This window comes from Flagellimonas beolgyonensis (assembly GCF_003992615.1).
Lineage (GTDB): Bacteria > Bacteroidota > Bacteroidia > Flavobacteriales > Flavobacteriaceae > Flagellimonas > Flagellimonas beolgyonensis.
This window is the reverse complement of record NZ_RZMY01000001.1, coordinates 1-57671: the sequence shown is the minus strand read 5'-3', so window position 1 is coordinate 57671 and position 57671 is coordinate 1. Positions and strand designations below refer to the sequence as shown.

Annotated in this window: 58 protein-coding genes, 5 tRNA genes and 1 pseudogene (1 of these 64 running past the window's edge); 37 read left to right on the top strand and 27 right to left on the bottom strand. The window is 43.6% G+C overall.

Going from position 1 to position 57671, the window contains the following annotated elements:
- Positions 1 to 827: the 3' portion of a sterol desaturase family protein gene (locus tag EO131_RS00320; protein ID WP_127018365.1), read on the top strand. The gene continues 442 nt to the left of window position 1, outside the view; only the last 827 of its 1269 coding nucleotides appear in the window; its start codon lies off the left edge, out of view; its stop codon occupies positions 825 to 827.
- Here the strand turns inward: EO131_RS00320 and EO131_RS00315 are convergent.
- Genes EO131_RS00315 through rsfS form a run of 6 tightly spaced genes read right to left on the bottom strand, consistent with a single transcriptional unit; the run spans position 824 to position 5519 of the window.
- Positions 824 to 1087, bottom strand: coding sequence for an acyl-CoA-binding protein (locus EO131_RS00315; RefSeq protein WP_127018364.1), 264 nt, complete (start codon positions 1085 to 1087; stop codon positions 824 to 826). The two genes, EO131_RS00320 and EO131_RS00315, sit on opposite strands and share 4 nt — an antisense overlap.
- On the bottom strand, positions 1080 to 1745 hold the full coding sequence (locus EO131_RS00310) for a phosphatidylserine decarboxylase family protein (protein ID WP_127018363.1): 666 nt from the start codon (positions 1743 to 1745) through the stop codon (positions 1080 to 1082). Before EO131_RS00310 ends, EO131_RS00315 begins: the two co-directional genes overlap by 8 nt.
- Positions 1735 to 2538: a phosphatidate cytidylyltransferase gene (locus EO131_RS00305; protein WP_127018362.1), complete on the bottom strand. Its 804-nt coding sequence runs from the start codon at positions 2536 to 2538 to the stop codon at positions 1735 to 1737. The genes EO131_RS00310 and EO131_RS00305 overlap by 11 nt, the downstream gene beginning before the upstream one ends.
- Positions 2539 to 2542: 4 nt before the next feature.
- Positions 2543 to 3151, bottom strand: a complete 609-nt coding sequence (locus tag EO131_RS00300; RefSeq protein ID WP_127018361.1) for an LUD domain-containing protein — start codon at positions 3149 to 3151, stop codon at positions 2543 to 2545.
- Positions 3152 to 3188: 37 nt separating this feature from the next.
- A complete protein-coding gene (gene ftsH / locus EO131_RS00295; RefSeq protein WP_127018360.1) occupies positions 3189 to 5135 on the bottom strand; it encodes an ATP-dependent zinc metalloprotease FtsH in 1947 nt (648 codons plus the stop codon).
- A gap of 6 nt (positions 5136 to 5141) precedes the next feature.
- A complete protein-coding gene (gene rsfS, locus EO131_RS00290; protein WP_127018359.1) occupies positions 5142 to 5519 on the bottom strand; it encodes a ribosome silencing factor in 378 nt (125 codons plus the stop codon).
- An 82-nt stretch (positions 5520 to 5601) separates the two neighbouring features.
- Here rsfS and EO131_RS00285 point away from each other — a divergent pair, with 82 nt between their 5' ends.
- Positions 5602 to 6345: a biotin--[acetyl-CoA-carboxylase] ligase gene (locus EO131_RS00285; RefSeq protein ID WP_127018358.1), complete on the top strand. Its 744-nt coding sequence runs from the start codon at positions 5602 to 5604 to the stop codon at positions 6343 to 6345.
- Here EO131_RS00285 and EO131_RS00280 read toward each other — a convergent pair.
- Together EO131_RS00280 and pyrE are read right to left on the bottom strand one after the other, a co-directional pair.
- The gene (locus EO131_RS00280; RefSeq protein ID WP_127018357.1) at positions 6339 to 6737 is read right to left on the bottom strand and encodes an SRPBCC family protein; all 399 of its coding nucleotides are present in this window, start codon (positions 6735 to 6737) and stop codon (positions 6339 to 6341) included. The two genes, EO131_RS00285 and EO131_RS00280, sit on opposite strands and share 7 nt — an antisense overlap.
- A gap of 10 nt (positions 6738 to 6747) precedes the next feature.
- Entirely contained in the window at positions 6748 to 7386 is a 639-nt protein-coding gene (pyrE, locus tag EO131_RS00275; protein WP_127018356.1) for an orotate phosphoribosyltransferase, read from the bottom strand.
- A 7-nt stretch (positions 7387 to 7393) separates the two neighbouring features.
- On the opposite strand from pyrE, the gene EO131_RS00270 reads away from it, so the two are divergent.
- Positions 7394 to 8005 carry an NUDIX hydrolase gene (locus tag EO131_RS00270; RefSeq protein WP_127018355.1) on the top strand — a complete coding sequence of 204 codons (612 nt, stop codon included), beginning with the start codon at positions 7394 to 7396 and terminating at the stop codon, positions 8003 to 8005.
- On the opposite strand, the gene EO131_RS00265 is transcribed toward EO131_RS00270, so the two are convergent.
- The 5 genes from EO131_RS00265 to EO131_RS00245 form a co-directional block, all read right to left on the bottom strand.
- Positions 7985 to 9757, bottom strand: coding sequence for a M14 family metallopeptidase (locus EO131_RS00265; RefSeq protein WP_127018354.1), 1773 nt, complete (start codon positions 9755 to 9757; stop codon positions 7985 to 7987). The genes EO131_RS00270 and EO131_RS00265 overlap by 21 nt on opposite strands.
- A gap of 67 nt (positions 9758 to 9824) precedes the next feature.
- Complete coding sequence (locus EO131_RS00260) at positions 9825 to 10238, bottom strand: response regulator (RefSeq protein WP_127018353.1); 414 nt, start codon at positions 10236 to 10238, stop codon at positions 9825 to 9827.
- The gene (locus tag EO131_RS00255; protein WP_241243749.1) at positions 10222 to 12051 is read right to left on the bottom strand and encodes a PAS domain-containing sensor histidine kinase; all 1830 of its coding nucleotides are present in this window, start codon (positions 12049 to 12051) and stop codon (positions 10222 to 10224) included. Before EO131_RS00255 ends, EO131_RS00260 begins: the two co-directional genes overlap by 17 nt.
- 193 nt (positions 12052 to 12244) lie before the next feature.
- Positions 12245 to 12703 (bottom strand): pantetheine-phosphate adenylyltransferase, encoded by a 459-nt coding sequence (gene coaD, locus EO131_RS00250; RefSeq protein WP_127018352.1) that lies wholly within the window; start codon positions 12701 to 12703, stop codon positions 12245 to 12247.
- Between the two features lie 35 nt (positions 12704 to 12738).
- On the bottom strand, positions 12739 to 13713 hold the full coding sequence (locus EO131_RS00245; RefSeq protein WP_127018351.1) for a D-alanine--D-alanine ligase: 975 nt from the start codon (positions 13711 to 13713) through the stop codon (positions 12739 to 12741).
- A 77-nt stretch (positions 13714 to 13790) separates the two neighbouring features.
- Between EO131_RS00245 and EO131_RS00240 the strand changes: the two genes are divergently transcribed.
- The 6 genes from EO131_RS00240 to EO131_RS00215 all read left to right on the top strand — a co-directional run bounded on the left by EO131_RS00240 (position 13791) and on the right by EO131_RS00215 (position 19986).
- Positions 13791 to 14378, top strand: coding sequence for a PASTA domain-containing protein (locus EO131_RS00240; RefSeq protein ID WP_127018350.1), 588 nt, complete (start codon positions 13791 to 13793; stop codon positions 14376 to 14378).
- Positions 14379 to 14380: 2 nt separating this feature from the next.
- Positions 14381 to 15409, top strand: a complete 1029-nt coding sequence (locus tag EO131_RS00235) for an RluA family pseudouridine synthase (RefSeq protein ID WP_127018349.1) — start codon at positions 14381 to 14383, stop codon at positions 15407 to 15409.
- 88 nt (positions 15410 to 15497) lie between these two features.
- Positions 15498 to 16259 carry a peroxide stress protein YaaA gene (gene yaaA, locus EO131_RS00230; RefSeq protein ID WP_127018348.1) on the top strand — a complete coding sequence of 254 codons (762 nt, stop codon included), beginning with the start codon at positions 15498 to 15500 and terminating at the stop codon, positions 16257 to 16259.
- A 171-nt stretch (positions 16260 to 16430) separates the two neighbouring features.
- Complete coding sequence (locus EO131_RS00225) at positions 16431 to 18977, top strand: phosphoenolpyruvate carboxylase (protein ID WP_127018347.1); 2547 nt, start codon at positions 16431 to 16433, stop codon at positions 18975 to 18977.
- An 8-nt stretch (positions 18978 to 18985) separates the two neighbouring features.
- Complete coding sequence (locus EO131_RS00220; protein WP_241243748.1) at positions 18986 to 19654, top strand: uracil-DNA glycosylase family protein; 669 nt, start codon at positions 18986 to 18988, stop codon at positions 19652 to 19654.
- Positions 19655 to 19803: 149 nt separating this feature from the next.
- Positions 19804 to 19986, top strand: a complete 183-nt coding sequence (locus EO131_RS00215; RefSeq protein WP_127018346.1) for a hypothetical protein — start codon at positions 19804 to 19806, stop codon at positions 19984 to 19986.
- 69 nt (positions 19987 to 20055) lie between these two features.
- Here EO131_RS00215 and EO131_RS00210 read toward each other — a convergent pair whose 3' ends face one another.
- From EO131_RS00210 to EO131_RS00155, 12 genes are all read right to left on the bottom strand, one after another.
- The gene (locus tag EO131_RS00210) at positions 20056 to 21552 is read right to left on the bottom strand and encodes a M20/M25/M40 family metallo-hydrolase (RefSeq protein ID WP_127018345.1); all 1497 of its coding nucleotides are present in this window, start codon (positions 21550 to 21552) and stop codon (positions 20056 to 20058) included.
- A 34-nt stretch (positions 21553 to 21586) separates the two neighbouring features.
- Positions 21587 to 22348, bottom strand: coding sequence for a tryptophan synthase subunit alpha (gene trpA, locus EO131_RS00205; protein ID WP_127018344.1), 762 nt, complete (start codon positions 22346 to 22348; stop codon positions 21587 to 21589).
- The gene (gene trpB / locus EO131_RS00200) at positions 22345 to 23526 is read right to left on the bottom strand and encodes a tryptophan synthase subunit beta (RefSeq protein WP_127018343.1); all 1182 of its coding nucleotides are present in this window, start codon (positions 23524 to 23526) and stop codon (positions 22345 to 22347) included. The genes trpA and trpB overlap by 4 nt, the downstream gene beginning before the upstream one ends.
- Before the next feature lie 42 nt (positions 23527 to 23568).
- A complete protein-coding gene (locus EO131_RS00195) occupies positions 23569 to 24273 on the bottom strand; it encodes a phosphoribosylanthranilate isomerase (protein WP_127018342.1) in 705 nt (234 codons plus the stop codon).
- 106 nt (positions 24274 to 24379) lie between these two features.
- Positions 24380 to 25165: an indole-3-glycerol phosphate synthase TrpC gene (gene trpC, locus EO131_RS00190; RefSeq protein WP_127018341.1), complete on the bottom strand. Its 786-nt coding sequence runs from the start codon at positions 25163 to 25165 to the stop codon at positions 24380 to 24382.
- Between the two features lie 69 nt (positions 25166 to 25234).
- Positions 25235 to 26230 carry an anthranilate phosphoribosyltransferase gene (trpD, locus tag EO131_RS00185; protein WP_127018340.1) on the bottom strand — a complete coding sequence of 332 codons (996 nt, stop codon included), beginning with the start codon at positions 26228 to 26230 and terminating at the stop codon, positions 25235 to 25237.
- Entirely contained in the window at positions 26211 to 26792 is a 582-nt protein-coding gene (locus tag EO131_RS00180; RefSeq protein ID WP_127018339.1) for an anthranilate synthase component II, read from the bottom strand. Before EO131_RS00180 ends, trpD begins: the two co-directional genes overlap by 20 nt.
- Positions 26793 to 26795: 3 nt before the next feature.
- Positions 26796 to 28193, bottom strand: coding sequence for an anthranilate synthase component I family protein (locus EO131_RS00175; RefSeq protein ID WP_127018338.1), 1398 nt, complete (start codon positions 28191 to 28193; stop codon positions 26796 to 26798).
- Between the two features lie 39 nt (positions 28194 to 28232).
- On the bottom strand, positions 28233 to 28517 hold the full coding sequence (locus tag EO131_RS00170; protein WP_127018337.1) for a GIY-YIG nuclease family protein: 285 nt from the start codon (positions 28515 to 28517) through the stop codon (positions 28233 to 28235).
- 279 nt (positions 28518 to 28796) lie between these two features.
- The gene (locus tag EO131_RS00165; RefSeq protein ID WP_127018336.1) at positions 28797 to 29369 is read right to left on the bottom strand and encodes a YceI family protein; all 573 of its coding nucleotides are present in this window, start codon (positions 29367 to 29369) and stop codon (positions 28797 to 28799) included.
- A 36-nt stretch (positions 29370 to 29405) separates the two neighbouring features.
- Positions 29406 to 30038, bottom strand: coding sequence for an NAD(P)H-dependent oxidoreductase (locus tag EO131_RS00160; protein ID WP_127018335.1), 633 nt, complete (start codon positions 30036 to 30038; stop codon positions 29406 to 29408).
- A gap of 7 nt (positions 30039 to 30045) precedes the next feature.
- Entirely contained in the window at positions 30046 to 30492 is a 447-nt protein-coding gene (locus EO131_RS00155; protein WP_127018334.1) for a MarR family winged helix-turn-helix transcriptional regulator, read from the bottom strand.
- A gap of 133 nt (positions 30493 to 30625) precedes the next feature.
- On the opposite strand from EO131_RS00155, the gene EO131_RS00150 reads away from it, so the two are divergent.
- From EO131_RS00150 to EO131_RS00020, 27 genes are all read left to right on the top strand, one after another.
- Positions 30626 to 31180, top strand: a complete 555-nt coding sequence (locus tag EO131_RS00150) for a TlpA family protein disulfide reductase (protein ID WP_127018333.1) — start codon at positions 30626 to 30628, stop codon at positions 31178 to 31180.
- An 8-nt stretch (positions 31181 to 31188) separates the two neighbouring features.
- Positions 31189 to 31821 carry a thioredoxin family protein gene (locus EO131_RS00145; protein WP_127018332.1) on the top strand — a complete coding sequence of 211 codons (633 nt, stop codon included), beginning with the start codon at positions 31189 to 31191 and terminating at the stop codon, positions 31819 to 31821.
- Between the two features lie 78 nt (positions 31822 to 31899).
- Positions 31900 to 32211 carry a rhodanese-like domain-containing protein gene (locus EO131_RS00140; RefSeq protein ID WP_127018331.1) on the top strand — a complete coding sequence of 104 codons (312 nt, stop codon included), beginning with the start codon at positions 31900 to 31902 and terminating at the stop codon, positions 32209 to 32211.
- A gap of 21 nt (positions 32212 to 32232) precedes the next feature.
- Positions 32233 to 33513: a DUF2851 family protein gene (locus EO131_RS00135; protein WP_127018330.1), complete on the top strand. Its 1281-nt coding sequence runs from the start codon at positions 32233 to 32235 to the stop codon at positions 33511 to 33513.
- An 8-nt stretch (positions 33514 to 33521) separates the two neighbouring features.
- Positions 33522 to 33749: a PspC domain-containing protein gene (locus EO131_RS00130; protein WP_108424160.1), complete on the top strand. Its 228-nt coding sequence runs from the start codon at positions 33522 to 33524 to the stop codon at positions 33747 to 33749.
- 3 nt (positions 33750 to 33752) lie between these two features.
- Positions 33753 to 34760, top strand: a complete 1008-nt coding sequence (locus EO131_RS00125) for a potassium channel family protein (RefSeq protein WP_127018329.1) — start codon at positions 33753 to 33755, stop codon at positions 34758 to 34760.
- Positions 34761 to 34843: 83 nt separating this feature from the next.
- A complete protein-coding gene (locus EO131_RS00120) occupies positions 34844 to 36910 on the top strand; it encodes an amino acid carrier protein (RefSeq protein ID WP_127018328.1) in 2067 nt (688 codons plus the stop codon).
- A gap of 18 nt (positions 36911 to 36928) precedes the next feature.
- Positions 36929 to 37786 (top strand): ComEA family DNA-binding protein, encoded by an 858-nt coding sequence (locus EO131_RS00115; protein WP_127018327.1) that lies wholly within the window; start codon positions 36929 to 36931, stop codon positions 37784 to 37786.
- 38 nt (positions 37787 to 37824) lie between these two features.
- Entirely contained in the window at positions 37825 to 38964 is a 1140-nt protein-coding gene (locus tag EO131_RS00110; protein WP_127018404.1) for an acyl-CoA dehydrogenase family protein, read from the top strand.
- A gap of 69 nt (positions 38965 to 39033) precedes the next feature.
- Entirely contained in the window at positions 39034 to 39228 is a 195-nt protein-coding gene (gene rpsU, locus EO131_RS00105) for a 30S ribosomal protein S21 (protein WP_127018326.1), read from the top strand.
- A gap of 98 nt (positions 39229 to 39326) precedes the next feature.
- Positions 39327 to 40217, top strand: coding sequence for a tyrosine-type recombinase/integrase (locus tag EO131_RS00100; RefSeq protein WP_127018325.1), 891 nt, complete (start codon positions 39327 to 39329; stop codon positions 40215 to 40217).
- Between the two features lie 58 nt (positions 40218 to 40275).
- On the top strand, positions 40276 to 40578 hold the full coding sequence (gene hpf, locus EO131_RS00095; protein ID WP_127018324.1) for a ribosome hibernation-promoting factor, HPF/YfiA family: 303 nt from the start codon (positions 40276 to 40278) through the stop codon (positions 40576 to 40578).
- A 102-nt stretch (positions 40579 to 40680) separates the two neighbouring features.
- Positions 40681 to 40754 (top strand) — tRNA-Thr (locus EO131_RS00090).
- A 22-nt stretch (positions 40755 to 40776) separates the two neighbouring features.
- Positions 40777 to 40859 (top strand) — tRNA-Tyr (locus tag EO131_RS00085).
- A 75-nt stretch (positions 40860 to 40934) separates the two neighbouring features.
- Positions 40935 to 41007, top strand: a tRNA-Gly gene (locus EO131_RS00080).
- An 88-nt stretch (positions 41008 to 41095) separates the two neighbouring features.
- Positions 41096 to 41167, top strand: a tRNA-Thr gene (locus tag EO131_RS00075).
- Between the two features lie 48 nt (positions 41168 to 41215).
- The gene (tuf, locus tag EO131_RS00070) at positions 41216 to 42403 is read left to right on the top strand and encodes an elongation factor Tu (RefSeq protein WP_127018323.1); all 1188 of its coding nucleotides are present in this window, start codon (positions 41216 to 41218) and stop codon (positions 42401 to 42403) included.
- Positions 42404 to 42474: 71 nt separating this feature from the next.
- A tRNA-Trp gene (locus tag EO131_RS00065) sits at positions 42475 to 42547 on the top strand.
- Positions 42548 to 42639: 92 nt separating this feature from the next.
- Positions 42640 to 42828 (top strand): preprotein translocase subunit SecE, encoded by a 189-nt coding sequence (gene secE / locus EO131_RS00060; protein ID WP_127018322.1) that lies wholly within the window; start codon positions 42640 to 42642, stop codon positions 42826 to 42828.
- Positions 42829 to 42836: 8 nt separating this feature from the next.
- Positions 42837 to 43388 (top strand): transcription termination/antitermination protein NusG, encoded by a 552-nt coding sequence (gene nusG / locus EO131_RS00055; RefSeq protein ID WP_119642043.1) that lies wholly within the window; start codon positions 42837 to 42839, stop codon positions 43386 to 43388.
- A gap of 67 nt (positions 43389 to 43455) precedes the next feature.
- Positions 43456 to 43893: a 50S ribosomal protein L11 gene (gene rplK / locus EO131_RS00050; RefSeq protein ID WP_127018321.1), complete on the top strand. Its 438-nt coding sequence runs from the start codon at positions 43456 to 43458 to the stop codon at positions 43891 to 43893.
- A 20-nt stretch (positions 43894 to 43913) separates the two neighbouring features.
- On the top strand, positions 43914 to 44603 hold the full coding sequence (gene rplA / locus EO131_RS00045; protein ID WP_127018320.1) for a 50S ribosomal protein L1: 690 nt from the start codon (positions 43914 to 43916) through the stop codon (positions 44601 to 44603).
- A gap of 26 nt (positions 44604 to 44629) precedes the next feature.
- Positions 44630 to 45145, top strand: a complete 516-nt coding sequence (rplJ, locus tag EO131_RS00040) for a 50S ribosomal protein L10 (protein WP_127018319.1) — start codon at positions 44630 to 44632, stop codon at positions 45143 to 45145.
- A 55-nt stretch (positions 45146 to 45200) separates the two neighbouring features.
- Positions 45201 to 45581 (top strand): 50S ribosomal protein L7/L12, encoded by a 381-nt coding sequence (gene rplL, locus EO131_RS00035; protein WP_127018318.1) that lies wholly within the window; start codon positions 45201 to 45203, stop codon positions 45579 to 45581.
- 128 nt (positions 45582 to 45709) lie between these two features.
- Positions 45710 to 49519, top strand: a complete 3810-nt coding sequence (gene rpoB, locus EO131_RS00030; protein WP_127018317.1) for a DNA-directed RNA polymerase subunit beta — start codon at positions 45710 to 45712, stop codon at positions 49517 to 49519.
- 38 nt (positions 49520 to 49557) lie between these two features.
- Positions 49558 to 53856 carry a DNA-directed RNA polymerase subunit beta' gene (gene rpoC / locus EO131_RS00025; protein WP_127018316.1) on the top strand — a complete coding sequence of 1433 codons (4299 nt, stop codon included), beginning with the start codon at positions 49558 to 49560 and terminating at the stop codon, positions 53854 to 53856.
- A 60-nt stretch (positions 53857 to 53916) separates the two neighbouring features.
- Positions 53917 to 54228, top strand: a complete 312-nt coding sequence (locus tag EO131_RS00020) for a DUF3467 domain-containing protein (RefSeq protein ID WP_127018315.1) — start codon at positions 53917 to 53919, stop codon at positions 54226 to 54228.
- Between the two features lie 48 nt (positions 54229 to 54276).
- Here EO131_RS00020 and EO131_RS00015 read toward each other — a convergent pair whose 3' ends face one another.
- Positions 54277 to 54708, bottom strand: coding sequence for a hypothetical protein (locus EO131_RS00015; RefSeq protein WP_127018314.1), 432 nt, complete (start codon positions 54706 to 54708; stop codon positions 54277 to 54279).
- Between the two features lie 71 nt (positions 54709 to 54779).
- Positions 54780 to 56369, bottom strand: coding sequence for a peptide chain release factor 3 (locus tag EO131_RS00010; RefSeq protein WP_127018313.1), 1590 nt, complete (start codon positions 56367 to 56369; stop codon positions 54780 to 54782).
- 388 nt (positions 56370 to 56757) lie between these two features.
- Between EO131_RS00010 and EO131_RS00005 the strand changes: the two are divergent.
- Positions 56758 to 57671, top strand: a pseudogene (locus tag EO131_RS00005) (hypothetical protein); the annotation flags it as partial.

The window sequence follows — 57671 nt, the reverse complement described above, 5'->3', positions numbered from 1 at the left end:
GGGTTCCCAATACGGTTATCGCTGTTTTGGCACCGATTCACCTGTTTGCCCAATTTTGGTACCATACACGTCATATCGGGAAAATGGGTTGGTTGGAATATGTGATCGTTACTCCTTCCCAACATCGGGTGCACCATGCCATCAACAGGGAATATATCGATAAGAACTTAGGGCAGATTTTCTGTGTTTGGGACCGAATGTTCGGTACCTTTCAAGAAGAACTGGACGATGTGCCACCCCAATATGGTGTTTTGAAACCAGCACATACATGGAATCCCATTATCATCAATTTTCAGCATTTATGGCGTTTGATGCAGGATACATGGCGAACCAAAAGCTATTGGGACAAACTTCGAATTTGGTTTATGCCGACTGGTTGGCGGCCAGCAGATGTGAAAGAAAAATATCCTGTGGAAATCATAGAAGATGTCTATCATTTTGAAAAATACCAGCCCTCCACTTCATGGGGACTTAAGGCGTATTCCATTTTTCAGTTGGTGTTTACCACATTTTTAATGCTGTTCATGTTCTACAACTATGCCGAAATCGGTTTTGATGGCTTGTTGTATTTCGGAGCCTTTGTTATGGTTGGAATATTTGGGTACACGGCTTTGATGGACCGTAAAGGATACGCGATATGGATTGAGGTGGCCAGGGGTGTTGCAGGATTGATCTTGATCTATTGGACCAACGATTGGTTTGGACTGGATGCGTTTTGGTCGTATGGGAGTTATTTGGTGGCACTGTATTTTTTGGCCACCATCATGTTTGCCGTTTACTTCACTTATTTTGAAAAATCGTTTGTATCTCCTGATTTGGTATCCTAAAGCGATTTCAATTCTTTTTCCACCAAGGCCACATACTTCTGCATCGCTTCTTTGGCACTGATGTTTTTGGCTTGAAAAAGGGCATTCGCTTTAAAGGCATTGATCAATGGGGTTCTGCTGCCTGGGTTTTCAAAATTCCTATTGGCTATTTTGAAATAGGCATATAGTTTGAGCAAAAGATCAGCAGGCAAAGGCTCCGTATACGAGTTTACGAAGTTTACGGCCGCATCGAACCTTTTATGTAGCTCTTCATCAGTCATCTTGTGGTCTTAAGGAAGCGATACAAGTTTTGGCGCCTGTTACTTTTTGGTTCAATTTTACGGTAATGTTGCAATCCAAGGGCAATAACAGGTCCACACGTGAGCCAAATTTAATGAAACCGGCATCCTCACCTTGTGTCACTTGTTCGCCTTCTTCCGCATAGTTAACAATGCGGCGTGCCATGGCACCGGCGATTTGACGGTATCCGATTTCCCCAAATTTTGGGGTATGGAGAATTACTGTGGTACGTTCGTTTTCAGTACTTGATTTTGGGTGCCACGCCACCAAATATTTGCCTGGGTGGTATTTGGAGTAGGTAATGGTGCCACTGGCAGGGTACCTTGTTACGTGTACGTTCACCGGTGACATAAATATGGATACTTGCCTTCTTCGGTCTTTAAAATATTCGGTTTCGTCCACTTCCTCGATCACAACCACCTTTCCATCGACAGGCGCCAAAATATCATCAAAATTTGGGGTCACTGGTCTCCTTGGGTTCCTGAAGAACTGCAGAATGGCAATCAATAAGAGAAGGGCCGCTATTTGGACGGCATATCTGGCCCATTCCAAATCAATATAATATTGGGCGGCCAGTACGGCAGCAACCACTAAAAAGAATGTTGTAATTATAATCTTTTGACCCTCTTTATGAAACATAGGAGAACAAATTAAGTATCAAATAAGCAAAAGGTGCGGCGAACACCAAACTATCCAAACGGTCCCAAATTCCACCATGCCCCGGTAATATGGCTCCACTGTCCTTTACTCCGGCCATACGTTTGAACTTGGACTCCAAAAGGTCGCCCAAACTTCCGGCAACCACAATGATCGTTGCCATGGCCATCCATTGCATCAAAGTGAGTTTTGTTTCGTACCATGATAAAAAATAGGCGGCAACCAGTGCAAAAATAAGACCTCCGACAGAACCTTCAATGGTTTTTTTTGGGGAAACTGATGGGAAAAGTTTTGTTCGGCCTAAAGTTCGGCCCACCAAATAGGCAAAGGTGTCGTTCACCCATATCAAAATAAATATGCCCATGATCAGGAATTGGGCAAAATCGTCTTGTTTGTACGGAATCATTGTCAGGAAAATACACCCGCCCCCAATGTAGAAAAGAGCAATTAGGAATTTTTGGACTTCCGTGAAATGTTTGCTCTTTTTGGAGAACAAGAACATGAGCAGGGCCAAGTCGACTGCCAAGGTGAGTAGCATCAAGATGGTGATTGCGGTTTGGTCCTGTATTAGATAAATATAGACCCACCATAATGCCAAATAGGCCACAAAAATGAAGTAACCTTTAAGCCTGACAATCTTCTTGAATTCATACAGACAGCCCAACCCGAAGGTCATGAACAAGAAATCGAAAGCATCCGAACTCAAGAACACCGCCCCTAACAGAAGTACAACATAAATGACCCCCGTAATGGAGCGTCGTAATATTTCTTTCATGAAATCAGTAGTCTTCTAGGAGTAAAAGATAGACATTTTTTGAGGCACTTCCGTAGGAAAGAAAATCATCTTTGTTTTCTGGAGTGGGTTGAAAGTGCTTTAATGTGGTGATATTATTGGGTATATCCTTTTGATAGCGTTCCTTGATGGTCTTGAGTGCCTCACTAATGGAGTCGACCAATTGACTGGTAGTGGCAAATACGATAAGGTTGGTTGGCAACTCGTTCAATTTTTTCTCTTTGATCTGATTGGAGCATACCAAAATGGAACCGTTGTGGGCCACTAAATGCTCGCAGGTGGTAAAGAAAATATTGCTTTCCTGCCTATTGTTGGTAAATGTTAGGTTTTCTGATGAAAAGCGGGCTTCCAGTCGAGGGTCAAGGGTATAAAATGGATGGTTTTGCCAATCGTTTTCCGAAACAATGCTTTTTAAGGCTTCGGAGACTTCACTGAAATCTTCACAGTATATAAATTTGCCTCCATTTTTTTTGAAATAGATGGTGAATTTTTCATCCACGGGTATTTTGAGATCGGGCATATGTTCACCACGGGTTTCCACAGTTTCCTTGGAAACCTTTTTTCCTCCCCCAAAAAGTTTTTTAAAAACTCCCATTTATGGTATCTGGCACATTGCTAATTCAATAATTGGCTTATTTCGCTGGCTCCAATTCTTCCTCTTTTTCAAAAGGTCTTCTACCAAAGATTTTTTCCAAGTCGTCCTTAAAGATAACTTCTTTATCCAAAAGTCGTTCCGCCAACTCCGTAAGTTTGTCCTTGTTTTCTTGAAGCAGATCGATGGCGCGTTTGTATTGCTCCTCAATCATCTTGGATATTTCCTGATCGATTTTTTGGGCGGTTTGCTCACTATAAGGTTTGGTAAATCCATATTCATTTTGACCCGAGGAGTCATAATAGGTAATGTTACCAAGTTGATCATTAAGGCCGTAAATGGTAACCATGGCACGAGCCTGTTTGGTCACTTTTTCCAAATCGCTCAAGGCACCAGTGGAAATTTTGTTGAAGATGACCTTCTCAGCGGCCCTACCACCCATGGTAGCACACATTTCGTCAAGCATTTGCTCTGGACGAACGATCAAGCGCTCTTCGGGCAAGTACCATGCGGCACCCAACGATTGTCCACGCGGCACGATGGTCACTTTTACCAACGGTGCGGCATGCTCCAGCATCCAACTTACCGTGGCATGTCCTGCTTCGTGGAACGCGATGGTCTTTTTCTCTTCTGGGGTAATGATCTTGTTTTTCTTTTCCAGTCCGCCCACAATTCTATCCACTGCATCCAAGAAATCCTGTTTGGTAACGGCTTTCTTCTCTTTTCTGGCAGCGATCAGGGCAGCTTCGTTACAAACATTGGCAATATCAGCTCCAGAAAAACCAGGGGTTTGTTTGGCCAAGAAATCCAAATCAAGGGTTTCCGCAGTTTTGATGGGGCGTAGGTGCACCTCAAAAATTTCTTTTCTTTCGTTCAGGTCGGGTAGGTCCACATAGATCTGACGGTCAAAACGACCGGCACGCATCAAGGCCTTGTCCAACACATCTGCTCGGTTGGTTGCGGCCAATACGATTACGTTGGTATTGGTTCCAAAACCGTCCATTTCGGTCAATAATTGGTTCAATGTGTTCTCGCGTTCATCATTGGAACCTGTAAAGTTGTTTTTACCCCTTGCACGACCAATAGCATCAATCTCATCGATGAATATGATGGCAGGGGATTTATCCTTCGCTTGTTTGAAAAGGTCACGTACCCTGGAAGCACCCACACCAACGAACATTTCCACAAAGTCCGAACCGGAAAGTGAAAAGAAGGGTACTTTGGCCTCACCGGCAACGGCTTTGGCCAAAAGGGTCTTACCTGTTCCTGGAGGGCCTACCAATAGGGCACCTTTCGGAATTTTTCCTCCAAGGGAAGTATATTTATCGGGATTCTTAAGAAACTCCACAATTTCCTGAACCTCTTCCTTGGCGCCTTCCAAGCCGGCAACATCTTTGAATGAAGTTCGAGTATCTGTTTTTTCGTCGAATAGTTTGGCTTTGGATTTTCCAATATTGAAAATCTGGCCTCCAGCACCACCGCCGGCACCTCCGGACATTCGTCGCATCAAATAGATCCAAATACCGATGATCAAGGCAAACGGTAATAAGGACAGCAATAACTCGCCCAATACGTTGGATTCTGTATCGAATTCAACAATGGTATCGAGGTTGTTTTCCTTCTTTATCTCCGTAATCTCATTCTGGAATATCTGTAAGTCCCCATAATCCAATACGTATTGGGGCATCAATCCGCTGGATGGGAACAGGGGCTTTTTGGCCACCCCTTTGTGCACATCCTTGTTGAGGGCCTCTTCGGTCAAATATACCTTGGCCTGTCGGGTATTTGTAATGATGACGATTTTGGAAATGTCGCCATTGCGCAAAAACTCCTGCAATTCGGAGGTTGTTGTTTTTTCTGTACTTGAAAAACTGCTTCCCCCAAAAAATTGGAAACCAATGATCATTGCTATGATCACACCATAGATCCACCACGAACTAAATCGTGGCTTTTTTGGGACATTATTCGGATTGTTCTCTTTTGCCATTTTTTTTTAAGAATTGTAACTGCTCTCCACCATGGTCACTTTGGCATCTCCCCAAAGCCCTTCAATATCGTAGAATTCCCTAATATGTTTTTGGAATACATGTACCACAACATTGACATAGTCCATCAATACCCATTCCGCGTTCTCGGAACCTTCAATGTGCCAAGGTTTGTCCTTGCTTGCTTTACTGACGGTTTTTTGGATAGAAGAAACAATTGCGTTTACATGCGTGTTGGAAGTACCATTGCAGATTATAAAGTAGTCACAAACTGTATTTTCGATTTCTCTAAGGTCGAGCAGGTTTATATCCACTCCCTTTACTTCTTCAATCCCTTCCAAAATCAAGGCAATCAGTTCATCTGCGCTAGCTTTCGTTTTCTGCATTCAAATATTTTAGTTTCTGCAAAGTTATGTTTTTTTTGTTTTCTTAGCCCTAGTTTTTAACAAATCGATAAGGCACGTCAAATTGGGAAAACAATCACAAATAATCAAACTTGATGCCACGGATTCCACAAATCTGTTTTTAAAGGGCCTTTTGATGACCTCACCGATGGAAGATTACACCACGGTGGTGGCCAAAAATCAGTTGAAGGGAAGAGGGCAAATGGGCACATCTTGGCAATCGGAGAGCGGTAAAAACCTAACTTACAGTGTTTTGAAAAATTTTAGCGCCTTGCGTGTCCAGCAGCAATTTGTGTTGAATATTGGGGTTTCCATGGCCCTTTGCGATGTGTTACGAACCTTAGGATTATCCAATGTCACTATAAAATGGCCCAACGACATTATGTCAGGTTCCTTAAAAATATGCGGGATATTGATAGAGAACATCCTACAGGGAGCTCAGGTTTCCCATGCTGTGATCGGCATTGGACTCAATGTGAACCAAACAGATTTTGGGGGTTTGACCAAAGCCACTTCCATAAAATTGGAAATGGGTCAATCACAAAATTTGGAGGAATTGTTGGATAAAACCTTGGAAAGATTGCAATTTCATTTGGATTCCATTGAGCAAAAAACGGTTGCCCAGTTATTGCCAGCGTATGAAAAAATGTTGTTCCGTAAAGATAAGCCGTCCACATTTACCGATTCCAACGGGGAACGGTTCATGGGGTTCATCCGGAACGTATCGGATTCTGGTAAATTGGTGATTGAACTGGAGGACCAGATATTCAGGTCGTTCGATTTAAAGGAAGTGACCTTACTTTATTGACCTATTTTATCCAAATTGTTGGATAGGGTTTCCATGAAATTGGTGATAGGCGATTTGATCATCATCGCCATCATGGCATTGAATTGTCCTTCAAAACTCAATCCAACCTCACTTTCAGAATCGCCCAATGCGGTAATGTCTGCGGTAAGGGTAAATGGCAGTTTATCGCTTGCAGCGCCCAAAATTACTTTGTCGTTTGGATTTTGCTCTTTTAACCTAAGCACGATTTCGGGCATGCCCTTAAGTGCAAACTTGAACGTATTTTCATCAAGTACCTCAAACTTATCGATATTCTCGGGCATCAATGTTTCAAAGTTTTTGATGTCGGTCAAGAATTCAAAAACTTCTTTATCGCTTTTGGCAACTTTCTTTTTAGCGGCTTCTATGTGCATTCTTGGTAATTTATTTCCATTCCTGTGGATTGGATCGCCATTCCAACAGGGTTTTTAATTGAGTTTCTTTAATGTAATGTGTTTCGGAGGCCTGTTCCACCAAGTGTTCGTAATCGGATAGGGTGTGGAGCTCCACGCCTTCAGCTTCAAAATTGGACGTCGCCACCGGAAAACCGTAGGTAAAGATGGCCACCATGCCTTTTACATTCGCATTTTGGTCCTTTAAGGCCCTTACGGCATTTAAACTGCTCTTTCCTGTGCTGATCAAATCTTCAATGACCACAACAGTCTGGCCTGGTTCCAAATAGCCTTCAATTTGGTTTTGTCTGCCATGTGATTTTGGTTCGGGCCTTACATAAATGAACGGCAGTCCAAGTGCTTCTGCCACCAAAATCCCAATACCGATGGCACCAGTGGCCACACCGGCGATCACATCCGGTTTGCCGTACAGGTTCTCCACCTGTTTGGCCATTTCCTCACGGACAAAATTGCGGATTTCCGGATAGGATAGCATGATCCTATTGTCGCAATAAATGGGCGATTTCCATCCCGAAGCCCAAGTAAAGGGATTTTCGGGTTCCAACTTAATTGCATTAATTTGTAATAACAGCTCGGCTGTTTTCTTAGCGATTCCCTTATCTAAAACCATTGCGCAAATGTATGAAGTTTTTGTTAATGAGTCCCCACTGATTTTAACAAACGAGCGACCCAAAAAAGCGAAGGAAAATTTATTCGAGCTGGATGGCGATTCCATTATGCAGGCCATTGGCCTGTTGTCCAAAAAGAAACTAAAAAAGGCCTATCTGTACCATCCCGATGGAGACAAGATCCTGAAACTTTTCATGCACAAGATTCCGGTTATTGTGGCTGGGGGCGGCTTGGTGGTCAATCCAAAAGGGAAAGTGCTATTCATCAAACGAAACGGGAAATGGGACCTGCCCAAAGGCAAAGTGGACAAAGGTGAAACCATTGAAAGTGCCGCCATTCGGGAGGTGGAGGAGGAGACTGGGGTAACCGGACTCACCATAGACCGGTTTTTAAAAACCACCTACCATGTATTCAAACGCAATGGGGAATATCGTTTAAAGCAGACGCATTGGTTTGTGATGTCGACCGCGTATGACGGAAAGCTTGTGGCCGAGAAATCGGAAGGCATTGTAAAAGTTAGGTGGAAGGGTCCGAAAAAAATAAAAAAGGCACTGCAGAACAGTTATATGAACATTAAGATTTTGTTCGATGACACTTCCTTATTTGATCAGAATTCCTGAAGCCTCACTGCCCTTGGCCACCCGATAGATCGGGTATCCCAAATAGGCGTCTTCCAAAAACTTGGAACGTTGAAAAATCCAATCCAATTGTGCATACCAATTATTGGAAAAATTAAGATCCATTTCTTTTTTGGCCTCAAATTCATTTCGAAGTACGGAATCTTTTTGGATCATTTCCAAGGCGACATCCTCAAACACATAGGGGGAGAAGCCTTCTTTTTGTTGTAAAACAGTATCAAAAAAGTTCCAATTGAAAAATGAATCCACCCCTTGGGGTTCCAAAGTTTCCAAAAGGTATCGGATACCAGGCTGGTGCGTAGATACGACCAAATCCCCGGCTCTAAAATGCACTTGCATGGTATGTTTTTCCACTTGGGTGTTGGCATGTGGATAATGGCCCTCGTATGGCATATTCCGGGTATCGTAGTCCAAAATTTTGTACCCTTCCACCGATAGTGTGGTATCCTTTTCCAATTTAAAATATTGGATTTTGTTGGCATCGAGCCGCTCGATCACATGCTGCCAGCTTTGTTTTATGATGTATGCATCGGGCACCGAAATTGTATCCATGGGAACAAAATAGTTGCGATAGACAGTTTCTTTTACAAAAGGTCGCTCCCGGTCATATTTGAGGCGAGGGAGTCCGGTAACTTCACTGGTTATGCGTTCCGCTTCAAACCCTTTGAATTGAAGGGTAGAGCTTTGGGTCGTGTCCACTTGCCAGTTAAAATAATACTCCGAAAGTTCCAGATTCTTTTCCAAGGTTTCTTTTCGCAGGGCTTTGATGTTCTTATGTTCTTTTTCCACTACTTCCATCAAACTTTGCATTAGGGAATAGGTGCCCTCGACCCTTTGCTTGTAAGGTTTTAGCATATGCGTTTCCACCATGAGCCCAAGAGTGCTCCACAAAGTGGTATAGCCCGTGGAATAGCGGGGATGGTCCATAAATTGACTGAATCCAAGTTCCGGTGGCACGTTAAAAACATTAACATAAGGGGTAATGTCCCATTCTTTTTCAGCAAGGGATTTTTCCAAACCGGGCATCATAGTCTCGTGTAGGTAGCTTCCCAATTCACCGCCCAATTTATTGTGTTGTGTGAACAGGTGGGTGAGGGTGTATTGGTAGTCTGCCCCATTGCTTACATGGTTGTCCACAAACACATCGGGTTTAACCGAATGAAAGATTTCCGCGAACGTTTTTGCGTTCTTGGTATCCATTTTAATAAAATCCCTGTTCAGGTCGTAGTTGCGGGCATTGCCGCGAAAGCCATATTCCAACGGGCCGTTTTGGTTGGCGCGGGATGTGGAGTTTCTGTTCAATGCACCTCCAACATTGTAGATGGGAATGGTAACCAAAACCGTATTTTTTGGACTGGGAAGGGTTCCGGTGGCCAAATCTCGGTAAAACATCATCGTGGCATCGATGCCATCGCTTTCGCCTGGGTGTATGCCATTGTTGATCAGTATAATCGACTTTTCCTTTCGGATGTTCTCATAGTTGAAATCACCATCTGGGTTAAAGGTGACCATGTGCAACGGGTACCCGCTATCAGTCTTTCCAATAGTGTGGATATTGATTTCGGGAAATTCCTTGGCCAGGGCAATATAAAAATCTATGGTTTGTTGGTAAGTGGCAGTCTCCATACCATCCGATTCCTCAAAAATGGTCTGGAAGGAGGCAACTTGGTCCTGTTGCTTTTGTTCACAGGAGAACAAAAAAATAAGGGAGGCAAAAAGGACTAATTTTTTCAAAACAGTACGGGGGCTTTAAGTTGATACATGGTATTTTGCTCGCCCCCAAAAATACGGATTTAATTGATTATGAAGCCATATTCAAGCAGTTCAGGTCGCTGGTTTCGATTTTAAAAATGGGTTTGTTCTTAAAGTTGAGTACATGTGAGCACTTGCTTTTGAATTCGTTCCATTTCTGATGATCCATGGGATCAATAGAGGATGTCAGGATATTGATAACGATCCGTTCCTCGATTGGCAATTGAAGCATCTCTTCCAAAAAGTCCCAACCATCCATTATCGGCATATTGATGTCTAGGAAGATGACGTTGGGCAAGTTATCCCCCTGCTCCATTTTGGTCACCAAGGCATCGAACGCTTCCTTCCCATTTTGGAAGATTTCGACGTCTTCACAACTGGTCACCGGCTTCAACATCCTTTTGATTCCGAAAACGGTAATCGGGTCGTCATCCACTATAAATATGCTATTTACTTTCATCATTGAAATATACTTTGAAGGTTGTTCCATGGTCCACTTTACTATCAACTAAGATTTGGCCGCCCATGGCTTCGATTTGGTTTCTTATCAAATACAGTCCAAAACCTTTGGCGTCTTTATTATTATGGAACGTTTTGTACATTCCGAATATTTTATCGCCATACCGTTCCAAGTCAATCCCAAGACCATTATCGGTAAAATCGAGCATTATCTTCCCTTCCATCCTTTTGGCTGTAATGGTGATTTTTGGCTGTCTATCGGGGCTGCGGTATTTTACGGCATTGGTCATCAGGTTCAGCAAAATACTGTCCAAATAGGCCGGTATACTTAAAACGGATATGCCTTTGTCCACTTGGTTTTCTATGATGACCTTATTTTTATCCAGCAAAGCCGCTAAATTTTGTTGGGCCTTTGTAATGGCATGGTTCAATTGGATTGGAGCCTTCTTAAGGTTAATATTGGTGTTTATATCCACCACTTCATTTAAATTGGAGAGTGTTTCCAATAGATTATCGGAAGCCTGCTCCAACATGTTCAATATTTTGTTTCTTTCCGCCTCGTTTTCTTCTGAATTCAGGAATTGGAGCAACATGGAAAAGTTCGCGGAGTGCGATCGCAGATTATGCGAAACGATATGGGCAAAATTGATGAGCTTTTTGTTTTGGACAGAGGTGATATTTATTAAATGCTGTAGCTGTTCCTCTTTCTTTTTTATCGGTGTGATGTCCATACTGATTCCAATGAGACCATTGATCTTTCCATCAATGTCGAACAAGGGAATCTTGGAGGTAAGGAAATTGGTTATCTGGCCGTCTTTTTTTATGCTTATGGTTTCCTTTCCCAAAATGGGTTTAAGGGTACGGATCACTTCCAAGTCTTCGTCCCTGGAAATTTTGGCCACTTCCTTGTCATATAGGTCAAAATCGGATTTGCCCAATAATTCTTCCGGGGTTTTGCCAAGGTATTCGCACTCGGCCTTGTTGACCAGTATTTTTTTGGAATCCAGATCTTTTACAAAAACGTTCAACGGTAGGTTATCTATCAATGTGGTCAATAATTGCTCATTGCCCTTGATCTTGGCCTCGGACTCCATTTCTTCGTTTATATCTTGAAAGGTGCCAAAAAGCCGAACAATTTCCCCATTTTCAATAATAGCTTTTCCAGCGGATTGAACCCATCGTTCTTCGCCACGGTGGGTGATGATCTGTAACTTTTGGCAAAAAGGCTTTCCGTCATTTAAAATTTTGTGGAACAACATGGATATTTTGTTGCGACTGTAGCCTTGTTTGTAAAAATTGATGGCTTCGTTAACGTTTGGGACAAAAGAACTCGGCACTTGATGGATTTTTTTGGTCTCATCGCACCAAAACAGTTCTTCTGATTTAATGTCAAATTCCCAACATCCAACTTTGGAGACCTCGGACTTGCTTCTCAACATGGTATTCACCCGTTCGAGTTGTAGTTCCGCTTCTATTTCCCGTGAGATATTATCCGTCTGAATAATAGTTCCCATTAAATTTTCCTTATCATCAAACCAAGGGGTAAAATGACTTTCCAACCAAAGGATTTCTGTTTCGCGCTTGAGTTGGTGACGAATGGATTTGGTTTGGCCACCTAGAAGTTTGATGTCCAAATTTTCAACATCTGAAAAAATAGACCTAACATTAATAGGAGATTTTGGATTTATTTTTTTGCCAAAGAGTTCTTTCCAAGAGTCCGACACATCCATCAATGTACCATCATTGGACACAAGGGCAGTGGCTTTTGGCAACTGTTTGATCAAATAATGCTGCTCGATTTTCTCAACTGCTTTCAAAGTACGGGGGTTTTAAAAACTTCTTTAACTAAGAAATTTCCCACCAATGTAGAAGAAATGAAATATTTACCTCAGTTAATGTTGTGAAAGAATAGAAAAATGTGGTTTTTGGACGGATTTACGACTTATTACGTCAAAATTGTTATAAGATTTAACCTACAACGTCCTACTGAAAAGCGGCTAAAAACGCATCTTAATGCCTAACAATAACAGTATCAGGTACGAGCCCGGAATAATCACCTCCGTTTCGTATCACATCCCGCACAATGGAAGAGCTGATAAATGATTTTCCTGAAGAGGTCAAAAGGAAAACCGTTTCGATTTCCGATAGTTTTCGGTTGGTGTGGGCAATGGCCTTTTCAAATTCAAAATCCGCGGGATTACGTAGCCCCCTAAGAATAAAATCAGCACCGATTTCCTTACAAAAGTCCACTGTCATACCTTTATATGTCATCACCTTGATCTTGGGTTCGTCCTTAAACGCATCTTTGATGAACTGGGTGCGCTCTTCCAAAGTGAACATGTATTTTTTGTCGGCATTGATCCCAATGGCAATGACCAACTCATCGAATAAGGTAATCCCTCTTTTGATGATATCGTAATGGCCTAAGGTCAATGGGTCAAAGGAACCGGGAAACAATGCGCGTCTCATGATGTGTGGAATAATTTGTCTAAAAATACTGTTTTCTATCGTAATGCCTCCACAATGGCGCTGTCGAAAAGTTCGCCCAGGGAGATGCCCGCACATTGGGCCTGTTGCGGTAAAAGGCTTTCCTCTGTCAACCCAGGAGTAGTGTTTACCTCTAGCAAATGAGGTGTGTCTCCAATAAAGATGAACTCACTTCGCGTATAGCCTTTTAGTCCCAAGACCCTGTAAATGGTTTCGGCCAATTTCCTGACATTCGATTCTTGTGTTGGGTTCAGTCGGGCAGGGGTGATTTCCTTGGATTTGCCTTGGTACTTTGCCTCAAAATCAAAAAAATCGTTCTCCGAAATAATTTCAGTGATGGGCAAGACCGTTACTTCGTTCTTGTAGGTGATTACCCCTACGGAAACCTCGGTTCCTTCCAAAAAAGATTCGATGATGATTTGGTTATCCTCTTTGAACGCATTTGTAATGGCATGCTCCAAATCTTCTTTTTTGTACACTTTGGAAACTCCGTAACTGCTACCGGCCCTATTGGCCTTTACAAAACAGGGAAGTCCGACTTTGGCAACAATGGCATCCCCGTCGATTTCTTGGCCTTTGTTCAGAAAATAAGAGGTGGCACATGGAACATTGTAGGGTTTGAGGACGCTCAATAAATCCCTTTTGTTAAAAGTGAGTGCCGCCTCATAATGGTTGCAAGAGGTCTGTCGAATACCCAAGAGTTCAAAATAGGCCTGCATAAGCCCATCTTCGCCTGGAGTGCCGTGAATGGCATTGAACACGCAATCAAAAGTGATTTTTTTATTATCCACCATAATGCTGAAATCCGAACGGTCTACCGGGAACTCTCTCTCGTTTTTATCCAGATATACCCACTTTTCCTTGGTGATGATGATTCGAAAAGGGTTATATTGGTCTGGATCCAGATAGTTGAAAACCACGTTGCCGCTTTTCATGGAAATACCATATTCACTGGAGAAACCTCCCATTATGATGGCTATGTTCTTTTTCATGTTCAGGTAAATAACGCAAGCCCAAAGTAAAGAAAAAAGACATGGCTTTCCTATATTTGTTGCCATAAGGTTTAAACATGAAAAATTTTTTGAATTTTTTGAAAAGCAAGACATTCCTCATCCAACTCGGCTTGGCCGTGGTTGCCGTTGTTATATTGGTATTAGTATCACTCCAATGGCTTAAAAGTACCACCAATCATGGGGAGTTTGTCGAGGTTCCTGACTTTTCCAAAATGTCGGTGATGGAAATGAGGAGTGCCGTGGAAGAAGCAGGATTGCGCTATCAAATATTGGATTCGTCCAATTATAATCCCGACTATCCCAGGTTTTCCATTTTGGACCAAGATCCACCTGCCGGAAATAAGGTGAAATCCAATCGGAAGATTTATTTTACTGTGAACCCTTCGGGCTATAAAAAAGTGAGTGTTCCCGACATTATTCAAGTAACCCAACGCAATGCGGCTTCCATGCTCAGGGCGGTAGGTTTGGATGTGGAACGTGTTACTTACATTGATGAATTGGGCAAGGACATGGTCTACAATATGAAATTCAAAGGGAAATATGTGAAGCCGGGCGATAAGTTGCCCAAAACTTCCAAAATTGAATTGATCTGCGGTAATGGTACCATTCCGGGCAGTGCCAGGGTAAAGGCCGATTCCCAATAAGTATGGACGCCAACGACAACCAGGAACTTAACCCTGACGACCTTTTTGAGCACCATAAGTTTTTGGCTTCCAAAGGACAGGAACCTTTGCGTGTGGACAAGTTTTTGATGAATTTCATTGAAAACGCGACCCGAAATAAAATCCAGCAAGCGGCAAAGCAAGGCCACATTTGGGTAAACGGTGTCATTGTAAAACAAAATTACAAGGTAAAGGCCGGTGATGAGGTCAAAGTACTGTTTGAACATCCACCTTACGAGTTTTTACTGACCCCTGAGGATATTCCCTTGGATATTGTTTATGAGGACGATACACTCCTTGTGGTGAACAAACCAGCCGGCATGGTGGTGCATCCCGGACACGGTAATTATTCCGGTACATTGATCAATGCCCTGGTCTATCACTTTGAAAATTTACCCAATAACAGTTCCAATAGGCCAGGATTGGTGCACCGTATCGACAAGGACACTTCCGGATTGTTGGTGATTGCAAAAACCGAGGCGGCCATGACCCATTTGGCACAACAGTTTTTTGAAAAAAGCAGCGAACGGGAGTACGTGGCCCTGGTTTGGGGCAATGTTGAGGAAGAGGAAGGAACTGTGGAGGGCCATATTGGCCGAAATCCCAAAAACCGTCTGCAAATGATGGTATTTCCCGATGGTGAAGACGGTAAGGAAGCCGTGACCCATTACAAGGTATTGGAGCGTTATGGGTATGTTACCTTGATCTCCTGTAAACTGGAAACAGGCCGAACCCATCAGATTCGGGTGCACATGAAATACATTGGCCATACCCTGTTCAATGATGAACGCTATGGTGGGGATAAAATATTGAAAGGGACCACCTTTACCAAATACAAGCAATTTGTGGAAAATGCCTTCAAGGAATTGCCCCGGCAGGCATTGCATGCCAAAACCTTGGGGTTCGAACATCCGGTAACAGGTGAGTTTATGCGTTTTGATACCGAACTGCCCGAAGATATGGTGAACTGCATAGAAAAATGGCGAAGTTATGCCAAGCACCATGAGTTATAGTTTCCATCAATCACAGGATTGAAAACACCTTTGGAGATTACTTCCCCAAAATTGAATTCCTCCCTATTTTTACAAAAAATAAAACCGAATGAAAATTGTTATTTCCCCAGCTAAGTCGCTCGATTTTGAATCCACATTGCCTACCAAACGGCACAGTGATCCCATTTTTTTGGAGCAAGCGGAGAAATTGAACGCCGTTCTCAAAAAGAAAAAACCTAAAGCCTTATCGGAGTTGATGTCGATTTCGGACAAGTTGGCCGAGTTGAACTGGGAGCGCAACCAACAATTTTCAGTGCCCTTTACCCCAGCCAATGCCAGACCGGCTGTTTATGCCTTTAACGGGGATGTCTATCAAGGACTGGATGCTTATACCATTCCTGAAGATAAATTGGATACCCTACAAGATACCTTGCGGATTCTGTCAGGACTTTACGGTGTTTTGAAACCACTCGATTTGATGCAACCCTATCGATTGGAAATGGGTACACAACTCAAAGTGGGCCGTAAGAAAAATTTATACGAATTCTGGAAAAAGGACATCACCGAAGCCCTAAACAACGAGTTGGATGAAGGTGAACTGTTCATCAACCTGGCCAGCAATGAATATTTTGGTGCCATTGACACAAAAGAATTGAAGGTTCCCGTAATTGCACCGGTCTTTAAAGATTGGAAAAACGATAAGTTGAAGATCATTAGCTTTTTTGCCAAAAAGGCCAGAGGCTCCATGGTCCGCTACATATTGGATACGGATGCCAAAACATTGGATGACATCAAAGGATTCAACTATGATGGCTATATGTTCAGTCAAGAGCATACCACAAAGCCGAACGAGCCTGTTTTCATTCGATAAATCCTTGGCAAAGACCCCAATTTTCAGTAAGTTTTAAGGAGTAAAGCCAGTGTTACGATAAAAGGGTGCCTACCCAAAATTGTGATACGCTTAAAATTACGCCCGAGGTTGCCCAAGAATCACGATCTTTGGGTGAATACCAATTGTGCTAACACTAACATTCATTATTTCATGCAGCATTCCAGACGGTTAGAAGAATTTAAAAAATCCGTAACCAATAAGTTCAATATCTACAACAGCCTGTTCTTGAGTCTACCGTACAAGAATGTGGAGAACGTTGGTATCCTGATTCCCCTTTTGTTGGATCAATGCGAGAAGGGACTAAGGGAAGGAAAGGAGCCCCAGGAAATCTTGGAGGTCTTTTTTTCCAATTTCGTGGAAATTACCGATGAAAAAGAGCGATTGGATTTTATGTTCCGCATCATTCAATATGTGGAACGCCAAGTGGTGCTGTATGATAGTGTGGAGGATGCTGCTTTTCCGAAACTTCAAAAATACAGTAGCTCGCTGACCATTAAGGATTATTTTGAGTTGGTGAATCGGACCAAAAACTGGGACAAGGTATCCAAAAAGCTATCCACCTTTAGTGCACGGATCGTATTGACGGCCCACCCCACCCAATTTTATACGCCCGCTGTTTTGGACATTATTGCCGAGCTTCGCACCCTGATCGATGAAGATAGAATCTATGATATTGATGTGACCCTTCAGCAATTGGGACTCACCTCTTTGATCAATGCCAAAAAACCAACACCTTTGGATGAGGCCAAAAATATCATCTACATTCTTCGAAACACCTATTATGATGCCGTAGGGGACTTGTATCAGTACGTGAAAAGCAATGTACACGATAAGGACTTCAAAAACCATAATATCATTAAATTGGGCTTCTGGCCCGGCGGGGATAGGGATGGCAACCCCTTTGTGACGGCAGAGATCACCAAACAGGTGGCCGATGAGCTTCGACTTACGTTGATGAAATGCTACTACAACGATTTGAAGGACCTGCGCAAAAAACTGACCTTCAAAGGTATGCATGAAGACCTTTATGCATTGAGCGGTAAATTATACCAGGCCATGTTCAACCCCAATGCTCCCATTGCCTACACCGAGATTATAGATCATTTAAGTGCGGTAAGGGAAAAATTGATTGCGGATTACCACGAACTGTACTTGGATGAATTGGATGCCTTTATTGATAAAGTGCATATTTTCAAGACACATTTTGCCTCATTGGATATCCGTCAGGACCACAGCAAGCACAAATTGGCAGTGGAGACCATTTTGAAAAAGCAAGGGGCCATCAAGGAAAGTTTGGACGAGCTCAAGGAAAAGGAGTTGGTGCAATGGTTGCTTCAGAAAAACATACAATTGGATCCATTGGATTTTGAAGATGAAATTGTAAAGGATACCATTGCCAATATCCGGCAACTTGGGGAAATACAACGGAAAAATGGAGAGGATGGTTGCAATCGCTACATCATCAGTAATTCCGAGGATATTTTTGCGGTGTTGTTTGTGTACGGATTGTTCCGATGGAGCGGATGGGATGAAAAGGAAATTACCTTCGACATCATTCCTCTGTTCGAGACCATGAAGGGCATGGAAGTATCCGAAGAAGTGATGCAAACCCTTTTCGATATACCCAAATATCGCAAGCACCTGGAACGCAGACACGATACCCATACCATAATGCTCGGTTTCTCCGATGGTACAAAAGATGGCGGGTACCTCAAAGCCAACTGGTCCATTTTAAAGACCAAGGAAACCTTGAGCAAAGTGTGCAAAAAGAACGGTATAAAAGCCATATTTTTTGATGGTAGGGGAGGACCGCCTGCAAGAGGTGGCGGAAAAACGCATAAATTCTACGCGGCCCAAACAAAAGATGTGGCCAATCATGAAATACAGCTGACCATTCAAGGGCAGACCATAACCAGTACGTATGGTACCAAAGAGCAATTTATCCACAACTCCGAGCAGTTGTTGACGGCAGGATTGAGCAATAACCTTTTTGGAAAGGAGCATGTGATCTCGGCTGCACAACGGAAATTGATCGAGGAGTTGTCCGATTTAAGTTTTGATAAATACGATGCCTTGAAACAGCATGAGAAGTTTATTCCGTATTTGGAGCATCGCAGTACCCTAAAATATTACACCAAGGCCAATATTGGCAGTAGGCCAGGAAAGCGGGGCAATAAGGAAAAATTGACTTTGTCTGATCTTCGTGCCATTTCCTTTGTGGGATCCTGGAGCCAATTAAAGCAGAATGTGCCCGGTTATTTTGGGTTGGGGACGGCCATTCAGAAATTGAAGGACGAAGGCCGGTTCCGCGAAGTGAAAAAACTGTACAAAGAAGTGCCTTTTTTCAAGGCTTTGATGTTGAACAGTATGATGTCACTGGCCAAAACCAATTTCGATTTGACCAGTTATATGAAGGAAGACCCAGAGTTTGGTGATTTCTGGAACATATTGCATGATGAATACCAGCTATCCAAGAAGATGTTGCTTCAGGTGGCCGGCTTGCACATGTTGATGGAGGATGAGGAGGTTTCCAGGGAATCCGTTAAGATTAGGGAGAAAATAGTATTGCCATTGTTGGTCATCCAACAGAACGCCCTGTACCACATTACCCAAAATTCGGAATACAAAGATTTGTATGAAAAAATTGTGACCAGGTCATTGTACGGGAATATCAACGCGAGTAGAAACTCGGCATAGCAGAAAGATTGGGTTCCAAAATATTCAAACACGTTCATCCCTACGAGCCTTACCTTTTTCAAGAAGCCACAAAGGTGATTGTGGGAACCTTGCCGCCGCCAAGATTTACCACCGGAGACTTAAAGAAGGAGGATGTTGATTTTTGTTATGGCAGTTGCAATGGAATGTTGTGGCCCATTTTGGACCGAATTTTCGAGTTGGGCCTAAAATATGAAACCACCGCTGAGGCCATTGTGCAACGGGAACAATTTCTACTCAAACATAAAATCGGAGTCTGTGATATTGTGCAAAGTGCGGAGCGTACCAAAATAGATGCCTCAGATCTAGGAATGCAGAATGTTGAACTTCGGGATTTGGTCGGCTATTTGAAAAACTTCCCGAATATTGATACCATTCTATTTACAGGAGGCAATAGCAAGAATGGGCCGGAATATTTTTTTCGGCGACAATTAAGGGATTATGGGTTGAACTTGGAAATAATTTCCAATGAAGTGCCAAGAATCCACCAAGTGCAGATTGAAGGAAGGTTTGTAAAGACCGTTTCCTTGACCGCACCGTCTGGAGCGGCAAACAGAGCCGTGGGTAGTTTGCCATCTTACAAAGCATTGAAAGCCCGAAACCCCAATTTTACAACCATGGACTTCCGAGTCATGCAATACAGGGAATTTTTCTTGTAATCTTTTCCCATTCATTTAGGGTGTTTAATATCAATTGGTTATTAACACGTTGAAATTGAATCAATTATCAATTCAAATGGGGCATTGGTCAATTTCCAGCCACATTTTACGTTATAGTGATTACATTGAATGGATAAAACGATATACCCATGAAAAACCTACTTAAGATTACTACGTTGTTATTTTCAATTGCAATACTTGCTTCCTGTAAAGTGAACCATGGAACTGTAAAGAGTAGCACCGCACCGGGACAGGTCAAAAAAGTAACCGGAGCAAAAAGTGCAAAGGCCTATGCACCGGGACAACAGAAAAATAAGAAGAAAAACAACTAAAAATGTTGCTTGACATAAAAAAGCCCGCTTCAATAAGGAAGTGGGCTTTTTTGTTCTAACTATTTTAGGCTATTCCATTGCAGTTGATAAAATGGCATAATAGGCTTTGATCCCATAGGCCAATTGGCCAATCTTCACATTTTCGTTCGGACTGTGTTGGTTGTTGTCCGGGTTTACCGTGGGTACAATAAAAGCAGGAATCTTTAATTCGTTCACAAAAGGGGCAATGGGAACCGTTCCCCCCATGGTGCGAATTTGGATCACATCCTGTCCAAAAGTGTTTTGCAGGGTTTTGGTCAAGAATTTACCATATGGGTTATCGAGCTCCGTTCGGAAGGCATCGGTTACGCTGCCTTCTTTCACAAATACAATTTTATCAAACTGCATACGCTCCTCCTTGGATGGCTCATGGTCCAACACATGAAAACCTTGTTTGGCAATATGGTCCTTCACCAGTTTTTTCAATCGGTTGCCATCGCTCTCGACCACCAAACGAAGATCAAGCTCCGCGGTAGCACTCTCGGGTACGATGGTGCGGGCGTTATCACCAATCCAAGCCGAACCAAGACCCCTGATATTCAGGGATGGGTATTGCAATGCCTCTTGGTAAAAACTACCTACTTTTTCGGCTGTTTTGAATTGCAGGCGTTCCCCAATGGCTTCATCACTGTCTGGAACACTTTTTAATACTTGCTTTGTCGCCTCATCAAGGATAATGCCATCATAATAGCCGGGTATGGTTACTCGACCTTCACCGTCCTTCATGCTGGCCAATAATTGGGACAGCTGAAAACCCGGGTTGGGGGCAAAATTGCCATAATGTCCACTATGTTGTGGCTTAATGGGGCCATAGGTGGTTAGTGAAAGGGTGGTTATGCCCCGACAACCATATACCACAGTTGGGTTTCCAGAAGCATGCACCGGACCATCTACGATTATCAAGAAATCGGCTTCCAAAAGCTCACGGTATTGTTTTACAGCCTTTGGCAAGGGCTTGCTGCTCCTTTCCTCCTCACTGTCCAATATTACTTTTACGTTGATGGGCAATTCCTTACCATCATTTTTTAAAAGGTCAATTGCATTCAAGAGCATCACAATAGGCGATTTATCGTCGGAAGTGGACCTCCCGAACAAACGCCATTCGTAATTGATATCATCATCCAGTTCCTCAAAGGGAATGGTTTTGAAACCATCACCTTCAGGGGCTTTTAAAACCACTTTGTAGGGGTCGGGCTGATCCCATTTGGAAGGATCCACGGATTGTCCATCAAAATGCATATAAATCAAAACGGTGGGTTTGCCATCGCTTACGGGCAATGCTGCAAAAAATAAAGGCAAGCCTTCTGTGTTGAGTTCGGCGGTATTAAAACCACGTTCGCCAAATTTCCGTTTCAACCACATTAGGTTGCGGTCGATATCGTCGGCATCAAGCGCATCGTTGGGAATGGCAATGAATTCCCGAAGCTCCACAATGGCATCGGCAACCTGCGATTTTACGGCAACATCGTCTTGTGAAAAAAGGGAAACGCTAACTAACAGGCAAAGTATCGCTATGAAATTTTTCATGGAATTGGTTCGAGTTGAATTTGTAGCACGAAATTTAACGAATTTGATGCACAAATTCGGCGATATGGTCCACCCCTTTTTGAGTTACATGTTTGATAAACGCCGAACCGATGATGGCACCCTTTGCTTTTTTTGTCGCTTGCTGAAACGTAGTGGCGTTGCTGATCCCAAACCCGACAATTTGCGGATTGTTAAGATCCATAGAAGCAATGCGCTCAAAATAAGCAGCTTGCTCATCGCCAAAACCTTTCTTGGCACCTGTGGTACTGGCAGAACTCACCATATAAATGAACCCTTCGGAAGCACTGTCGATGGCTTTGATACGGGCATCACTGGTCTGGGGTGTGATCAAAAATATATTGATCAATCCATGTTTTTTGAAGATGGATTCATATTCGTCTTGATACACATCCAAAGGGAGGTCAGGTAAAATGAGACCGTCAATGCCAATTTCTTCACATTTTTTACAAAATGCTTCTACCCCATATTGTAGTACCGGATTAAAATAGCCCATCAAGATCAGTGGAATGGTAACCGTTTTTCTGATATCCTTTAATTGCTCAAAAAGCAACGCCGTATGCATTCCATTTTTGAGGGCGGCCGTGGAGCTCTCCTGAATGGTGGGGCCATCGGCCAAAGGGTCACTGAAGGGTAGTCCAATCTCGATAAGGTCCACGCCATTTGTCTCCAAATCTTGGATGATTTTTACGGTATCGTTCAAGTTGGGATAGCCTGCTGTAAAGTATATGGAAAGGATTTTTTTGTCCTCCTGTAGTTTTTGCTTGATCCTGTTCATAATTTGAAATAATCGATATAATTCTGTAAATCCTTGTCACCACGACCGGATAGGTTCACCACCACAATGTCATTTTCGTTGAACTTTCGGTCTTCAAAAATGGCCAGGGCATGGGACGTTTCAATGGCCGGGATAATGCCTTCCAATTTGCACAGTTCCAGTCCTGCCTGCATGGCGTCATCATCCGTAATGGAAATGAACTCTCCACGACCCGAGGTGTACAAATGGGCATGCATAGGCCCCACCCCCGGATAATCCAATCCAGCTGAAATGGAATATGGTTCGGTAATCTGCCCGTCTGATGTTTGCATCAACAGCGTTTTACTTCCGTGGATGATGCCCACTTTACCCAAGGCTGAGGTGGCTGCACTTTCTCCGGAGTGAATCCCCTTTCCGGCGGCTTCCACGGCAATGATGCCCACTTCGGGTGTATCCAAAAAATGATAAAAAGCGCCAGCGGCATTGCTGCCCCCACCTACACAGGCCACCACATAATCAGGGTTTTCGCGGCTTTCCTTTTCCAAAAGTTGACTTTTAATCTCTTCGGAAATCACAGATTGGAATCGAGCCACCATATCCGGGTAGGGATGGGGTCCCACCACCGATCCGATGATGTAATGGGTGTCCACAGGGTTGTTGATCCAGTCACGAATAGCCTCGTTCGTCGCATCCTTCAGGGTTTTACTGCCCGAAGTGGCCGGACGAACCTCGGCGCCCAACATCTTCATTCGCGCCACGTTCGGTGCCTGGCGTGCAATGTCGATTTCGCCCATGTAAACCACACATTCAATGCCCATCAATGCACAAACTGTAGCTGTGGCAACACCATGCTGTCCTGCACCGGTTTCTGCAATGATGCGGTTTTTGCCCAGTTTTTTGGCCATCAGGATCTGCCCGATGGTATTGTTCACCTTATGGGCTCCAGTATGGCAGAGGTCTTCCCGTTTCAGGTAGATTTTGGTATTGTATTTTTTGGAAAGTCGCTCCGCAAAATACAGAGGCGTGGGGCGGCCCACATAATCCTTCAGCAAATGGTGAAACTCTTCCTGAAAAGAAGGTTCCTGCATGATCTGCAAGTAGTTTTGCCGAAGTTCCTCGCAATTGGGATACAGCATTTCGGGAATGTATGCGCCCCCGAATTCACCGTAATATCCTTTTTCATTAGCGTGATAACTCATAATCAGTTGTCAGTATTAAGTTAACAGTTTTCACTTACTGTATTATTCCTTTAAATAGCTCGAAAGCGTTTGTTTAAATGCTTTCAACAACGTTAAATCTTTTAGTCCAGGCTCCGTCTCAAATTTACTGTTCACATCCAACGCAAAACAGTATTTGGAAGCCGGACTGTTCAAAAATGACTTCAACTTTTCTACTGCATCCATACCGATACCTCCGCTTAAAAAGAAAGGTTTGGTGGATGGGTAGTGTTCCAGTACGGACCAGTCGAAAGTGTACCCGTTTCCTCCAGGGAGTTTTCCCTTGGTGTCGAAAAGGAAATAATCGCAGACGGTTTCATAATCCCTGAGGACGTCAAAATCAAAATCGTCTTTGATGGAGAACACTTTGATGATTTCCATGCTTGTCAGGTCGAGCGGAGTCGAGACCAAAATGCTATCATCAGCTTTCACATTTCTCGACTGCGCTCGAAATGACAGAAAGCTGTCTTTTAGTTCTTTGCAATACGAAGCACTCTCCTTTCCATGGAGCTGCACGGCATCCAATTGGTATTGCGCTACCTTTTGCAAAACCTCTTCCACGGTGGCATCCACAAAAACCCCCACTTTTTTGATGGAAGTGGGCAATTGGGGCATATCTCCCTCAAAAAAACGAGAGGACGGTTCCCAAAAAATAAAACCCAGATAATCCGGTTGCAGTTGTGCCACCTCGACAGGGTTTTGATTCATGCCACAGACTTTTAGTTTCATAATTTATTATTTGTCATTCCGAAATGAGCGGAGCGATTAAGGAATCTCTTTTTTAGATTTCTCACTTGGATTTCGATTACGCTTAATCTGACAGTTCGAAATGACATCATTTATTTAATTCATCAATAAATAGTTTGGCATTGGCGCCAGGATCATCTGTTTTCATAAAATTTTCCCCGATCAAAAAACCTTGGTACCCATATGTCATCAAATCTTGGATAGCTTCAACGGAACTGATACCGCTTTCCGAAACTTTAACAAAGTCGTCCGGAATTTGTGTTGAGAGCGATTTGCTGGTTTCTAAACTCACCTCAAAGGTTTTAAGATTTCGGTTGTTCACCCCCAACATGTCCAAACTGGGCATGATGGATTTATGTAGTTCCTCTTCGTTGTGCACTTCCAGCAACACATCCAATCCCAGACTTTTGGCTAATTCAGAATACTGTTTGATTTCATCCTTGGAAAGGATGGCTGCGATCAACAAAATAACGTCGGCTCCATAGGCTTTGGCTTCCACAATTTGGTATTCATCTATGATGAATTCTTTTCGGAGCAAGGGAATGTTCACCGCCGCCCGTGCCAATACCAGATCATCCAAGGAGCCGCCAAAATACTTCCCATCGGTGAGTACGGACATGCCACACACACCGGCATCGGCATAGCCCATGGCCACATCCTGCAAGTTCAAGTTTTGATTGATTACGGATTTGGAGGGGGACCGTCTTTTGTGCTCGGCAATAATACCACTGCCACTTTTTCGCAAGACAGTGGCCAACGACACCGAAGTGCGCTCCATGAGTACCGAACCTTCCAATTGGGGTACGGGGATTAGGGATTTTTTCAAATCGACCTCCTTGCGTTTGTCGGCTACTATTTTGTCTAGTATATTCATTCTATATGTTTGTCATTCTGAACGTAGTGAAGAATCTATAGCAATCTCTCGACTGCGCTCGAGATGACACTAGTTTCTACTTAACTCCTGTAATTTTTTCAGTGCTTCCAGACCCTTGCCACCCAACAAAGACTCCTTGGCTTTTTCAAACCCTGCTTTGGGGGAAATGCTTTTCGCAGTGGCAATGGCCACCCCTGCATTGGCACAGACAACATTGTTCTGAGCCTCTGTACCCTTTCCACCTAACACATTCAAAAATATCTGGGCCGATTCCGCAATATCCTCACCGCCCACAATTTCTTCCTGCAATACCGTGTTCACCCCAAAATCAGCCGGGGTCAACATACTTTCCGATGCATTGGAAATGAGTTTGGTGGCTCCGGTCAACGAAATTTCATCGTATCCATCCAATGCATGCAGCACGGTAAAATTCTTATCGGTATTCTGATAGAGGTAGCCGTACATACGTGCCAATTCCAGATTAAAAACACCCACCATCTGGTTTTTGGGGAATGCTGGGTTTACCATGGGTCCCAACATGTTGAAAAAGGTCTTTACAGCCAGTTCCCTTCGGATAGGTGCCACATTTTTCATGGCTGGGTGGAACAACGGGGCATGCAACACACAAATGCCTGCTTCCTCAATGGATTTCTTCAAAAAGTCCGGGTCGTTGCTGAACTTAATTCCCAAAAACTCCATGACATTGCTACTGCCACATTTGGAGGATACCCCATAGTTGCCATGTTTGGTCACGTGGATACCCGCACCGGCCGTTACAAATGATGCCAAGGTGGAAATATTGAAGGTGTCCTTGCCGTCACCGCCCGTACCACATAGATCGATAGGGTCATAATCCGATAGGTCCACTGCCAAGCAGAGTTCCAAAAGGGCGTCACGGAAGCCTTCCAATTCTTCGATGGTCACACTCCGCATCATGTACACGGTTAGGAATGCGGCAATCTGTGAGGTATTGTAATCTCCCTTGGCGATGTTCACTAACACTTGTTTCGCTTCTTCCTTGGGGAGTATTTCGTGATTGATAAGTTTATTTAGTGTCTCTTTCATTTTCCAACCAGTTTTTTAGCATTTGTTTTCCTTCGGGGGTCAATACGGATTCGGGGTGAAATTGTACAGCGGTCACATCATATTCTTTATGGCGAAGCGACATGATCTGTTCGTTTTCATCCACCGAAGTAATTTCCAAAACGTCAGGAACGTTGGGGTCTACCACCCATGAATGGTAGCGCCCCACCTGAAGTGACTTGGGCATATTTTTAAAAGTAGGATCTTCCTTGGTCACTGTTATGGTAGTGGCCACTCCGTGATACACTTGGTCCAGATTTACCAAGGTGCCGCCGAATACTTCACCAATGGCCTGTAATCCCAAACAAACACCAAAAATTCGTTTTGTAGGGGCGTATGTTTTTATAATCTCCTTTAAAAGTCCCGCTTCGTCCGGGATGCCTGGACCAGGAGAAAGCACGATGTATTCGAAGGGTTCCACTTCCTCCAAGGTAAGTTGGTCGTTTCGTTTAACGGTGACTTCGCAATCCAAATCCTCCAAATAGTGCACCAAGTTATAGGTGAAACTATCGTAGTTGTCTATCATTAAAATCTTCTTTCCCATGGCTCAGATTGTTTCGGCGATTTCAAGCGCTTTGTTCAACGCGCCCAATTTGTTATAGGTTTCTTGTAGCTCATCTTCCGGGTTGGAAGCTGCCACCAATCCAGCCCCTGCTTGGTAATGCAGCTCGTGGTTTTTGCTCAAAAAGGTCCGGATCATGATGGCGTGGTTAAAATTGCCCTCAAAATCCATGAAGCCGATGGCACCGCCATAATAGGAACGACTGGTTTTCTCGTACTTTTCTATGAGCTGCATGGCCATGTGTTTGGGTGCGCCGCTCAAGGTTCCCGCCGGAAAGGTGTCGGCCACCACTTTCATGGTGGTACTGTCCTTTTTCTTCTGACCGGTTACCTTGGAAACTAAATGGATCACGTGCGAAAAGTACTGGACCTCTCGATAGGTTTCCACATTCACGGTGTTTCCGTTTCTGCTCAGGTCGTTTCGTGCCAGATCTACCAACATGACATGCTCGCTGTTTTCCTTATCGTCCTGTGCCAGTTTTTTGGCCAGTTCGGCATCCTTCTCGTCATTACCGGTTCGTTTGTAGGTGCCGGCAATGGGGTGTATTTCCGCCTTGCCCTCTTTTACGATCAGTTGTGCTTCCGGGGAGCTTCCAAATATTTTAAAATTGCCGTAATCAAAGTAGAAGAGGTAGGGGGAGGGGTTGATGGACCGCAAAGCCCGATAAACATTGAATTCATCCCCTTTGAATTTTTGGGTGAACCTACGGGAAAGCACCAATTGGAACACATCGCCACGTTGACAGTGTTTTTTGGCCAATGCCACATGCTCTTTGTATTCTTCATCTTCCAAATTCGATTTTGGAGCTCCTTCCTTATTAAAATTATAGGAGGCAAAAGTCCTTACATTAAAAAGCTGTGCAATTTCGTCCACGTTGCTTTCGGAATCATAGCAATGGGCAAAAAGGTAGGCTTCGTTCTTAAAGTGGTTGATGGCAATGATGTTCTTGTACACCGCATAATAGATATCGGGTATGTTAACGGAATCGTCTTTTTTTGAAATCTCGATGTCTTCAAAATACCGTACCGCATCATAGGCCATATAGCCAAAAAGGCCATTGTTGATGAACTTGAAGCCGTTTTGGGTAGCCGTAAATTGCTGACCAAAATTGTGAATGACTTCGGTTACATCAGTTTCAGGGTTAATAGGTAGCTCCTCTTTTGTGCCATCAGGAAATTTTTGCGTGATGGTCTCATTTTCCACTTTGATATACGCGATAGGGTTGCAACAGATGTAGGAAAAGCTGTTGTCGTTGGCGTGGTAATCGCTACTTTCCAAAAGGATGCTATTGGGGAACTTGTCCCTGATCTTCAGGTAGACACTCACTGGCGTGATGGTGTCTGCCAAGATTTTTTTGTAATGTGTTTTGAGGATATATTTCATTTTCATTTCTATTTCCACGGAGGTGGAAATCTTTTTTAGTTAATCAAAGAAATAGGTTAAGTCTTTCCAATCTGGATTGAAATCATTGATAAGGTTGACCTTCCAGTTTCTATTCCACTTTTTTAATTGTTTTTCTCTTCTAATGGCAGGCATTGGGAATTTGAATTTTTCATAGTAGACCAAAATTGTGAGATTATATCTACTGGCAAATTTACTTCCAACACCATGCTTATGTCTGTACATTCTCTTTTTTAAATCATTTGTATAGCCTATATAAATAGTTCCAAGTTTTTTGTTTGATATGATATAGACATAAAAACTCATTTTCAATTTTTAAGATTTCCGCCTTTGCGGAAACAAGAACAAAAGTTCCTAAAAAGAAAAAGGCCTGTCGTGATGACAAGCCTCTTGTATGGTTATAATGGGGACTTAGCTCACGACGTTTGACGTAAGTTGATCCACCACCAGTTATTTGCGTTGTTGAAATTCATTGCTCCAAATATAGGGAGGAATTTTTAACGGACAAACAATGATTTGTTTAAAAATAAAAATCCCGCCCAAGAATTTCCAGGACGGGATTTTCACACACTAAACAGGAGTCGATTACATCTGTAGATCAACTACCAAATCAAATTCGTCATAGATCAATTTGTCCTTGGCAGTACCAATGATTCCTGAACCGTACTTTACATCATACTTGGTTCTGTCAACTTTCAACGAAGCTGTTGCTTTGTCTCCGTAAACAGATACTTCAAAGGATACAGGCTCGGTAGTACCTTTAATGGTAAGGTCACCGGTAACGGCGTATGAGTTTTTACCGGTTGCTTTCACCTTGGTGAAGACCAATTTGGCAGTTGGGTGGTTGGCAACACCAAAGAAGTCATCGGAAGCCAAGTGGCCATCCAATTTGTTCTTGTAGTCTCCTTCCAAATCGGTAGTGCTGATGCTGGTCATATCCACTACAAATTCGCCACCTATCAACTTTTCGCCGTCAAATTGCAAAGCGCCGGATTGAAGAGCGATGGTTCCCGTGTGGGATCCACCCACTTTGTACCCTTTCCAGGTTACGGTGCTTTCAGTGGTCTTAACTTCCTTGGTTTCTTTTTCAATGGTGTTTGCTGTGGCAGATGATCCCACAACGGTAACGAATACTAAGCTCATAATTTTCTTTTTCATGATTGTTTTCAGTTTTTGTGTTTAAAAGTTTGTGATTTATATATGGGTAAATAATTCTTCTTTTGATTTGCGCACTTTGGGTAAATGCTGGGTGGCATCTTCTTCGGATCGGTACCCAATGGGCAACACCACTGCGGCGTTCAAGTTTTTCTCGGTAAGCCCCAGAATCTCATTGTATTTGTCAGCTTCAAAACCTTCCATGGGACAAGTGTCAATTTTTAGCTCTGCTGCCGCTTGCATCAAGTTGCTAAAAGCAATGTAGACTTGTTTGGCTGACCATTGACTTTTAACATCGGCCGGTAAATCCATCAATTTGGATTTCATAAAATCGGAATACCCTTGAAGACCATCGGTGGGAATATTTCGTGTTTCGCTTACATTGGCCAGATAATCATCCACCAACTCTTCCCCAAAATCGGTAACATTGGCAAATACGATTACATGGGAAGCATCGGTGATTTGGGTTTGACCCCAGGAAGCGGGCTTCAATTGCTCCCTAATTTCCGAATCGGTGATCACGAAAACATGGTACGGTTGCAAGCCGTAGGAAGAGGCACTCAATCGAGTGGCTTCCAATAAGGTTTCCAGATCTGCATCCGACACTTTTTTGGCAGGATCGAATTTTTTGGTGGCGTAGCGCCAGTTTCTATGTTCTAATACGGTGTTCATTATATAGTTAAAATTTATCCAATAATTGATTTAATTCATTTAGGTCGGAGGTGTCCACATTGGCCAACACTTCCTGCTCCGCCGTTTGTATGGCCAGGTTCATTTTTTCCAAAGCCTGCATACCTTCCTCCGTAATCAGGATTTCTACCTTGCGGCGATTGCTTTCACACACATGTCGATCCACAAATTGTTTTGCGATCAGTTTGTCCACCAATCTGGTCGTATTGCTCATTTTGGTCACCATGCGCTCATTGATTGTACTAAGGTTGGCCGGTTTGCCTTTCTGTCCTTTTAAGATCCGGAGCACATTAAATTGTTGTAGGGACACATCAAAAGGTTTCAGAGCAGTGCCCATGGCCTCGTTGATTTTATTGCAAACCAAAGACAGATGTATGATCGTTCGAGATTCCAACGGCAGCTGTTTTGAAGTTTTTATGATTTCCTCTACATTCATGTATAAACAATAATTGTATATACAAATGTATGATTAATTTTATACCAATAGCTATCTTTAACCGATAAAATTTTGTTAAATCAAAATTGTTGGAGGGTAGTATTTGTATTTTTAAAAGTGTAAACATCAGATAATGAATAGATTATTGGTTTTTGTATTGCTGTTGATTGTTTTGGTTTCCTGTAAACAAAAACAGGAAGGGGATGAGGTGAAAACAGATACAATGGAGTCCGAACAAGTGCCCGATAACGTGATGGTGGCGGCGGACGTCAACTTTCCGATATATGATTTTGATGGTTTGGAACCCCTCTTGCACCGGGAAGACGACCATACCTATATCATCAATTTTTGGGCAACTTGGTGCAAACCATGCTTGGAAGAGCTTCCTTATTTTGAACAAGTGCTCGAGGAACAGAAAAATAATAAAGTAAAGATCATTTTGGTGAGTTTGGACATGCCCCACATGTGGAAATCCAACCTGGAGCCCTATGTGGCCAAAAAGGGCATTAAATCTGAGGTGGTTATTTTGGATGATCCCAAGCAAAATGATTGGATACCCAAAGTGTCCGAGGAGTGGGGTGGGGCCATTCCCGCTACCTTAATATATAATAAGGACAAAAGGGAATTTTACGAAAAAGGCTTCACCTATGAAGAATTGAACGCGGAATTGAACAAATTCATTAATTAAACACAATCATGAGAAAATTAAAAATTTTAGGAGCTGTTGTCCTGGTCTTTTTACTGGGCGCCGCCTTTAGCATGGGCACACATGCCAGAAATACGCACATTGTTGCAAAGGGATATGCGGTAGGCGATGTGGTTGTCGATTTTACCTTGAAAAACATTGATGGTTCGATGGTATCTTTGGCCGATTTTGCTACCGCCAAAGGTTTTCTTGTCATTTTTACTTGCAATACGTGTCCTTATGCCCAGGCGTATGAAGATAGGATCATTGCCCTCGATGCCAAATACAAGTCCAAAGGCGTCCCGGTGATTGCTATCAATCCGAATAACCCGGATGCCAAACCGGGTGATAGTTTTGCAAAAATGCAGGAACGGGCCAAGTCCAAAGGATTTACCTTTCCCTATCTCTTGGATGAAGGGCAGAAGGTATATCCGCAATTTGGAGCCACCCGAACGCCCCACGTTTTTCTGCTGCAGAAAACAGATGGCGGCAATGTGGTGAGATATATTGGCGCCATTGATGACAATTACCAAGATGCTTCCCAAGTGGAAGAAAAATTTGTGGAAAACGCCATTGATGCCATGTTGGCCGGAAAGGAAATCGAAGTGACGACCACTAAGGCCATCGGGTGTGGCATAAAATAACAATACCCAAAATAAAATTATTTGAAGTCCGGAGGATTCCTCCGGATTTTTATTTTTGCAAAATATAAATTGAAAAAAATGGCAGATTTATCACAGGAAGAATGGGCGGAACAATTGGAAAATGACGACAATGCCGTGATCTTGGATGTGCGTACACCGTTGGAAGTGGAAGAAGGGTACATTCCGGGCGCATTGAATATCGACATTTATACAGGGCAGGAGTTCATGGAGGCGCTTCAAAAATTGGACAAATCCAAAAACTATTATGTGTATTGTAGGTCTGGTAACCGAAGTGGGCAGGCCTGTGCCATTATGAACAGTATCGGAATTGCAAATGCATATAACTTGGCAGGTGGCTTTATGAACTGGGAAGGAGCGCGCGAAGAGTAGACCTGCATTTATCCCAAATCAATGCAAGAAGACCTACTTCATTTTATTTGGAGGCTTAACAAGCTTCCAACAGACGGCCTGTACACCGGAAAAGGGGAGCAAGTGGTGATCTTATCGCCCGGAACCCATAACCATTTGGCAGGTCCTGATTTTTTCAATGCCAGCTTGGAATTGGATGGCCAATTGTGGGCCGGCAATGTGGAGATGCATCTAAAATCTTCGGATTGGTATGCCCACCATCACGAAACCGATGAAAACTATAACAACGTTGTCCTTCATGTAGTCTGGAAGGATGACGTTGCCGTTTTTAGGAAGGATGGCTCCCAAATCCCCACACTGGAATTGTCCAACTATGTTTCCACAGCCCTTTTGGAACAGTATCAGCAGTTGATGGAAAAATCAAAAAGGACCTTCATCAACTGTGAAAAGGACTTTAAGCATATTGATGCCTTTTTGGTCGAAAACTGGTTGCACCGATTGTACATTGAGCGCTTGGAGCAAAAGTCAAACCTTATAATGGACCTATTGCGACAAAGTCAAAACAATTGGGAAGCCGTATTGTTTGTGCTGCTGGCCAAGAGTTTTGGATCCAAGGTCAATGGAGCATATTTTTTAGATCGGGCCAAAACCTTGGATTTTTCGGTAGTGAGAAAAGTGAGTCAAGATGCCCATCAACTGGAAAGTCTGTTTTTTGGACATTTTGGACTATTGGCGGATGTGGATTGCTCAGATGCCTATTTCATTTCATTACGAACGGAGTACGAGTACCTTACCGCCAAGTTTGGACTCCCAACATGTTCGGGCAAGCCTGAATTTTTTGGTCTTCGCCCTGCCAATTTCCCAACCATAAGATTGGCGCAGTTGGCCAAATTATATGCAAGGGATGCCCAGCTTTTTTCAAAACTCATGCAAGCAGCCACAGTGGAAGAACTCCATAAGGTTTTGGAAGTGGGTGTGGGATCGTATTGGGAAACCCATTTTACCTTTGGTAAGGCATCTCGGCAGACCAAAAAAATGCTCTCCAAAACTTTCACGGATTTGCTGATCATCAATACCATTGTACCACTTCGGTTTTGCTATGCCAAACATTTGGACCGGGATTGGAACGAGGATTTGATCGGTTTGGTCTCCAATTTGGCTCCAGAGGCCAATTCCATCCTCAAGAATTTTGAAAAAATCGGATCTAAAACCAAAAATGCCATGGAAAGTCAGGCCAAGCTGGAACTCTTCAATAACTATTGCTCAAAAAATAAATGCCTACGATGTGCCATGGGTGTACATTTATTGAATAGAAATACATAATTTTAGGGATGTCTTTGTTCTACAATACCCTTTATTATTTTCAAAAAAGAGGCTTCGAGGTATGCCGACGGATTGCCGAACGCTTGGGAATTCGTGCCCGGGTGGTAAGGACCAGCTTCATTTACCTCACCTTTGTAACCTTGGGCTTTGGTTTTGCCCTTTACCTTTTTATTGCTTTTTGGCTTCGGATCAAAGATTTGGTCTACACCAAGCGAACCTCAGTTTTTGACCTATAAGTTATGATCAGATTGTTGCGATCCAAAATAGTCTTGGCCCTATCGTTGATGGTAATGGTGCTTTCCATCGGGGTCATCGGTTATAAGTTCTTATCGGACTTTACATGGGTGGAGGCAATCTATATGACCATTATTACGGTGACCACGGTCGGGTTCTCGGAGGTGCGACCACTGGATGCCGATGCAAAGATTTTTACCGTATTTTTAATCGTAACCAGTGTTTTTATTTTCGGTTTCGCTATTTCGGTGGTAACAGAATACATTTTGGGGCGAAATTCCCTGGAGATGCTAAAAAAGAAGAAAGTGAAGAAACAGATCGATAGTCTTTCAAACCATGTGGTGGTTTGTGGTTTTGGTAGAAACGGAATGCAGGCTGCTGAAAAATTGATGGCCTATAAAAAACCGTTTGTAGTGATTGAAAAGGATAAGGAGATCATTGAGCGCCATGGGGAAGAAGTGTTGTTCGTGGAAGGCGATGCCAACGAGGACGAGGTCTTGTTGCAGGCGGGCATCGAAAGGGCCCAATACTTGATCACAGCAGTTCCCGACGATGCGGCCAATCTCTTTATTGTGCTTTCTGCCCGACAGTTGAACAAGAGTCTTTTTATCATTAGTCGAGCATCCCAGGTTACCTCATTGAAGAAATTGGAGTTCGCCGGAGCCAATAAGGTGATCATGCCTGATAAGATAGGGGGCGATCATATGGCATCCTTGGTGGTCATGCCCGATTTGATAACTTTCATGGACAAGCTTTCTTTGGAAGGGGAGCATACCACCAATTTGGAGGAGGTGAGCATCGAGGATTTTACCAATCAAATGGAGTGTAATTCGCTTCGCGATTTGGATCTGAGACGAAAAACGGGCTGTACCATAATTGGTTACATTGCCCCGGATGGGAAATACATCATCAACCCAGAGGCCGATATGGAACTTCAGCCCAACAGTAAGGTCATTGTGCTGGGCAGACCGGAGCAGATCCGAAAGCTCAACGAAATGTTTCAGATAGGATAGTTAAAAATCATAAAATTTGATAGCGTTGATTTTTTTTTAGATATTGCTGCCTTTACTTTACCGAAAACTAACTAATTCTTAATATGAAATATTTTCTTATTCTATTGTCTCTTTTTGCCCTGAACTTAGGCCATTCCCAAGAATTGAAGGTGACAGGCAAAACGTACAACGTATCAAAGAATATAAACGATGGGGTTATTGAACTCGAGGTTGATGGAGGAGTTGAGCCCTATTCCTATAAATGGAGCAATCAAAGCACACCCCTCACTTCCAAAAGATCTCAGAACCTTGTTGAAGGAATTCCATACAGTGTCACGGTAACCGATGCAGCAGGAAATTCCGTTACCAAGGAATTCGAAATTAAGGCAGAATCCATTACCGAAATATTCAATGGAACCATGACTCCTGCTGTGAGTGGATTGGGTTCCGTACTGTTTTGGGACCCCTTTGCCGCGATAGGCATTTACGATCCTGTGGCCTATGCCGACGTTAAATTGGTCGGTATTCCAGAATGGAACAACGAAACACAAGGTAAGTTTGTCCTAAAACAATGGTTGAAACCTGCAGGTCAACATGTAAATGAAGGAGATGACATTGCAATTATAAGTGATAAGAGCGGCGAACAAACCATCAAGGCGACTGCAAATGGTGAACTGATCCAAAAGGTGAAGGAAGGCGATGTGATCTACAATTCTGAAAACCAGGAACACGTAATTGAACAAGGTGCGCATTATTTTGCCGAAATAAAATATGATGAGCCAGTTGCCATGGTGCATCCGAATGGTGATCCCATCATAAAAGGAATCCCCTTCATTGTAATTTGGCTTGTATTGGGAGCTCTTTTCTTTACCATTCGAATGGGCTTTATCAACATTCGTGGATTCAGACATTCCATTGATTTGGCCAAAGGAAAGTATGATGATCCCGATGCGCCAGGTCAGGTGACCCATTTTCAGGCATTGGCTACAGCTGTTTCAGGAACGGTTGGATTGGGTAACATTGCCGGTGTGGCCGTAGCAGTTTCCCTAGGCGGTGCTGGAGCAACTTTCTGGATGATCGTTTGTGGTCTATTGGGTATGTCTTCCAAGTTTGTGGAATGTACCCTTGGTGTAAAATACAGGGACATCTTACCTGATGGACGTGTTTTCGGGGGACCTATGAACTACCTCCGCTACGGGTTGGAAAAAAGAAATTTAAAAGGATTCGGAAAAGTGTTGGCAGGTGTGTTTGCCTTATTGGCCATTGGGGCTTCCTTTGGTGGAGGGAACATGTTCCAAGCCAACCAATCTTTTGAACAATTGGCAGGACAATTTCCTGTTTTGGCTGGAAATGGTTTCTGGTTTGGTGTGGTCACGGCCATTTTGGTCGGTGTGGTTATCATTGGAGGTATCAACAGTATTGCCAAAGTAACCGGTAAGATCGTGCCGATCATGGCATCCATATACATTGTGGCGGCCCTTGCGGTGATCATTATGAACATTCAGAACATCGGCCCAGCGTTTTCTGCCATATTTGAAGGCGCCTTTAACCCATCAGCCCTAAAAGGTGGTATTTTGGGTGTTTTGGTCATCGGTTTCCAACGTGCGGCATTCTCGAATGAGGCAGGTGTAGGTTCTGCTGCCATTGCGCACAGTACGGCAAAAACCAACAATCCGCCATCGGAAGGTTTTGTGGCCCTGTTGGAGCCTTTTATTGATACCGTTGTGGTTTGTACCCTTACCGCTTTGGTATTGATCTTTACCGGAATGCACGAAGTAGAGGGAATGGCTGGAGCACAGTTGACCTCCGATGCCTTCGGAAGCCAAATTTCCTGGTTCCCGTATGTATTGGCCGTTGCTGTTTTCCTATTTGCCTTTTCAACCATGATTTCCTGGTCGTATTACGGCATGAGGGCTTGGACTTATCTATTCGGAAAGAGCAAGCGCTCAGAAATGGTATACAAAATGCTTTTCTTGGTATTTGTAGTGGTTGGAGCTTCTGTAAGTTTGGGCGCGGTACTCGATTTTTCAGATATGATGATCTTGGCCATGTCCTTTCCCAACATTATAGGATTGTACATTATGTCCGGTGAAGTCAAGATGGATTTGGACAGCTACCTTCAAAAATTGAAATCCAATCAGCTTTTCAAAAAGTTGAAAAGCCAATCCTAGTCATACAATAAAAAGTCAATGAAACAATCCCACTTCAGGTTCAATAAGCAGGAACGGAGTGGGATTTTCTTTTTGTTGCTGATCATTGTGATCCTTCAGGGCACTTATTATTTTATAAGTTCCAGGCCAAACAAAACAAATGAACTTTTGGTGTTGAACGAAAGCGAACAGGTACAACTGGATAGTCTTCGTAACTCGATTGCACTGCATTCGGAAAAGATTTTTCCCTTCAATCCCAATTATATAAGCGACTATAAAGGCTATCAGCTCGGTTTGACTGTTGAACAGTTGGACCGCCTACAGAAATACAGAAGCGCTGGAAGATTTGTCAATTCGGCCACAGAGTTTCAATTGGTGACCCAAGTATCCGATTCCTTGCTGCAAGTTTTGGCGCCCTATTTCAAATTTCCGGAATGGAACAAACGGAATTCCTCAGCCAATTATAAATCTGAGATTAAACCAAGAAGCAAAAATGTTGAGGTTTTGGATTTGAATGCAGCCTCTGCAGCGGATCTTATGCAGATCAGTGGCATTGGGCCCACGCTTTCTGCCCGTATCGTTAAATTTCGCGATCGCTTGGGCGGGTTTTTGGTGGAGGAACAATTATATGATGTCTACGGACTGGATGCCGAGGTGGTGAAACGAACATTGGAACGATTTCAAGTAAAGACCGTGCCAACGGTTGAAAAAATTGCCATCAATACGGCCAGTGCCGAGGAGTTGGCGAAACTGGTCTACATCAGCTTTGATCTTGCACGGGAAATTGTGACGTATCGGAACCTGAATGGTCCATTTTCCGACTTGGACGATTTATCCAACGTTACATCTTTTCCAGAGGAACGTTTTGAGAGAATTAAGCTATATTTGACCCTATAAAAAAAATTGCTAGAATGGTTACGGATACATTGTCCAAAATGAACTTTGATTATTCGGAGACCCAGAAAATGGTCGCTGAATCTGCACGGGATTTTGCCCAACAGTACATACTTCCGCACGTAATGGAATGGGATGAAGCCCAAATTTTTCCAATCGAGGTGTTCAAGAAAGCCGGGGAACTGGGTTTTATGGGCATACTTGTGCCTGAAGAATTGGGAGGTTCCGGTCTGGGCTATCACGAATACATTGCCATACTGGAAGAAATTTCAAAAGTAGATCCATCCATCGGATTGTCGGTGGCAGCACACAATTCACTTTGTACCAATCACATCCTTTCCTTTGGAAATGAGGAGCAAAAGCAACAATGGATCCCCAGATTGGCCACAGGGGAATGGATCGGCGCATGGGGATTGACCGAGCACAATACCGGTTCGGATGCCGGGGGCATGAACACCACTGCGGTGAAGGATGGCGACCATTGGATCATCAATGGTGCAAAAAATTTCATCACCCATGGAAAGAGCGGTGATATTGCCGTGGTCATTGCCAGAACAGGTGAGAAGGGTGATAGTCACGGTATGACGGCCTTTGCCATTGAAAAAGGTACGCCCGGTTTCTCCAGTGGTAAAAAAGAAAACAAGTTGGGTATGCGGGCCAGTGAGACCGCAGAGCTCATATTTTCCGATTGTAGAATTCCCGACTCTAACCGTTTGGGGGAAGTCGGCGATGGCTTCATCCAGTCCATGAAAGTATTGGACGGTGGGCGCATTTCCATTGGTGCCTTGTCGTTGGGTATTGCCAAAGGAGCCTTTGAGGCGGCTTTGAAGTATTCCAAGGAACGCGTACAATTTGGAAAGCCGATATCCGCATTCCAGGGGGTTTCCTTTAAATTGGCCGATATGGCCACGGAAATCGAAGCATCTGAATTGCTGTTGCACAAGGCAGCCTTTTTAAAGAATGAGGGAAGGCCCGTGACCAAGTTGGGTGCCATGAGCAAGATGTATGCATCCGAAGTCTGCGTAAAAGTAGCTACCGATGCAGTTCAGATTCATGGTGGTTATGGCTATACCAAGGATTTTCCGGTTGAAAAATTCTATAGGGACTCCAAGTTGTGCACCATTGGGGAAGGTACCACAGAAATCCAGAAATTGGTTATTTCGAGAAAAATTCTCAAGTAATTTGTTTGACAAATAGGAATAAGTGTATATTTGCACTCCAAAATTCTAAAAGAAAGGAGGTTGTAGCCCATGTTAATTATACCAGTAAAAGAAGGAGAGAACATCGATAGAGCATTGAAGCGTTTCAAGCGTAAGTTTGACAAAACAGGTACAATGCGCCAGTTGAGAGGAAGACAGCAGTTTACCAAGCCTTCTGTAAAGCGTAGAGCTCAAATTCAAAAAGCACAGTACATTCAGAGCTTGAGGGATCAAGAGGAAGTATAGTCTTTTTGATTACAATATAAGATTACGAAATCCCGTTCCAATTATGGAGCGGGATTTTTTTGTTCCGTCCAACAGTAGTATTTCTATACCTTTGAAGTATGTCCAAGGAAGCGTTTGCATCTTACTTGAAACTGGAGCGGAATTACTCCGACCATACAATCACTGCCTATGTAGCCGACTTGGAGGAATTCGCAACCTATTGTGAGGAGAACCACGATGAAAAATCCATTGAACATATTGGTTATCCTTTGGTGCGAAACTGGATTGTCGCCTTATCGGAAAAAGGGATTTCCAGTCGAACCATCAACAGGAAAATTTCCTCTTTACGCGCTTACTATAAATTTTTGATGAAGATAGGGGAGCCGTCAGCCTCACCTTTGGCCAAGCACAAGGCCCTCAAAACGGAAAAGAAGGTGGAAATTCCTTTTTCGGAACAGGAGATGCAGGCCATTTTGGATGAAATGCCCTTTGAGGATGACTTTGAGGGGGTCCGGAACAAACTCATCATAGAATTGTTGTACGCCACAGGAATCCGAAGGGCAGAACTCATCAATCTTAAATTGAACGATGTTGATTTGCCCAGTCATACCATAAAGGTATTGGGCAAGCGGAACAAGGAGCGGATTTTGCCCTTGTTGCCCTCCACGGTCGCATACATTAATAGCTATTTGGGGCTCCGCAAGGAAGTGGCTTCGGGTCCAGATGCCATTTATCTGCTATTGACCAAAGAAGGTCTTAAAATTTATGAAACGCTTGTTTATCGAACCATAAATAAGTATTTTAGTTTAGTGTCCCCCAAGGTGAAAAAAAGCCCACATATTTTAAGGCACACCTTCGCGACCCACTTATTGAACAGGGGGGCTGATTTAAATTCCGTGAAGGAATTATTGGGCCATGCCAGTTTGGCTTCAACACAGGTGTACACCCACAACAGTATCGCCGAGTTGAAGAAAGTTCATCAAAAGGCCCATCCACGCAGCAAGGAGTAACGAAACACTTGCAATTGTTTAACCCGCTGTCGCTAGGCAGCATTAAAAACTATGTCTTATGAAAGTAAATGCACAATCGGTAAATTTTGTGGCTGATGGTAAGCTCCTCGACTTTATCCAAAAAAGGATGGATAAGTTGGATCTGTTCTATGACAAGGTCATTGATTCGGAAGTTTTTTTGAAAGTGGAGAACACGAGTGCTAAAGAGAATAAGATAGTGGAAATCATGGTTTCGGTTCCCGGGGATAAAATTATGGTGAAAAAGCAGTGCAAGACCTTTGAGGAAGCTGTGGATTCGGCATGCAGTTCCTTGGAGCGTCAACTGGTAAAACGCAAGGAAAAATTGAGGGCACATGCCTAGTCAAAATTTTTAAAAAAATATTTTGATTAAAAAAATAAATCTCTACATTTGCAGTCCGTTAGAAATAGCGGACTTTTTTTGTGACCGAAAGGGGTTCAAAATGCCGATATAGCTCAGTTGGCTAGAGCACGTGATTTGTAATCTCGGGGTCGTGGGTTCGAGTCCCTCTATCGGCTCGTAAGTTATTGAAAATAAGGCGGGGAGATACTCAAGCGGCCAACGAGGACAGACTGTAAATCTGTTGGTTTTCACCTTCGCAGGTTCGAATCCTGCTCTCCCCACAAACAGTGTTCCGCGGAACACGGGACAAAAGGTTTTTTGAAATATTGGAACTTGGAATTTTTTCCAAACAAAATGCGGGAGTAGCTCAGTTGGTAGAGCGTCAGCCTTCCAAGCTGAATGTCGCCGGTTCGAACCCGGTCTCCCGCTCTAAAACTTGAAAGTCGTTTTCAAGTAAAAGGTTGAAGTTTTGACGAGTTTAATAGATAGCCTAAACTCTAAACCTGATAACCCATAGGCCGGTGTAGCTCAGGGGTAGAGCGTTTCCTTGGTAAGGAAGAGGTCAGGGGTTCAAATCCCCTCATTGGCTCAAAACGATTTGTACACTAATATAAACTAAGATTAAAATTATTTTAAAATGGCAAAGGAAACTTTTGATCGTTCCAAACCCCACTTAAATATTGGTACCATTGGACACGTGGATCACGGTAAAACTACATTGACTGCTGCTATTACAACTGTATTGGCAAACGCAGGTCTATCAGAGATGAGAAGCTTTGATTCCATCGACAATGCTCCAGAGGAAAAAGAAAGGGGTATTACTATCAACACTTCACACGTTGAGTATCAAACCGCTAACCGTCACTACGCTCACGTTGACTGTCCTGGTCACGCGGATTACGTAAAGAACATGGTTACCGGTGCTGCTCAGATGGACGGAGCTATTTTGGTTGTTGCTGCTACTGATGGTCCTATGCCACAGACTCGTGAGCACATCCTTTTGGGTCGTCAGGTAGGTATTCCACGTATCGTTGTTTTCTTGAACAAAGTTGACATGGTGGATGATGAAGAGCTATTGGAGCTTGTTGAGATGGAAGTAAGGGAATTGCTTTCATTCTACGAGTACGATGGTGACAACGGTCCTGTTATCGCTGGTTCTGCACTTGGTGCTTTGAACGGTGAGCAAAAATGGGTTGATACCGTAATGGAGTTGATGGAAGCTGTTGATACATGGATCGAACTTCCTGAAAGGGATGTTGATAAGCCTTTCTTGATGCCTATCGAAGACGTATTCACCATTACTGGTCGTGGTACCGTTGCTACTGGTCGTATCGAAACTGGTGTTGCCAACACAGGTGACCCTGTAGAGATTATCGGTATGGGTGCTGAGAAATTGACTTCTACCATCACTGGTGTTGAGATGTTCCGTAAGATTTTGGACAGAGGTGAGGCTGGTGACAACGTTGGTCTTCTTTTGAGAGGTATCGAAAAATCCGATATCAAAAGAGGTATGGTAATCTGTAAGCCAGGTTCCGTTAAGCCACACGCTAAATTCAAAGCTGAGGTGTATATCCTTAAGAAAGAAGAAGGTGGTCGTCACACTCCATTCCACAATAACTACCGTCCTCAGTTCTACGTACGTACAACTGACGTAACAGGAAACATTAACCTTCCTGATGGTGTTGAAATGGTTATGCCAGGTGACAACTTGACAATCACTGTAGATTTGATCCAACCTATCGCGTTGAACGTAGGTCTACGTTTCGCCATCCGTGAAGGTGGTAGAACAGTAGGTGCTGGTCAGGTTACCGAGATTCTAGATTAATCATTTTTACAATAAATAGTACACTAAAGGGTGTCCCGGATTTCTCGGGATACCTTTCAGTGTAATTATAAACGGGTGTAGCTCAGTTGGTAGAGCACTGGTCTCCAAAACCAGGTGTCGGGAGTTCGAGTCTCTCCTCCCGTGCAAAGGAAAAGAATTGCACAATGACGAGAAGTTTGTCCTGAGCGTAGCCGAAGGAAGTCTCTCCTCAAGTGCAAGAAAATACAAGAAGAATTATGATCACTTACATCAAGGAATCATTCGAGGAACTTAAGAACAACGTATCATGGTTGGAAAGGTCCAAAGCCTCCAACCTTATGGTGATTGTGGCAGTTTTTTCAATTTTGTTCGCTTTGGCGACCTGGGGTGTAGATTCCCTTTTCAGCAAGTTGATCACACTGTATTTTGAAAAATTAATAGGATAACGATCGGTATGTCTGAGGTTCTGGAGAAAAAATGGTATGTAGTAAGAGCGGTCAGTGGTCAAGAGAACAAGATCAAGGGCTATATTGAAAGCGAGGTAGAGCGCGCCGGTTTCGGTGACTACCTTGACGAAGTTCTTGTGCCTACCGAAAAAGTTGTACAGATCAGAAATGGAAAAAAGATCAACAAAGAAAGGGTTTATTTTCCAGGATATATCATGATAAAGGCCAATCTGGGTGGTGAAATGGTACACATTATACGTTCCATTACCAACGTGATTGGATTTTTGGGGGAGACCAAAGGTGGTGATCCCGTGCCTTTGCGAAAATCAGAGGTGAACCGTATGCTGGGGAAAGTGGACGAATTGGCGGTGAATACCGACAACGTGGCCATTCCATTTGTGTTGGGTGAAACGGTTAAGGTTATTGATGGTCCTTTCAATGGTTTCAATGGAACTGTTGAGAAAATCAATGAAGAAAAGCGTAAGCTGGAGGTTATGGTGAAGATTTTCGGAAGAAAGACGCCATTGGAACTCAGCTATATGCAAGTAGAAAAAGTATAGAAGAGCTGTTACATAGAAAAAGCTGTGTTGCTTCCAATTGACACAACTTTGAATTTAATTAGAAACAATGGCAAAAGAAGTAAGTAAGGTAGTTAAATTACAAGTTAGGGGAGGTGCTGCGAACCCATCGCCACCGGTTGGACCCGCCTTAGGTGCTGCCGGTGTTAACATCATGGAGTTCTGCAAGCAGTTCAATGCTCGTACGCAGGACAAACAAGGCAAGGTATTGCCTGTTGTTATCACCGTGTACATGGACAAATCATTCGATTTTGTCGTAAAAACACCACCTGCGGCAGTTCAATTGATGGAGGCAGCGAAGATTAAAAAAGGATCGGGCGAACCTAACAGGGTAAAAAATGGTACAGTAAGCTGGGATCAGATACGTACCATTGCCGAAGACAAAATGGCGGATTTGAACGCATTCACCATCGAGTCTGCAATGAGTATGGTTGCAGGTACGGCAAGATCAATGGGTCTTAAAGTAGCGGGAGCCAAACCTTTTTAAAATCTTAAAGCAGTTATTAAATGGCAAGATTGACTAAAAAGCAAAAAGAGGCCCAAGCCAAGATAGACAAGAACAAGCTCTATTCTTTGGAAGAGGCATCAGCTTTGGTAAAAGAAATAACCAACGTAAAATTTGACGCATCCGTTGATATTGCAGTTCGTTTGGGCGTAGATCCACGAAAAGCAAATCAAATGGTTCGTGGTGTGGTAACACTTCCCCACGGAACAGGTAAGGATGTTAAGGTTTTGGCTTTGGTGACACCCGATAAGGAAGCAGAGGCCAAAGAGGCCGGTGCCGATTTTGTAGGGTTGGATGAATATTTGGACAAGATCAAAGGCGGTTGGACTGATGTTGATGTGATCATCACCATGCCAAGCGTTATGGGTAAATTGGGTCCATTGGGTAGAGTATTGGGTCCTAGGGGCTTAATGCCAAACCCAAAAACCGGTACCGTGACCATGGATGTTGCCAAGGCAGTTTCCGATGTGAAGGCCGGTAAAATTGACTTTAAAGTGGATAAGACCGGTATTGTACATGCCGCTATAGGAAAAGCTTCTTTCCCAGCTGAGAAAATCGCGGGTAATGCCAAGGAATTGATCGATACCTTGATAAAATTGAAGCCTTCTGCAGCAAAAGGAGTGTACATGAAGAGCATCTACTTGTCAAGTACTATGAGTCCCAGTGTACAACTTGATCCAAAAGCAGTTTAATTAACTGGTAGTTCAATATTTTAACTATGACAAGAGAAGAAAAAGCAACAGTAATAGAAGATTTGACTGCACAGTTAGCTGAAAATGCCAATATTTATTTGGCCGATATTTCAGGATTGGATGCCGTTGCCACTTCTAACCTAAGAAGGGCATGTTTCAAGGCAAATATTAAACTTGCGGTTGTTAAGAACACCTTGCTTGCAAAAGCAATGGAAGCCTCGGATAAGGAATTTGGTGAACTTCCCGGCGTATTGAAAGGCAACACCTCATTGATGTTGTCCGAAACTGGGAATGCCCCTGCGAAACTTATCAAGGACTTTAGAAAAAAATCAAATAGGCCTTTGTTGAAAGGAGCTTTCATTGCGGAAGCTATCTATATCGGTGACGAAAACTTGGAAGCACTTGTGAACATCAAGTCCAAGGAAGAAGTTATCGGGGATATCATCGGATTGTTGCAATCCCCAGCCAAGAACGTTATTTCCGGACTTAAGTCTGGTGGTGGCAAATTGGCCGGTATCCTTAAGACCTTATCTGAGAAATAATTCGCGCACAATAAACTAAGTATATTTTTAAAAATTTTTATTAAACGATAGAAAAATGGCAGATTTAAAAGATTTTGCAGAACAGTTGGTTAACCTAACAGTAAAAGAGGTAAACGAGTTGGCCGACATCCTTAAAAATGAATATGGTATTGAGCCTGCTGCTGCTGCAGTAGCTGTTGCCGGTGGCGCTGCTGCTGGTGGTGGTGAAGAAGCTGCTGAAGAAAAAACCGAATTCGATGTAATCCTTAAAGCAGCTGGTGGTTCCAAATTGGCAGTTGTTAAATTGGTTAAGGAATTGACCGGTCTTGGATTGAAAGAGGCTAAGGACATCGTTGACAGCGCACCTAAAGCTGTTAAGGAAGGTGTTTCCAAAGATGAGGCCGAAGGCATCAAAAAATCATTGGAAGAAGCAGGAGCAGAAGTTGAGCTTAAATAATAGCTTTTCCCATACAAATTTGGTTAAGGTCTTTCCAGTTTTTGGTTAGACCTTAGCCTATTTTAATAAGGAGTGTATAAAGCCGTACACAAACCCGAATAGTATTCACGTTCAAAATTTGTCCATAGATGTTCACAAACACTATTGAAAGAGTTAATTTCGCATCCGCTAAGAACATACCGGAATACCCGGATTTCTTGGACATTCAGATAAAATCATTTCAAGATTTTTTCCAGCTTGAAACCAAATCTGACGAAAGAGGGAACGAAGGTCTCTACAACACCTTCATGGAGAATTTTCCAATTACTGATACCAGAAACCAGTTTGTACTCGAGTTTTTGGATTACTTCATAGATCCACCAAGATATACCATCCAAGAGTGTATTGAACGTGGACTTACCTACAGCGTTCCGTTAAAAGCGCGTCTTAAATTGTACTGTACCGATCCTGAGCACGAAGACTTCGAGACCATCGTGCAAGACGTGTATTTGGGTACTATTCCATACATGACCCCAAGTGGAACCTTTGTGATCAATGGTGCCGAAAGGGTAGTGGTTTCCCAGTTGCACAGATCACCAGGGGTATTCTTCGGACAGTCATTCCACGCGAATGGAACCAAATTGTACTCCGCAAGGGTAATTCCGTTCAAAGGATCTTGGATAGAATTCGCTACCGATATCAACGGTGTAATGTACGCCTATATCGATAGGAAGAAAAAATTACCGGTAACCACCCTTTTCCGTGCCATTGGCTTTGAAAGGGACAAGGATATCCTTGAAATCTTCGACCTTTCCGAGGAAGTGAAGGTATCCAAGGCCGGACTTAAAAAAGTATTGGGCCGTAAATTGGCCGCAAGGGTTTTGAACACATGGCACGAAGATTTCGTGGACGAGGATACCGGCGAAGTGGTTTCCATCGAGCGTAACGAGATCATCTTGGACCGTGATACCATTTTGGAAAAAGAGCATGTCGACGAGATCATTGATGCCGATGTGAAGACCATTTTGCTTCACAAGGAGAACAATGCACAGTCGGATTATGCCATTATCCACAACACCTTGCAAAAAGACCCTACCAACTCCGAGAAGGAAGCGGTAGAGCACATTTATAGACAATTACGTAATGCCGAGCCGCCCGATGAGGAAACAGCTCGTGGCATCATCGATAAATTGTTCTTCTCCGATCAACGTTACTCTTTGGGTGAGGTAGGTCGTTACCGAATGAACAAGAAGTTGGGCTTGGATATCGGAATGGACAAAGAAGTCCTTACCAAGGAAGATATCATCACCATCATTAAGTATTTGATCGAGTTGATCAACTCCAAAGCGGAGATTGATGATATTGACCACTTGTCCAACCGTCGTGTAAGAACAGTGGGTGAGCAATTGTCCCAACAGTTTGGTGTAGGTTTGGCCCGTATGGCAAGAACCATCCGTGAGCGTATGAACGTTCGTGACAACGAAGTATTTACCCCGATCGATTTGATCAACGCCAAGACCTTGTCTTCCGTGATCAACTCCTTCTTCGGTACCAACCAGTTGTCCCAGTTCATGGATCAGACCAACCCGTTGGCCGAGATCACACACAAAAGAAGATTGTCCGCATTGGGTCCAGGTGGTCTTTCACGGGAAAGGGCAGGATTCGAGGTGCGTGACGTTCACTATACCCACTACGGAAGATTGTGTCCGATCGAGACACCTGAAGGACCGAACATTGGTTTGATCTCTTCACTTTCCGTGTTTGCCAAGGTAAACAGCATGGGCTTCTTGGAAACCCCTTACCGCAAGGTGGCCGACGGAAAAGTAGATGTGAAGAATCACATTTATCTAAGCGCTGAGGAAGAAGAAGGTATGAAGATCGCCCAAGCCAACATTCCATTGGCCGACGACGGTACGATCGAGCGTGACAAGGTAATTGCACGTGATGAAGGTGACTTCCCGGTGGTTGACCCATCAGAAGTGAACTACACCGACGTTGCACCGAACCAAATTGCTTCCATCTCAGCATCCTTGATTCCATTCTTGGAGCACGATGATGCGAACCGTGCCTTGATGGGATCGAACATGATGCGCCAGGCCGTTCCTTTGTTGCGACCAGAATCCCCAATCGTGGGTACCGGTCTGGAAAGACAGGTAGCTACCGATTCCAGGGTATTGATAAATGCCGAAGGCAATGGTACGGTTGAATATGTGGATGCACAGAAAATAACCATTAAATACGACCGAACCGAGGAAGAGCGATTGGTAAGCTTCGATGAAGATTCCAAGACCTACGAATTGGTGAAGTTTAGAAAAACCAATCAAGGTACCTCCATCAACTTGAAACCAATCGTTAGAAAAGGGGACAAGGTGAAAAAAGGACAGGTACTTTGTGAAGGATACGCCACTGAAAAAGGAGAATTGGCCTTGGGCAGAAACATGAAGGTGGCCTTCATGCCTTGGAAAGGATACAACTTCGAGGATGCGATCGTAATCTCTGAAAAAGTGGTTCGTGAAGATATCTTCACCTCTATCCACATCGATGAGTATGCCCTCGAAGTAAGGGATACCAAATTGGGTGCTGAGGAATTGACCAACGATATCCCTAACGTTTCCGAGGAAGCGACCAAGGATTTGGACGAGTACGGTATGATCCGTATCGGTGCCGAGGTGAAACCTGGTGATATCTTGATCGGTAAGATTACTCCAAAAGGAGAATCCGATCCAACACCCGAGGAAAAACTGTTGCGTGCCATCTTTGGTGACAAGGCAGGAGATGTAAAGGATGCCTCTTTGAAAGCATCCCCATCATTGAGCGGTGTGGTTATCGATAAAAAGTTGTTCTCCCGATCTATCAAGGATAAGAGAAAACGTTCCGAGGATAAGGAAGCCATTTCCCGTTTGGAAATGGATTACGAAGTGAAATTCCAACAATTAAAAGATGTATTGATCGAGAAATTGTTCGGATTGGTCAACGGAAAAACATCGCAAGGTGTCATCAACGATTTGGGTGAGGAAGTACTTCCAAAAGGAAAGAAATACACCATTAAAATGTTGAACGCTGTGGACGATTTTGCGCACTTGGTGGGTGGAAGCTGGACCACGGACGAAGATACCAATGCTTTGGTAGCCGATTTGCTGCACAACTATAAAATCAAGTTGAACGACCTTCAAGGAAACCTAAGAAGGGACAAATTTACCATCTCTGTAGGTGATGAATTACCTGCTGGTATTATGAAGTTGGCCAAGGTGTACATCGCCAAAAAGCGTAAGCTGAAAGTTGGTGATAAAATGGCAGGTCGTCACGGTAACAAAGGTATTGTTGCACGTATCGTTCGTCAAGAAGACATGCCGTTCTTGGAAGATGGAACCCCTGTGGATATCGTATTGAACCCACTGGGTGTACCTTCAAGGATGAACATTGGTCAGATCTACGAAACCGTATTGGGTTGGGCCGGATTGAAATTGGGCCAGAAATATGGAACTCCAATTTTTGATGGGGCCACTCTGGACGAGATCAACGAACTGACCGATAAGGCTGGTGTTCCACGTTTTGGACATACCCACTTGTACGACGGTGGAACCGGTCAACGTTTTGACCAAGCGGCAACAGTAGGGGTAATCTACATGTTGAAACTGGGTCACATGGTGGACGACAAGATGCACGCAAGATCTATCGGACCATATTCATTGATCACACAACAACCATTGGGTGGTAAGGCCCAGTTTGGTGGTCAGCGTTTTGGTGAGATGGAGGTATGGGCTTTGGAAGCTTATGGAGCTTCTTCAACCCTACGTGAAATTTTGACCGTGAAATCCGATGACGTAATCGGAAGAGCCAAGACCTACGAATCCATTGTGAAAGGTGAAACAATGCCTGAGCCTGGATTGCCGGAATCTTTCAACGTATTGATGCACGAACTTAAAGGTTTGGGCTTGGATATCAGATTGGAAGAATAGAACACTATACATATTAATTATATCATCACCATATTGTTATGGCTAGAATAAAAGACAATAACGCACCAAAAAGGTTCAACAAAATTTCCATCGGATTGGCCTCTCCCGAGTCCATCTTGGCAGAGTCCCGTGGCGAGGTGTTGAAGCCTGAAACCATAAACTATAGAACGCACAAGCCTGAGCGTGATGGGTTGTTCTGCGAGCGTATTTTTGGTCCTGTAAAGGATTATGAGTGTGCCTGTGGAAAATATAAGCGTATCCGTTACCGTGGAATCGTTTGTGACCGTTGTGGTGTTGAAGTGACAGAGAAGAAAGTACGTAGGGACCGTGTTGGTCACATCAACTTGGTGGTTCCCGTAGCCCATATCTGGTACTTCCGTTCATTGCCAAATAAAATAGGATACCTTTTGGGATTGCCTTCCAAAAAGTTGGACATGATCATTTACTACGAAAGGTATGTGGTCATCCAGCCTGGTATTGCCAAAGGGCCTGAAGGGGAAGAGATCCACAAAATGGATTTCTTGACCGAAGAGGAATATTTGAACATCTTGGAGTCCATTCCATCCGAAAACCAATATTTGGAGGATAGCGATCCCAACAAGTTCATCGCAAAAATGGGTGCCGAATGTTTGATCGACCTATTGGCGCGTATCGATTTGGAGCAGTTGTCCTACGAATTGCGACACAAAGCGAACACCGAAACGTCAAAGCAACGTAAAACCGAAGCTTTGAAACGTCTTCAGGTTGTTGAAGCCTTACGTGAGTCCCAGGACAACAGGGAAAACAGACCCGAATGGATGATCATGAAGGTTATTCCCGTTATTCCACCGGAATTGCGTCCGTTGGTGCCGTTGGATGGTGGTCGTTTCGCCACTTCCGATTTGAACGATTTGTACCGACGTGTGATCATTCGTAACAACCGTTTGAAGCGTTTGATGGAAATCAAGGCACCTGAGGTGATCTTGAGGAACGAAAAACGTATGCTTCAGGAAGCTGTGGATTCCCTTTTCGATAACACCAGAAAAGCATCCGCGGTAAAAACTGAATCCAACAGACCATTGAAATCCCTTTCTGATTCCTTGAAAGGTAAGCAAGGTCGTTTCCGTCAAAACCTTTTGGGTAAACGTGTGGATTACTCCGCTCGTTCCGTAATCGTCGTTGGACCGGAAATGAAGTTGTACGAATGTGGTCTGCCAAAAGATATGGCAGCCGAGCTTTACAAGCCGTTCATCATCCGTAAGTTGATTGAAAGAGGTATTGTAAAAACGGTAAAATCTGCCAAAAAGATTATCGACAAGAAGGAGCCCGTAGTTTGGGATATCCTAGAAAACGTCCTTAAAGGACACCCCGTATTGTTGAACCGGGCCCCCACATTGCACCGATTGGGTATCCAAGCGTTCCAGCCTAAACTGATTGAAGGTAAGGCGATTCGTTTGCACCCATTGGCCTGTACCGCATTCAACGCGGATTTTGATGGGGACCAGATGGCAGTTCACTTGCCATTGGGGCCAGAGGCCATTTTGGAAGCCCAATTGTTGATGTTGGCTTCACAGAACATCCTTAACCCTGCCAACGGTTCTCCGATCACCGTACCATCCCAAGACATGGTTTTGGGCTTGTACTACATGACCAAGGAAAAGAAGTCCACTCCAGAAGAGCCTGTTAAAGGTGAGGGGTTGACCTTCTACTCTCCCGAAGAAGTGGAAATTGCCTTTAACGAGCAGAAAGTTGCATTGAATGCCGGTATTAAGGTAAGAACCAAAGACTTCAACGAAGAAGGGGAATTGGTCAATAAGATCATTGAAACAACTGTGGGTCGTGTTTTGTTCAACACTGTAGTGCCAGAACAAGCAGGATTCATCAATACCGTATTGAACAAGAAAGCGCTTCGTAACATCATTGGTGACATTTTAGCTGTGACCGATGTGCCAACGACAGCCGATTTCTTGGATAAGATCAAATCCATGGGATATGAATTCGCCTTCAAAGGTGGTCTATCCTTCAGTTTGGGAGATATCATCATCCCTGCTGAAAAACATGAGATGATCGCTGAGGCCAACGAGCAGGTGGATGGTATCATGATGAACTACAACATGGGACTTATCACCAACAACGAGCGTTACAACCAGGTAATCGATGTTTGGACATCTACCAACGCCATGTTGACCGAGTTGGCCATGAAACGTATCCGTGAGGACAAACAAGGATTCAACTCTGTATATATGATGTTGGATTCCGGGGCGAGGGGTTCCAAGGAGCAGATTCGCCAGTTGACCGGTATGCGTGGTTTGATGGCCAAGCCTAAGAAATCCACAGCAGGAGGTGGTGAGATCATCGAGAACCCGATTCTTTCCAACTTTAAGGAAGGACTATCGATCTTGGAATACTTTATCTCTACCCACGGTGCGCGTAAAGGTCTTGCGGATACCGCTTTGAAAACGGCGGATGCTGGATACTTGACCAGACGTTTGGTGGATGTATCGCAAGATGTGATCATCAATATCGAGGACTGTGGTACGTTGAGAGGTATTGAAGTTGAGCCATTGAAGAAAAACGAAGAAGTGGTGGAATCCCTTGGTGAACGAATCTTGGGCAGGGTATCACTTCACGATGTATACAATCCGATGACCGAGGAGTTGATCCTTAAAGCAGGTCAGGAAATTTCCGAAGCCGATGTGAAAAAGGTGGAGGCAGCACCTATCGAAAGGGTAGAAGTGCGTTCACCATTGACCTGTGAGGCACCACAAGGTATCTGCGCCAAGTGTTACGGTCGTAACCTGGCCACCAACAAAATGGTACAGCGTGGCGAAGCCGTTGGTGTGGTTGCTGCACAATCCATCGGAGAACCAGGAACACAGTTGACCTTGCGTACCTTCCACGTAGGTGGTATTGCAGGAAACATTTCCGAGGACAGCAAATTGGAGTCCAAATTTGACGGTATCGCTGAAATTGAAGATTTGCGTATGGTGGAAGGAGTGAACAATGAAGGTGCCAAAACCAACATTGTGATTTCCCGAACTACAGAGATCAAGATCATCGATGCCAAAACAGGAATTACGTTGAGTACCAACAACATTCCTTATGGTTCCCAGTTGTTCGTTAAGGATGGTGAGAAAATCTCCAGAGGTACGGTAATCTGTCAATGGGATCCCTATAACGGTGTCATTGTTTCCGAATTTACCGGTCAGATTGCATACGAGAACATTGAACAAGGGGTTACTTATCAAGTTGAAATCGACGAACAAACCGGTTTCCAAGAAAAAGTGATCTCCGAATCAAGGAACAAAAAGTTGATCCCAACCTTGTTGATCAAGGATGGTAAAGGTGAAACCTTGCGTTCATACAACTTGCCAGTAGGTTCCCACTTGATGGTGGACGATGGTGAGAAGATCAAAGAAGGTAAAATCTTGGTAAAAATACCACGTAAGTCTGCCAAGGCAGGGGATATTACCGGTGGTCTTCCAAGGGTAACAGAGCTTTTCGAAGCACGTAACCCTTCCAACCCAGCAGTTGTATCCGAGATTGACGGTGTGGTTTCCTTCGGTAAGATCAAGCGTGGTAACCGTGAGATCATCATCGAGTCCAAAACGGGCGAGGTGAAGAAGTACTTGGTAAAACTTTCCAACCAGATCCTGGTACAGGAAAACGACTACGTACGTGCTGGTATGCCATTGTCTGATGGGTCGATTACCCCAGAGGATATCTTGGCGATAAAAGGACCATCTGCGGTACAGCAATACTTGGTGAACGAAGTACAGGAAGTATACCGTTTACAAGGTGTGAAAATCAATGACAAGCACTTTGAGGTGGTTGTTAGACAGATGATGCGTAAGGTTCAGATCCAAGATCCAGGAGATACCATCTTCCTTGAAAACCAATTGGTGCACAAGGATGATTTCATCCATGAAAATGATGAGATCTTCGGGATGAAGGTAGTAGAGGATGCAGGTGATTCCGAAAGGTTGAAACCAGGCCAGATCGTTACCGCACGCCAACTAAGGGACGAGAACTCCATTCTAAGAAGGGAAGACAAGAACTTGGTGAGTGCAAGGGACGCTGTTGCCGCAACCGCTACGCCGATTCTTCAAGGTATCACCAGGGCGTCGTTGCAGACCAAATCATTTATCTCTGCAGCATCGTTCCAGGAAACAACTAAAGTATTGAACGAAGCCGCTGTAAACGGTAAGGTCGATTCTTTGGAAGGCTTGAAGGAGAACGTTATCGTCGGACACAAGATTCCTGCCGGTACCGGTATGAGGGATTATGACAGCATCATTGTAGGTTCCAAAGAGGAATACGATGAGATCATGGCCCGAAAAGAGGAATTCAAGTTCTAAATAGTAACATACAAACAAACCCTGGCCATAAGGTCAGGGTTTTTTATTTTTATTGAACGTATGGCTGAAAAAAACCAAAATCAAAAACAGATCAATATAGAATTGGATGAGAAAACTGCCGAGGGCACCTATTCCAATCTGGCCATCATCAACCATTCCGTTTCGGAATTTGTGGTGGATTTCATCAGTTTGATGCCGGGTGCACCTAAAGCAAAGGTGAAAAGCCGGATTATATTGACACCCCAACATGCCAAGAAATTTTTAAAGGCATTGAACGAAAATGTAGCCCGTTTTGAAAAGGCCCATGGCCCGATCAAAGATTACGAGCAACCGCCCATCCCATTGAACTTTGGTCCTACGGGAGAAGCTTAGAAAATAAGAAAAGGCCTTGATCATTGATCAAGGCCTTTGTTTTTAGGTTTATTTCAACCAACCGTTGGTCGCGGCCCTTTTCGAAAAGGAAATCAAATACAGGCCAATCGCCAAAATTAATAGGGGCATTGCGTAGGTAGATGATCCAAATGCAGCCACGGCATCGGATATAAAAAGCCAATGGATAAATTGTGCCAATGCAGTTACAAACGAAACGATGAAAAAGGGCCGTGCCCATTTCTTGCGAAGCAAGAGCCCAATGGAACCGATGGTTCCACTGAAGACTGCAAGTGCAAAGGCTGCGGTTGCCCAAGCTGGAATTCCTTCAAAAACTTCACGTTGGGCTTGGTCCAATGTTTCAAGAATAGCCTCTTGGTTGTAGGCTTGATTGAGATAGTTAAAAACTCCCATCAAATTCCAAACAAAGGCAATAACACTGACTACCCAAAACGAAATTGGGGGCTTACCGGTTGTTGTCATAATTTTTGTGTTTATTGGTTGTATACCAACAATGTACAAAAAAATGATACTTCATTAGGGCCAAGTGGCCATTATTCAAATTCGGAGGTGTAATGCAATTTTACACTGGGATACTTCTGCTGTGTCATCTGAAGTGAGAACTGTGAATCGGCCAAAAAGACCAATTGGCCCCGTTTGTCCGTGGCCAAAAATTTCTGCTTTACCCTTTTGAATTCTTTAAATTCCTCATTGTTCTTGTCCTCGGGATCTACCCAACACGCTTTGTACACGGGGAAATTTTCATACGTACACTTGGCGCCATATTCGTGTTCCAATCGGTATTGAATCACTTCATATTGCAGAGCTCCCACCGTACCAATTACTTTTCGTCCGTTCAATTCCAAAGTGAACAACTGTGCAACACCTTCGTCCATCAACTGATCGATGCCTTTGTAGAGTTGTTTGGCCTTCATCGGGTCCGCATTATTGATGTACCTGAAGTGTTCTGGTGAAAAACTAGGGATTCCCTTGTAATGCAACTGTTCCCCACTGGTAAGTGTATCTCCGATTTTAAAGTTCCCGGTATCATGCAATCCAACAATATCCCCTGGATAGGAAACATCCACAATTTCTTTCTTTTCCGCAAAAAAGGCATTGGGGCTGGAAAACTTCAATTTTTTGTCTTGTCTTACATGCAAATAAGGTGTATTTCGCTCAAATGTTCCGGACACCACTTTTACGAAGGCCAAACGATCTCGGTGTTTGGGGTCCATATTGGCATGGATTTTAAATACAAATCCGGTGAAATCTTTTTCGTTGGCTTTGACCAAACGTTCTTCGGCCATTTTGGCACGAGGTGGAGGCGCAATTTCGATAAAGCAATCCAACAGTTCACGTACACCAAAGTTGTTTAGGGCCGACCCGAAGAAAACAGGTTGTTGTTCTCCTTTTAAATAAGCTTCCTTGTCAAAATCGGGATATACCCCATGCACAAGTTCCAAATTATCGCGAAGGTTCTCTGCTGCTTTGGTGCCGATAATATTTTCAAGTTCAGGACTATCTATGTCATCAAAGGCAATGGTTTCCTCTATATTCTTTTTACTATTGCCACTGAACAGGTTGATGTTTTTCTCGTAGATGTTGTAAATCCCTTTAAAATCATAGCCCATCCCAATGGGAAAGCTCAATGGGGTAACGGTAAGGCCCAACTTTTGTTCCACCTCGTCCAAAAGATCAAAGGCATCCTTTCCTTCCCGGTCCAATTTATTGATGAAAACGATCATGGGAATATTTCGCATTCGGCAGACCTCGACCAATTTTTCGGTTTGCTCCTCAACACCCTTGGCCACATCGATCACCACGATTACACTGTCCACTGCGGTAAGGGTCCTAAAAGTATCCTCGGCAAAATCTTTGTGTCCGGGGGTATCCAGGATATTGATCTTCTTGTCTTTGTAGATAAAGGCCAATACCGATGTGGCCACGGAGATTCCCCGTTGCCGTTCAATTTCCATAAAATCACTGGTGGCCGATTTCTTTATCTTGTTGCTCTTCACGGCGCCGGCCTCTTGAATGGCCCCTCCGAACAAGAGCAATTTCTCGGTCAATGTGGTTTTACCGGCATCAGGGTGGGAGATGATCCCAAAAGTTCGTCTTCTTGCAATTTCCCGTTCAAATTCCATCAACAAAATTTTCGGCAAAAATAGGGGAATTATCCTGTTTTAACACCTATTTCAAACGGTATTCCCATTTGTTGATATTATTGGAAAAAAATAACCTTTCCATATCCTTGGTGTCCAAAAAGTACTGTAATTTCCGCTGGTTTTTGGTCTTATTCTCCTTTGCCTCAATTTACAGGATTGTAAAAGAGGCATATATGGTAAATAATGTTGTGGAAATCGCCTTTTATCGAGAAAAATAGGTGGTAAACGTCAAATAGGTTAACTATGTGACTTAATTGGAGATGATGGTGTCGAAGGAAAATAACCAATAACAAAAAGAAACCCCAATTTCTTACACTTACAGGACTGCTACAAGCCATGGTGATCAGTTGACCAAAACTTATCATTTATGGAAAAAATTACTTTTGTACAACCTGGGATAAAATTCGTCCGCTTTGCACGTATGATGGCCATTTTCATGGTTTTCGGACTATTTTCTCTTCACGGCATAGCTGCAACCCATACCCATACCCTCCATTCTCAATTGAATTTTGCAGTTGAAGGCGGCAATGCGTCATCTAAAGTCTCCATGTGGAAATTGTCCGGATTGTGGAATCCGTTTGAAGCCTCCATTGGAAATCCTGATGATTGTGATGGGGATGGAGTAACCTGTGAACAGGAGGTAATTGATGGTACCGACCCCAATGACCCTTGTGATTTTATACTCGAACACCAAAATTGTACGCCTTCCACCACTTGGTTGAATATGGACTGTGATGGTGATGGCGTAACCAATGGGAAGGAAAAGTATGATGGAACTGATCCTTTAGATCCTTGTAGCTTTGTTTTGGAGCACCAAAATTGCACACCTACCACCAAATGGAAGAACTTGGATTGTGATGGTGATGGTGTGACCAACGGTAAGGAGAAGGAAGACGGTACGGACCCATTGGATCCGTGTGATTTGGTGTTGGAGCATCAAAATTGTTCTCCCTCTTACACATGGAAAAATTTGGATTGCGATGGCGATGGGGTGACCAATGGAAAAGAAAAAGAAGACGGGACAGACCCTTTTGACCCTTGTGATTTTATTTGGGGACACCAAAACTGTACTCCTACCCAAGAATGGAAAAATTTGGATTGTGATGGCGATGGTGTGACCAACGGTGATGAAAACGAGGATGGAACGAACCCATTAGATCCTTGTGACTATAACCCCGACCATGTGACCCTGCCACAGAGCGGTGATTACCTGACCGCCGATTGCGATGGTGATGGTGTCACTAACGGTGATGAGAACGAAGATGGTACAGACCCGAACGA

Coding starts and splice junctions, on each gene's coding strand:
- EO131_RS00315 (WP_127018364.1), bottom strand. CDS start 1,087: ATGACTGATGAAGAGCTACATAAAAGGTTCGATGCGGCCGTAAACTTC.
- EO131_RS00310 (WP_127018363.1), bottom strand. CDS start 1,745: ATGTTTCATAAAGAGGGTCAAAAGATTATAATTACAACATTCTTTTTA.
- EO131_RS00305 (WP_127018362.1), bottom strand. CDS start 2,538: ATGAAAGAAATATTACGACGCTCCATTACGGGGGTCATTTATGTTGTA.
- EO131_RS00300 (WP_127018361.1), bottom strand. CDS start 3,151: ATGGGAGTTTTTAAAAAACTTTTTGGGGGAGGAAAAAAGGTTTCCAAG.
- ftsH (WP_127018360.1), bottom strand. CDS start 5,135: ATGGCAAAAGAGAACAATCCGAATAATGTCCCAAAAAAGCCACGATTT.
- rsfS (WP_127018359.1), bottom strand. CDS start 5,519: ATGCAGAAAACGAAAGCTAGCGCAGATGAACTGATTGCCTTGATTTTG.
- EO131_RS00280 (WP_127018357.1), bottom strand. CDS start 6,737: ATGCACATAGAAGCCGCTAAAAAGAAAGTTGCCAAAAGCGATAAAGAA.
- pyrE (WP_127018356.1), bottom strand. CDS start 7,386: ATGGTTTTAGATAAGGGAATCGCTAAGAAAACAGCCGAGCTGTTATTA.
- EO131_RS00270 (WP_127018355.1), top strand. CDS start 7,394: ATGTATGAAGTTTTTGTTAATGAGTCCCCACTGATTTTAACAAACGAG.
- EO131_RS00260 (WP_127018353.1), bottom strand. CDS start 10,238: ATGATGAAAGTAAATAGCATATTTATAGTGGATGACGACCCGATTACC.
- coaD (WP_127018352.1), bottom strand. CDS start 12,703: ATGAGACGCGCATTGTTTCCCGGTTCCTTTGACCCATTGACCTTAGGC.
- EO131_RS00245 (WP_127018351.1), bottom strand. CDS start 13,713: ATGAAAAAGAACATAGCCATCATAATGGGAGGTTTCTCCAGTGAATAT.
- EO131_RS00240 (WP_127018350.1), top strand. CDS start 13,791: ATGAAAAATTTTTTGAATTTTTTGAAAAGCAAGACATTCCTCATCCAA.
- EO131_RS00235 (WP_127018349.1), top strand. CDS start 14,381: ATGGACGCCAACGACAACCAGGAACTTAACCCTGACGACCTTTTTGAG.
- yaaA (WP_127018348.1), top strand. CDS start 15,498: ATGAAAATTGTTATTTCCCCAGCTAAGTCGCTCGATTTTGAATCCACA.
- EO131_RS00225 (WP_127018347.1), top strand. CDS start 16,431: ATGCAGCATTCCAGACGGTTAGAAGAATTTAAAAAATCCGTAACCAAT.
- EO131_RS00215 (WP_127018346.1), top strand. CDS start 19,804: ATGAAAAACCTACTTAAGATTACTACGTTGTTATTTTCAATTGCAATA.
- EO131_RS00210 (WP_127018345.1), bottom strand. CDS start 21,552: ATGAAAAATTTCATAGCGATACTTTGCCTGTTAGTTAGCGTTTCCCTT.
- trpA (WP_127018344.1), bottom strand. CDS start 22,348: ATGAACAGGATCAAGCAAAAACTACAGGAGGACAAAAAAATCCTTTCC.
- trpB (WP_127018343.1), bottom strand. CDS start 23,526: ATGAGTTATCACGCTAATGAAAAAGGATATTACGGTGAATTCGGGGGC.
- EO131_RS00195 (WP_127018342.1), bottom strand. CDS start 24,273: ATGAAACTAAAAGTCTGTGGCATGAATCAAAACCCTGTCGAGGTGGCA.
- trpC (WP_127018341.1), bottom strand. CDS start 25,165: ATGAATATACTAGACAAAATAGTAGCCGACAAACGCAAGGAGGTCGAT.
- trpD (WP_127018340.1), bottom strand. CDS start 26,230: ATGAAAGAGACACTAAATAAACTTATCAATCACGAAATACTCCCCAAG.
- EO131_RS00180 (WP_127018339.1), bottom strand. CDS start 26,792: ATGGGAAAGAAGATTTTAATGATAGACAACTACGATAGTTTCACCTAT.
- EO131_RS00175 (WP_127018338.1), bottom strand. CDS start 28,193: ATGAAATATATCCTCAAAACACATTACAAAAAAATCTTGGCAGACACC.
- EO131_RS00170 (WP_127018337.1), bottom strand. CDS start 28,517: ATGAGTTTTTATGTCTATATCATATCAAACAAAAAACTTGGAACTATT.
- EO131_RS00165 (WP_127018336.1), bottom strand. CDS start 29,369: ATGAAAAAGAAAATTATGAGCTTAGTATTCGTTACCGTTGTGGGATCA.
- EO131_RS00160 (WP_127018335.1), bottom strand. CDS start 30,038: ATGAACACCGTATTAGAACATAGAAACTGGCGCTACGCCACCAAAAAA.
- EO131_RS00155 (WP_127018334.1), bottom strand. CDS start 30,492: ATGAATGTAGAGGAAATCATAAAAACTTCAAAACAGCTGCCGTTGGAA.
- EO131_RS00150 (WP_127018333.1), top strand. CDS start 30,626: ATGAATAGATTATTGGTTTTTGTATTGCTGTTGATTGTTTTGGTTTCC.
- EO131_RS00145 (WP_127018332.1), top strand. CDS start 31,189: ATGAGAAAATTAAAAATTTTAGGAGCTGTTGTCCTGGTCTTTTTACTG.
- EO131_RS00140 (WP_127018331.1), top strand. CDS start 31,900: ATGGCAGATTTATCACAGGAAGAATGGGCGGAACAATTGGAAAATGAC.
- EO131_RS00135 (WP_127018330.1), top strand. CDS start 32,233: ATGCAAGAAGACCTACTTCATTTTATTTGGAGGCTTAACAAGCTTCCA.
- EO131_RS00130 (WP_108424160.1), top strand. CDS start 33,522: ATGTCTTTGTTCTACAATACCCTTTATTATTTTCAAAAAAGAGGCTTC.
- EO131_RS00125 (WP_127018329.1), top strand. CDS start 33,753: ATGATCAGATTGTTGCGATCCAAAATAGTCTTGGCCCTATCGTTGATG.
- EO131_RS00120 (WP_127018328.1), top strand. CDS start 34,844: ATGAAATATTTTCTTATTCTATTGTCTCTTTTTGCCCTGAACTTAGGC.
- EO131_RS00115 (WP_127018327.1), top strand. CDS start 36,929: ATGAAACAATCCCACTTCAGGTTCAATAAGCAGGAACGGAGTGGGATT.
- EO131_RS00110 (WP_127018404.1), top strand. CDS start 37,825: ATGAACTTTGATTATTCGGAGACCCAGAAAATGGTCGCTGAATCTGCA.
- rpsU (WP_127018326.1), top strand. CDS start 39,034: ATGTTAATTATACCAGTAAAAGAAGGAGAGAACATCGATAGAGCATTG.
- EO131_RS00100 (WP_127018325.1), top strand. CDS start 39,327: ATGTCCAAGGAAGCGTTTGCATCTTACTTGAAACTGGAGCGGAATTAC.
- hpf (WP_127018324.1), top strand. CDS start 40,276: ATGAAAGTAAATGCACAATCGGTAAATTTTGTGGCTGATGGTAAGCTC.
- tuf (WP_127018323.1), top strand. CDS start 41,216: ATGGCAAAGGAAACTTTTGATCGTTCCAAACCCCACTTAAATATTGGT.
- secE (WP_127018322.1), top strand. CDS start 42,640: ATGATCACTTACATCAAGGAATCATTCGAGGAACTTAAGAACAACGTA.
- nusG (WP_119642043.1), top strand. CDS start 42,837: ATGTCTGAGGTTCTGGAGAAAAAATGGTATGTAGTAAGAGCGGTCAGT.
- rplK (WP_127018321.1), top strand. CDS start 43,456: ATGGCAAAAGAAGTAAGTAAGGTAGTTAAATTACAAGTTAGGGGAGGT.
- rplA (WP_127018320.1), top strand. CDS start 43,914: ATGGCAAGATTGACTAAAAAGCAAAAAGAGGCCCAAGCCAAGATAGAC.
- rplJ (WP_127018319.1), top strand. CDS start 44,630: ATGACAAGAGAAGAAAAAGCAACAGTAATAGAAGATTTGACTGCACAG.
- rplL (WP_127018318.1), top strand. CDS start 45,201: ATGGCAGATTTAAAAGATTTTGCAGAACAGTTGGTTAACCTAACAGTA.
- rpoB (WP_127018317.1), top strand. CDS start 45,710: ATGTTCACAAACACTATTGAAAGAGTTAATTTCGCATCCGCTAAGAAC.
- rpoC (WP_127018316.1), top strand. CDS start 49,558: ATGGCTAGAATAAAAGACAATAACGCACCAAAAAGGTTCAACAAAATT.
- EO131_RS00020 (WP_127018315.1), top strand. CDS start 53,917: ATGGCTGAAAAAAACCAAAATCAAAAACAGATCAATATAGAATTGGAT.
- EO131_RS00015 (WP_127018314.1), bottom strand. CDS start 54,708: ATGACAACAACCGGTAAGCCCCCAATTTCGTTTTGGGTAGTCAGTGTT.
- EO131_RS00010 (WP_127018313.1), bottom strand. CDS start 56,369: ATGGAATTTGAACGGGAAATTGCAAGAAGACGAACTTTTGGGATCATC.